Below are 54896 nucleotides of genomic sequence, written 5' to 3'. Positions count from 1 at the left end.
CAGACCGCATAACGCAAAAAAACACCCGATGGAGCGAATCCATCGGGTGTTTCCCGCTATTCTGGTCAGATAATGCCCTGCATCTTTTGCAGGATGGCCGCCACCGTGCGGTTGGCCTCGTCTTCGCCGAGGTCGTACTGCTTGTCGCCGAAGTAATGAATGGTATCGAAGGAGGCACGGTACTTGACCCATTCGGTCACGTCGATCGCATCCTCACCCATCGGGAAGTCATACGTAAAGGACGATCCCATGCCGTCCATCGACGCGTCGCACACGGACGCCGACGCGCCCGGAATGACCGGGATCAGACCGTTCGGGCCGGTGCCGCCCGCCAGCAGGCGGTCGGTCTCGGTCAGCGCGCCCATGCCGACCAGTTCATTCAGAAAATCCTGATATTCCTCGTGGGTCATTTCCTCCGGGTCGTATTTCTCCGCCAGCGCCTTAAGCTGCTCCTCGGTCAGCGCATCCAGCCCCTTGGACGGCTCGCGCCCGGCCATCTGCTCGAGTTTGTTCTGCGCGAGCGCCGCAAACTCGTCCTTATACTCATCCTTGAGCGTCGCCATCGGCAGCTTTTTGCCGTTTTCCATCGTATGTTCCGTAACATTGAACCAGTTGCTTTGGAATCCTCCAATCGTCATGAACTCTCTTCCTTCCTTCTGTAATAATTGGGCAAATTATGGCATACATTATTCATATCGTCTGCGGCGCAGGACAAGATAACAGACCATTCGGGCATTTGCTTGACTTTTACACGGATTGTTGCTATACTGGCAATGTATATAGGAAACGTATGCAAAGACGCGGGAAAAGTAACCGTTTTTGAAGCGCGCAAAAGAGAGAAGCCCCTTGGCTGAAAGGGCTTTGCGCGTGGGGCGGCGAAGTGCGCCTGCCGAGCATCGGGGTCAAACGCCCCGCGGGACGCGCCCGTTACCGCGCACCCAAGTGAGAAACAGGAGTGGAACCGCGACGTCAACGCCGCCTCTTTGACAAAAAGAGGCGGCTGTATTTTTTGTAAAATCATCCCGATAAAGGAGAGAATGATATGAAACTGTTCAACACCCTGACCCGTCAGAAGGAGGAGTTCGTCCCGATCACGCCGGGCGAGGTCAAAATGTATTCCTGCGGCCCGACCGTGTATAACTATTTCCACGTCGGCAACGCACGCCCGTTCATTGTGTTCGATCTGCTGCGCCGCTACTTTGAATACCGCGGCTACAAGGTGCAGTTTGTGCAGAACTTCACCGATATCGACGACAAGGTGATTAACAAGGCCAACGAAGAGGGCGTGGATTTCAACGTCATCGCGGAGCGTTATATTAAGGAATACTATGTGGACGCGGAGGGGCTCGGTGTCGGAAAGGCGACCGTGCATCCCCGCGCGACCGAGACGATGGACGCGATCATCGACATCGTGCAGAAGCTGCTCGACAACGGCCACGCCTACCTCGCCGAGAACGGCGATGTGTATTTCCGCACCAAATCCGATCCGGATTACGGCAAGCTGTGCCATCAGCCGATGGAGGAATTGCAGGCGGGCGCGCGCATCAGCGTGGGCGAGACCAAGGAAGACCCGATGGACTTTGCGGTTTGGAAGGCAGCAAAGCCGGGCGAGCCTGCGTGGGATACGCCGTGGGGCAGCAAGGGCCGTCCGGGTTGGCATATCGAGTGCTCTGCGATGGTCAACAAGTACCTCGGCCCCACCATCGACATCCACTCCGGCGGCCTTGACCTGATTTTCCCGCACCATGAGAACGAGATCGCCCAGTCTGAGTGCGCCAACGGCTGCGCCTTTGCGCATTACTGGCTGCACAACGGTTTTTTGACGATTGACAATGAGAAAATGTCCAAATCCAAGGGCAATTTCTTTATGGTGCGCGACGCGGCAAAGCAGTTCGGCTATGAGACCATCCGCATGTTTATGCTGTCCGCGCACTACCGCACGCCGCTCAACTACTCGGCCGAGTCGCTGGAGATGAACAAGGCGTCGCTGGCACGCCTGTACGAAGCGCGGAACAACATGGAGTTCCGCATCGAAAAGGCTGAGGGAGACACGATGACCGCGGAAGAGACGGCGAAGATGGAAGCGCTCGCAGCATACAAGCAGAAGTTCATCGACGCGATGGACGACGATCTGAACACCGCGGACGCGCTTTCCGCCATCTTTGAGCTGACGCGCGAGATCAACGCCTATATGGGCGCGCATCAGGACGCAAGCAAGGCGTTCCTGACCGCAGCGCACGATCTGTTTATGGAGCTGACCGGCGTTTTGAATCTGGTGCAGAAGCGCGACGATGCCGTCGATCCGGACGCAGACAAGATCGAAGCGCTGATTGCACAGCGTGCGGCGGCAAAGAAGGAAAAGAACTTCGCGGAAGCAGACCGCATCCGTGATGAGCTGGCTGCGATGGGCGTAACCATCAAGGACACCCGTCAGGGCACTCAGTGGAGCCGCGCATAAGCAGCATGTGATAAGCAAACGGCCACCCCCGAAAGGGGTGGCCGTATTATTTTGCTGAGATGCCTCATGCGCCAGTGACGCGTGCGATGTGCAGCGTCAGATACAGCAGTTCATTTTTACCGGCGTCAAAGCCGTATTCTTCCAGAATCGAGCGGCAGACCGCTTGCGCGCAGGCAAACGCGGCGGGATATTTCACTTGCACCGGAGGCAGCAGGTCGGCATCGCTGTCGCCGTAACTCTGCCGGGCAGCAATGCGGCGTGCCAAAAACTTCAGGTGGGTCACGAAACGGTAAAAATCGACCGCATCCCGGTCGGGCTCTATGCCGCAATGTGCCCGAACCAGCGCGAACACCCGCTGCATCAGGCAGGTCATGTCGTAGACCTCGGGCAGCTCTCCGCCGCCTTCCGCATTGACAAAGTGCATCGCGATAAAGGCTGCTTCGTCCTCGGGAAAGGCGATGTTCGTTTCCTCCCGGATGAGATCGACGGCGGCACAGCCCGCGCGGTATTCCTCCGGGTAAAACTGTCGAATGTCCCACAAAAGGGGATTGGACAGCTCAATGCCCTGCTTATGCCGCTCAATCGCAGCTGAAATATGATCGGGCAGGGTAACATAAATGCTGTCGGACAATGTCGCGCTGAGCGTGCGCTTAGCGCGGTCGATGATGCGCTCGCTGAGCAGAAAATGCGGCAGGGGAATGCTGGTCAGCAGCTGCTGGAAACGGTCGGACAGCTGCTCCGCATGCAATGTGAACCGCTTCTGGATCAGGTCGGCGGGGGCATCGTCGCCGGTACGGCGGCCAAATCCCAGTCCGCGACCCATCAGCACGGTTTCCTCGCCGTTTTCGTCCAGCGCGATCACCACATTGTTGTTCAGCACTTTTTGAATCTGCATGCTTTTCCTCCTGTTTCGCCGCAAAGTGCGTCGAGCGCGTCACGCGCTTCGCGCACCGCGTCTGCGTCGCACCGCCAGAGTGAAAATTCGCTGATGCCGGGCAGCCCCATTGGTACGCCCGCGCGGCGGAATACCATGCCGCTGCCCAGTGTGCGCTTGGCGGACAGATGGAATGCATCCGCGCCGGTCTGCGGCTGCAGCGTGCGAATGACCTGTGCGTTCACACCGGCGCCGATCAGAATTTGCGGCCGTCCGTCCGCGGCTTTGACCAGCTCGTGCAGCAGCGCCGCCCCCTCGACGCAGCTCGCCTGCTGGCCTGAGGTCAGTATGGTGTCCACGCCTAGCTTGCGTGCCGTCTCGAGTGCCGCAAAGGGGTCGCGGCATACGTCGAACGCACGGTGCAGCGTCACACCCATGCCGCCTGCCAGTTCGATCAGACCGGCCATGCGCGTTTCGTCCAGCGTGCCGTCCGGACGAAGGATACCGATGACCACACCGTCTGCACCGAGCGCGCGGAATCGGCGCACCTGCCGCCGCAGCAGCTCATACTCCTCGTCGGAGTAGAGGAAATCACCGAAGCGCGGACGCAGCAGCACTCGGATGGGAAGCCCCACCCGTTCGCGCACCATGCAGAACAAATCTTCGTCCGGCGAGGTACCGCCGACAATCAGATCGGCGCACAGTTCCAGCCGCATCGCGCCGCCGCGTGCCGCCTGCTCTGCCGACTCCACCGAATCGACACATACCTCGAGTACTCGTGCCATGCTTGCCGCCTCCTGTTTGCTTTCCGTATTTTGAAACAAGTATACCATTATGCGGCGCAGTGGTCAACGATGCGCGAATAGGGACGCTAAAAAAATGCAAAGATTGGTTTTCGGCTTGCAAGGATATTGCTTTTTCGCTGTTAACCCGCTATAATCGCTATATATCATGTACCCTGTAAAAAAAGAGATCGGAGGCGCACTATGCGCATCATTATTGTAGGCTGCGGCAAGGTCGGTTCGGCGCTGGCGGAGCAGCTTTCTGCGGAAGGGCACGATTTGATCCTGATCGACTTGTCCGAACGTCGGCTCACTGAGCTAACCAATATGTTGGATTTGACCTCGGTGACCGGCAGCGGCACGAGCTATCACGTTTTGGAGGAGGCGGGCGTGCGGGAAACCGACCTGCTGATCGCGGTCACCACGCACGACGAGATCAATCTGCTCTCCTGCCTGATTGCCAGCAAGGCGGCAGGCTGTCACACCATCGCGCGTGTGCGTGACCCGGAGTATGTGTCCGAGATCGGATTTATCCGGGATGAACTCGGCTTGTCCATGGTCATCAATCCGGAAATGTCCACCGCGCGTGTGGTTTCACGCTTGATCCGCTTCCCGTCGGCCATCGGTGTGAGCACCTTTGCCAAGGGGCGCATCGAATTGCTCGATATCCGTATCCCCGAGGGCTCTCGTTTGAACGGCATGGCGGTTTGTGAGGTCAACCCGTTGCTGCGCACCAATGCGCTGCTCTGCATGGTGCGTCGGCAGGGGCAGACCTTTATTCCAAAGGGCGATTTTATGCTGCAAGCGGATGACGATATCACCGTGATTGTTCCGCCAAGCGAACAGGGAGAGTTTTTCCGCCAAATTGGCGTACCGAACGATCATATTCGTTCGGCAATGTTGATCGGCGGCGGCAAAATCTCTTATTTCCTTGCGAAAATGCTGCTGGATGCCGGTATTTCGGTCAAGATCATCGAAAACCGGTTTGAACGCTGCGAGGCGCTCAGCGAGATGCTGCCCGGCGCGACCATTATCCATGGCGACGGCACTGACCGCGACCTGCTGGAGGAAGAGGGGCTTGCAAACTGTGAAGCGTTCTGCGCGCTGACCGGCATGGATGAGGAGAACATCTTGCTTGCGCTGCATGCGGGGCGTCACTCGAAGGCCAAGCTGTTCACCAAGGTTAACCGTGTAAACTTTGAGGAGGTCATCACAAGCCTGCCCATCGGTACGGTCATCCGACCCAAGCAGACGACTGCCGAACTGATTGGCCAGTATACGCGCGCGATGCAGAACTCGATGGGCTCGAATGTGGAAACGCTGCACCAGCTGGGCGGCGGTGCGGAAGCGCTCGAATTCCGCGTAGCGGCGCATGATCTGACCGGAGTGCCGCTGCAGGATATGCCCATCCGGCCGGATGTGCTGCTGTGCTGCATCAACCGCAAGGGCCGGCGCATTATTCCGCGTGGCCATGATGTGCTGCGTGAAGGCGATACGGTGATCGTGGTTTCCACCCGTCGTGGGATGAACGATTTGCAGGATATCTTCCATGCCGAACGCACGGAGGAGGCCGCACCATGAATTTAGCAATGGTACGCTACCTGATCGGTTGGATGCTGGGCGTAGAATCGTTGTTCCTGCTGCTGCCTACGCTGACCGCGATATTGTACCGGGAACACGTTGTGCTGGCCTATTTGGGCGCGGCGGCGATCTGTATGGCGATATCTGCGCTGTGCTGTCACAAAAAACCGACAAACTCCCGCTTTTATGCGCGCGAGGGGTTTGTTACCGTTGCACTGTGCTGGATTGTGTTGGCGCTGACCGGTGCGCTGCCGTTCCTGTTCAGCGGCGAGATCCCGTCCGTGGTGGACGCGCTGTTTGAGACCATTTCAGGCTTTACGACCACGGGCGCCACTATTTTGAGTGACGTCGAAGCCTTGTCGCATGCTTCGCTTTTGTGGCGCAGCCTGACCCACTGGGTCGGCGGCATGGGTGTTTTGGTGTTCATGCTGATCGTGCTGCCGCTTGCCGGCGGACAGACGATCCATCTGATGCGCGCGGAAAGCCCCGGGCCTTCGGTCTCCAAAATGTCGCCGCACATGCGCGACACCGCGTTCATCCTGTACGCCATCTACTTTGGTATGACCGTGCTGCAAATCATTCTGCTGCTTCTGGGCGGCATGGCGTTCTTCGACGCGGTCTGCACCGCGATGGCGACCGCAGGCACGGGCGGCTTCGGCATCTGGAACAACTCGATCGCGCACTACGACAGCTATTACCTGCAGGGTGTGATCTCTGTCTTTATGATTTTGTTCGGCGTCAACTTCAGCGCCTATTATCTGGTGCTCTCCCGCCGTTTCCGCGATGCGCTGCGCATTGAAGAGATTCGGCTGTATCTGGGGGTCATTCTCGGTTTTGCGCTGCTCATCGCCTTTAACGTGCGCGATATGTTCGGCAGCTTTTTTGAGAGCTTTCACCACGCGCTGTTTCAGGTCGCCTCCATCATCACCACCACCGGCTTTGCCACGGTCGATTTCAACCAGTGGCCCGCGTTCAGCAAATCTCTGCTTGTGCTGCTGATGTTCATCGGCGCATGCGCGGGTTCGACCGGCGGCGGCATCAAGTGCTCCCGCATCGTGCTGATGTTCAAAAGCATTAAAAAGGAGATGCAGTACCTCATCCACCCGCGTGCAGTGCGCGTCAACAAGATGGACGGCCGCCGTGTGCAGCATGAGGTCATGCGTTCGGTCAACGTATTCCTGATCGCCTACCTGCTGATTTTTGTCGTTTCCATACTGCTGGTCAGCCTGACCTGCGAGGATATGGTAACCAGCTTCACCGCAGTCGCAACCACGCTCAACAACGTCGGCCCTGGCCTTGAGCTGGTCGGCCCGACGGCAAACTTTGGCTTTTTTACGCCGCTGAGCAAAATCGTCCTGATGTTTGATATGCTTGCTGGCCGTTTGGAAGTATTTCCGATGCTGCTGCTGTTCACCCCGGCAACGTGGCGCAGAGAAAAGTAAGCAAACAGAAAAAACGCCCGCTTTTGCGGGCGTTTCTGTTTATTTAAGCGGCTCTCGGATGGTTTTCGAAGCCAGTACGCCGTCGGCGGTGTACTCCTGCTGATAGATACATACTCCGTTTTCGTCGAACTGCTGCTCGATGCGGTTTTCCAGCACGCCATTTTCGTATTGCTCGTAAGTGCAGGCTGAGCCGTCCGCGCTGTCGGTATACTGGAAGGTGGTGTTGCGCTTGTCACCGTAGCTGTTGTCCAAAACGCTGTGGATAAGCCGGCCTTGGTCGTCGTAGGCATACTCCACGACAGCCGAATAGTCGCCAAATACAATTTTGCTGTGGATCACACGGTTTTTGTCGTCCAGAATGTGGGTATCCTGCTCCATGACCGCGCCATCCTCATCGTATGCCGTCATGACCGCATGCGTTGTGCCGTCCGGCTGCGGCTCATAGGTTCGCTCGCTTCTGGTGCTGATTTCGTCCCCGTTGCGGGTCTCCGAGCTGATTTCGCGTCCCTCTTCGTCAAAAACCGTGGTTGTCTCGGTCGACAGCGTGCCGTCAAGATACATAGCGCCGCGCACGCAGTTGCCCGCGCCGTCATATTCTCGCAGGCTGAGCATGGGTCTGCCGCCTACATCGGAAAAAGTCGCAATCACGCGCCCCGCCGGGTCATACGCTTCATACGAAACCGTTTCCGACCAGTCCTTGCCGTCGTCTCCCGGCAACGCGTCGCCGGTCATTTCGCGCAGCACGACTTGATTGAGCCGTAAGGTCTGTTGGTAATATCGCGTGTTCCGTGGCAGCGCAGCGCGCAGGTCGTCGAGCGTTGCAATCTGTGTGCTGTCTACCGGTTGTACACTTGCCTGATACGCCGCCGTTGCACTGGTAACGATCACAGCAATCAGCACGCCGATCAGCAGACGTTTGATGCCGTTCTTCATCGTGATCCCCCGTTTCCCTGTCCCAAAAGACCACAAAAGCGTGCGTCGGAAACCGGCGCACGCCCTTGTTTTGTGGCTTATCTGTTTACTTGACGATTTCCTTGGCAGCAGCGGCCAGCGCGTCCACCTTGGCGGCGGCGTCAGCCTTGCTGTCGCCCTTGGCCATGATGTAAACCTTGACCTTAGGCTCAGTGCCGGACGGACGGATGATAAAGGTCGTGCCGCCCTCCAGCTCGTAGTACATCACGTTCTGACCCTTCAGCTCGATTTCCTCGACCTTGCCGTCCGCCATGCAGGTGCGCGTGCCGGGCTGATAGTCGCGGGTGTAATCAATCTTGTACGCACCGACGGTGGTCAGCGGCTTTTCACGCAGCTCGGCCATCAGCTCCTTCATGCGCGTGAGGCCGGATACGCCGGGCATGGTGATCGAGATGGTCTGCTCGCAATAGAAGCCGTACTTCTCGTACATTTCCTCCATCGCGTCATATAGGGTCTTGCCCTGCGTACGGTAGTAAGCTGCCATTTCTGCGATCAGCATGGAAGCGGTGACCGCGTCCTTATCGCGCGCATAGTCGCCGCACAGGTAGCCATAAGACTCCTCAAAAGCGAAGATATACTCATGCGAGCCGGTCGCCTCGAACTGCTTGATCTTCTCGGCGAGGAACTTAAAGCCGGTGAAGGTTTCAAAGCAGTCCACGCCGTTCTTGTTGGCGGCTGCGCGTGCCATTTCGGTGGTCACGATGGACTTTAGCACGGCCGGATGCGCCGGCATGGTGTTCGTCAGTTTCTTGGCGGTGATGATGTAATCGGTCAGCAATACGCCTACCTGGTTGCCCGACAGGGTGACATACTCGCCGGTCTTGTCCTTGAGGACGATGCCCGTGCGGTCGGCGTCCGGATCGGTGCCGATGATGAGATCAACGTCGTTCTGCTTGGCCAGTTCGATGGCGAGGTTGAAGCCTTCCTTGTATTCCGGATTCGGGTTCTTGACGGTCGGGAAATCGCCGTCGATCTTCATCTGCTCCGGCTCACAGATGATGTGCTTGTAGCCCAGACGGCGCAGGATCTCGGGCACCAGACGATAGCCCGCGCCATGGAACGGGGTATAAACCAGCTTGAACTCATCCGCAACCTGCTTTACGCAGTCCGGATTGACGGCAACCTTGATGACCTCACCGAGGTATGCTTCGTCGGTTTCCTTGCTCAGAATGCGGATCATTCCATCCGCAACCGCCTTGTCATAGTCCGCGGTCTTGACGTCGGCAAAGATATCGGTCGCAGCCATTTCCTTGGCAACTACGTCGGCTTCAGCGGGCGGCAGCTGCGCGCCGTCCTCCCAGTATACCTTATAGCCGTTGTACTCCTTCGGGTTGTGGGACGCGGTGATGTTGATGCCCGCGATGCAGCCATAGTGGCGCACTGCGAAGGACAGCTCGGGCGTCGGGCGCAGCTCATCAAATAGCAGTGCCTTGATGCCGTTCGCCGCAAGGATGCAGGCGGACTGCTTGGCAAACTCGGGCGAGAAATGGCGGCTGTCATATGCGATGGCAACGCCGCGATCCATCGCGGCCTGTCCGTTGGAAACGATCAGGTTGGCAAGGCCCTGCGCCGCTTGACCGACCGTAAAGCGGTTCATGCGGTTGAGACCTACACCCAACACGCCGCGCAGACCAGCCGTGCCAAACGACAAGGGCGCAAAAAAGCGGCTTTCGATCTCTTCGTTGTTGTTTTCGACGGCGTGCAGCTCGGCGCGCTCATCCTCAGAAAGCGCTTCGCTATCCAGCCAGCGCTTGTATTCAGACATATAATCCATTGGAATTCACCTCATCCTGATATTTGGCTAAAGCCACTATCTAAATTATACAATATCTGTTTGTCAATGCAAGTGCTTTTGCGCGAATTTGTGAATTTTCCAGTGCGTCCCAGTAGGTTTTCACAAAAAAATATGCCATTTTTTGTGCATTTTGTGTTGCGAAACATTTTTTCAACAAGGTGACGAAATTCTGCCGCACAATTTGTCTAATCTGTCGCTGCGAACGCATTTCCATGCTTGTACTGCACGGAAAAATGCGGTATACTTCATTATATATGAAATTGACAGATAGAGGGGTTATTGTATGAAGCTGAAAACCCGGCTGGCCGTTGCGGTGTGCAAGGCCTCGGGCGCGATGCTGCGCCGTCTCGGCCGCGGCGGCACCAACCTGCCCGGCAAGCTGGCGCTCAAGATCGACAAAAATATTCTGGGGGAGCTGTCGCGCGGGGTCAAGGTCACGGTCGTAACCGGCACCAACGGCAAAACCACCACCTCGCGCATGATTGAGCAGGCATTTGCCGATGCGGGACTGAAATACTTTTCCAACAAATCGGGTGCAAACCTGCTGACCGGTATCATCGCCGTGTTCGCGCAGCATTGCACGCTTTCCGGCAAATGTCCGTATACGCACGCGCTGATTGAGTGCGACGAGGCCGCGTTCCGCAAAACGAGTGAATTCCTGCCGGTTGAGTGCTTGGTGGTGAATAACATCTTCCGCGACCAGCTCGATCGCTATGGCGAGATCACGCACACCCTAAACGCGATCCGCGAGGGCATCACCCATGTGCCGGACGCGACGCTTTGCCTCAATGCGGACTGCTCGCTCACCGCTTCGCTGGCGGAGAAAGTCCCGAACAAGGTGCTGTGGTTTGGCGTGAACGTTCCGATCTATGAGAACGCGGCGCATGAGCTGTCCGATGCGCCCTATTGCATCCACTGCAAGACTGAATACCAGTACGACTATATCACTTATGGACATCTGGGCGGCTTCCGTTGCCCTAAATGCGGTTATCATCGGCACGAGCCTGATGTGGCGGTGACAAAAATCCTCGCCGCGGGTGCGGATTCGTCCGATATTGAACTGTCCATCTGCGGGCGTATGCATGAGGTACACGTCAATCTGCCGGGCGGATATAACATCTATAACGCGGCGGCAGCCGCGGCGGTGTCGCATGTTGTCGGCATCAATGAAGAAACTGCGGTCAGTGCGCTCGGTCAGTTTGAGTGCGGCTTTGGCCGTGCCGAGCAGTTTACGCTGGGCAAGGCGCAGGCACGCATGATGCTGGTCAAAAATCCGGCGGGCTTCAATCAAGTCATCAACCTGATTGCGCACGATAAGGGCACCTGTAAGCTGGCGTTTTTGCTCAATGACCGCTTTGCGGACGGTACGGATATCAGCTGGATCTGGGACGTGGATTTTGAGACACTCGCCGGACAGGAAGCACGCTTTACGCGCATTCTGGTTTCCGGTGTGCGCGCGGATGATATGGCGCTGCGCCTGAAATACGCAGGCTTTACGACAGATCGCATCGAGGTTATCCGCGAATATGATGCGCTGCTGGAACAGGTCGGCACGGACGAGACGCCCGCGTTCCTGATGCCGACTTACACGGCGATGTTTGACCTGCGCGGTGAGATCGCCAAGCACACCGACGTGAAAGCGTTTTACGAATAAGGGGGAGGGGAGTTATGGAACTGAATATCTGTCACCTGTACCCCGACATTTTGAACCTGTATGGCGATCGGGGCAATATCATTACGATGAAGCGGCGGCTGGAGGCGCGCGGCATCAAGGTCAACATCGAGGAGTGTTCGATCGGGCAGCCGATCGACATTGACAAGCACGATATTTTCTTCATCGGCGGCGGACAGGATTTCGAGCAGGAGGTGTTGCTGCGCGACCTTGCTGCGGGCAAGGGGCGTGATATTTGCACGGCAGTGGAGGAAGGCAAGGTATTCCTTGCCATCTGCGGCGGCTATCAGATGCTGGGGCAGTATTATAAAACGTGGGACGGCAACCAGCTAGACTTCATCGGCGCAATTAATATCCACACGATTGGCGCAAAAGAGCGCATGATCGGCAACTATATGTACCGCACGACACCTGAAAGCGGTGGCTCGATCGTAGTCGGTTTTGAAAATCATTCGGGCAAGACCTATCTGGGTGAGGATGTGGCTCCGCTGGGTATGGTGCTCAAGGGCTATGGCAACAACGGTGAGGACCAGACCGAGGGCGCACGTTACAAAAACGTGTTTGCGACCTACTCGCACGGCTCGCTGCTGCCGAAAAACCCGGCGCTGGCCGACTTCATCCTGCAAACCGCACTGACGCGCAAGTATGATCGTGTCGAGCCGCTAACGCCGCTCGACGATGAGATCGAAAACCGCGCGCATGACTATATGGAGGAACGGCTGCGCCACGGGTGAACCTTGTGCACCCGTTTCCCGGGTGATATTGACTTTGTCCGCCGCATATGATATCATAGGCGGTAATAAGGGAGTAGTCGGCGCGGATTTGTTCCATTCCGCGCGGTAGGGCCAACATACTGGGGAGGACGCTCCTCTGGTTCTGCATGAAATGACGAGACTTATCTGTTTTACGGCGGATGAGTCTCTTTTTTTATGCCCGTTCGGCGCTGCTAACGACAAGGAGGACAAGAAAATGGGTTTACTGGAGCTGTTTATCATTGCGGTCGGCCTGTCGATGGATGCCTTTGCGGTTTCCATCTGCAAGGGATTGAGCGTCCGCACGCTGCGGCCGCGCCATGCGCTCATCACCGGCGCGTATTTCGGCGGATTTCAGGCATTGATGCCGCTTTTAGGCTTTTTGCTGGGCGTGCGCTTCCAGACGCTGATCACCAGCGTCGACCACTGGATCGCGTTCGTGCTGCTGGCGCTGATCGGTGGCAATATGGTGCGCGAGTCGCGCGACACGGACGAAGAAAACCTCAGCGATTCGTTTTCCTTTGGCACAATGCTGCCGCTTGCGGTGGCGACCAGCATCGACGCACTCGCGGTCGGCGTGACGTTCGCCTTTTTGCAGGTGCAGATCGTGCCTGCGGTCTGCTTTATTGGCGTGACGACCTTTGTGCTGTCCTGCGTGGGTGTCAAGGTCGGGCATGTATTCGGTGCAAAATATAAATCGCGGGCGGAACTGTTTGGTGGAGTGGTGCTTATCCTGATGGGGCTCAAAATTCTGCTGGAGCATCTGGGACTGCTGGGCTAAAATGCGCAAAATCAAAAAAGGACGCTGGAAAGCGTCCTTTTTTGCGCCCTCAGGCGCGCATATAATAGATTTTCGAGTAATTTTTACCCGAAAATCATAAAAAGGCAGGACATGTGCCTGCCTTTTTATACAAGAAAATGATTTTGTGTGCCGCGTGCGGCGCGCAAATATCACAAGATTGGCTTTGTCCGGGCGTTTGCCCGGCAAAGCCTCTCTCGTTTGAAAGCGTGCTTTCAAACGAAGCTTTTAGAATGCAAAGTTGGTCTTGACGCGCCAGATGTTCTGCGCATACTCTGCAACCGAGCGGTCGGACGCAAAGCGACCGGAGTTTGCAATGTTCATCAGCGACATATAGTTCCAGTTCTCTGCATGGCGGTACATCTCGCTGACGCGCTCCTGTGCAATTGCATAGGAGGAGAAGTCCTTCAGGCTCATATAACGGTCAGCCGGGCCGCCGTTGCCGCCGTGCAGCAGCAGGTTGGCAATATCGGTGTAGTCCACGCCGTCGCCGAAGCCGTTGATGATGTGGTCAAGCACACGCTTGATGACCGGATCGTTCTGGTAAATCAGCATCGGCTCGTAGTTGCCGGACGCTGCCAGAGCCTCAGCTTCGGGCGTTTCCATACCGAAGATGAAGATGTTCTCGCGGCCGACTGCTTCGCAGATCTCGACGTTTGCGCCGTCCATCGTGCCGATGGTGAGCGCGCCGTTCATCATAAACTTCATGTTGCCCGTACCGGATGCTTCCTTGCCCGCAATGGAGATCTGCTCAGAGACCTCAGCCGCCGGCATAATCATCTCAGCCAGAGATACCTTGTAGTCCTCAATGAACACGACCTTGAGCTTGTCGCCAATGTCCGGGTCGTTGTTGATCATGTTTGCAATGGAGTTGATCAGGCGGATGGTCTTTTTCGCTACCGCATAGCCCGGTGCGGCCTTAGAGCCAAAGATGAAGGTGCGCGGCACGAAGTCCATGCCCGGATTATCCTTCAGCTTGTGGTACAGCGAAATGATGTGCAGGATGTTGAGCATCTGGCGCTTGTACTCATGCAGACGCTTAACCTGTACGTCAAAGATCGAGTCCATATTGATCTCGATGCCGTTATGCTCCTTGATATAGTTTGCCAGACGCTGCTTGTTGTCGCGCTTGATCTCGCCCAGACGCTGGAGCAGCGCCTTGTCGTTGCCGTAGTTAGCAAGTACCTGCAGCTCGGACGGATGCTTGCGGTAGCCTTTGCCGATTTTGCTTTCGATCAGCTCAGCCAGCTCCGGGTTTGCCTCGCACAGCCAGCGGCGGTGTGCAATGCCGTTGGTGACGTTGCAGAACTTGGAGGAGTAAATCTTGTAGAAATCGTTGAATACGCGATCCTTGAGGATCTCGGAGTGCAGCGCGGAAACACCGTTGATCGAGAACGAGCCTGCGATCGCCAGATGTGCCATGCGGACGGTGTTATCCGATACGATGGCCAGTTTGGAGATCTTCTGGAAGTCGTTCGGGAAGTAGTTCCACAACTCCTTACAGAAGCGCTCGTTGATTTCATAGATGATCTGCATGATGCGGGGCATCAGCTCCTGCACCAGCGATACCGGCCAGCACTCAAGTGCTTCGGGCATAACCGTGTGGTTGGTGTAAGCGACCGACTGGCTGGTGATGTTCCAAGCGTTCTCCCAGCTCATGTCGTTTTCGTCCATCAGTATACGCATGAGTTCGGGGATGACCAGCGTCGGGTGGGTATCATTGATGTGCAGCACATGCTTGTGCGCAAAGTTTTCCAGCGTGCCGTACTTGGCCTTGTGCTTGGCGCAGATATCCTGCAGGGTTGCAGAAACGAGGAAGTACTGCTGCTTCAGGCGCAGGGACTGGCCCTCGCGGTGGTTATCCTCTGGATAGAGCACCATAGAAATGGTTTCCGCCATCGCGTGCTTCTCCAGCGCCTTGAGGTATTCACCCGACGAGAACAGCTTCATGTCCAGCGCGATCGGGCTCTTGGCCTCCCACAGGCGCAGGCAGGCGATGTTGTTGGTGTCATAGCCCGAGATCGGCATGTCATACGGAACTGCCAGAACCGGCGTATAGTCGTGATACTCGACGATCAGCTTGCCCTGATCGTTAAAATAGGTGTTGACCGTGCCGCCGATCTTGACCTCGCGGGTGTCGTCCATCGCGGGAATGTGCCAAACGTCGCCAGACGCGAGCCAGGAGTCCGGCAGCTCGACCTGCTGGCCGTCCTCGATCTTCTGCTTGAAGATACCGTGTTCGTAACGGATGGAGTAGCCGGTGCCGCGCACGCCGATGGTTGCCATGCCGTCCATATAGCAGGCTGCCAGACGGCCCAGACCGCCGTTGCCCAGACCGGGATCGGCCTCTTCCTCGAAGATATCGGCCATTTCATAGCCCATATCTTTGAGTGCTTCGGTCAGTGCGGGCAGAATGCCCAGATTGTAGGCGTTGTTGCGCAGGCTGCGGCCCACAAGAAATTCCATGCACAAATAGTGCACCTGTCGCTCTCCGTATTTTTCAACCTCGTTCTGGGTTTCAATCATATGCTCGGTGAGCGCATCGCGCACGACGAGCGCGCAGGCCTCGTAAACCTGTTCCTTTGAGGCGTCTGCAACCTCGCGGCCGAAGTGGCGCTGCAGCTTGCCTGCAATAGCCTCCTTCAAAGCGGTCTTTGTGTACTGATTCTTTGACATGGTCTCTCTTGTCTCCTCACTCTAATTTGCTTAATAGGTCTTACCAACCAAGGGCAGAATGATAAACCTCGATATATTTATCTGCCGAGCTGCCCCAGCTAAAGTCGCTCTGCATGCCTTGCAGCATGAGCTTCTTCCAAGCGGGCTTGTTGTAGCGGAATACACCGCAGGCTTCCCGAATGACGTGCAGCATGTCATGCGCATTGTAGCTGGCAAAGGTGAAGCCGTTGCCGGTGCCTGCATAATCAACGAAGGCCTGCACGGTGTCCTTCAAGCCGCCGGTTTCGCGCACGATCGGGATGGTGCCGTAGCGCAGTGCGATCATTTGCGCCAGACCGCACGGTTCGAACTTGGAAGGCATCAGGAACATATCCGCGCCCGCATAGATGCGGTTGGCCAGGTCGCCCGAGAACATGATGGATGCCGAAATGTTGTTCGGATAGCGGCGCTTGGCTTCGAGGAACATCTGCTCGTACCGCCAGTCGCCCTTGCCCAGCACGATCAGGCGGAGGTCGTCCGACAGGATGTCGTGCAGCACGGCTTCGATCAGGTCAAGGCCCTTCTGGTCAACAAAGCGGGTGACCATACCGATAACCGGCGTATTTTCGTCCCCCTCAATACCGCACAGTTTCAAAAGCTCAAGCTTATTGGTCTTTTTGTCATCCGGGTTGTTCGGGCCATAGTTCTTGAAAATCTTGGGGTCGGTTTCCGGGTTGAAGGCATCCATATCAATGCCGTTGAGGATGCCGTGCAGCTTATAGCTGTTCATGCGCAGCACGGAATCCAGCCGGTAGCCGTAATATTCGGTCTGGATTTCGCCTGCATAGGTGGGCGAAACCGTGGTGACCGCGGTGGAGGCCACGATCGCAGCCTTCATCAGGTTCACATCGCCGTCCATTGCCATGAAGCCCGAGCGGAAGTGCGCATCGTCAATGCCGAGCACATACTCGAGGATTTCGCGGCCGTAGCGGCCCTGATACTGGATATTGTGGATGGTGAATACGGTCTTGATGTTCTCATAGAACGGACGGGAGGAGAACATCAGGTTGTAATACACCGGCACAAGCGCGGTCTGCCAGTCGTTGCAGTTGATCACGTCCGGCTTCCAGTCCAGATCGGGCAACACTTCAAGCACTGCCTTGGAATAGTAGGCGAAGCGTTCTGCATCGTCATACTCGCCGTAGACCTGGCCGCGCGCAAAATAATATTCATTGTCGATAAAGTAATAGGTTACGCCGTCCGCTTCATAGCGGAAAATGCCGCAGTACTGGTTGCGCCAGCCTAAGCGGACATAGGCGTTCTTTAAGTAGTAGAACTTCTCACGCCACTCCTGCCCAATCGCGGAATACAGCGGGCAGAATACACGCACGTCGTGTCCCTTTGCAGCAAGGGCTTTCGGCAGTGAGCCGGCAACGTCGCCCAGACCGCCGGTTTTGACGAACGGGGCGCATTCACTGGTAACATACATGATTTTCATAAGAACCGAGCCTCCCCAGTAGGAGGTGCGGAAACAGGGCCCCGCTTCCGCACCTGCGTATCTTTATTATACTAGATTCTTCCTCTCTGCAAAATAGGGAATTTCCACGAACATTTCATGCTTTCAGCCCGTGTTTTTCGCTTATTTGCAGCGAATTTAACGTATTTTTTTCAAACGGTTGCATTTTTAGCGATCGTAATGGGGTAGTTCTCGTGACCCATCATGGTACGCCCGTCGCGGATGACAACGTTGCGGTCGGTGATGACGTGGCGCAGCGATGCATCCGACAGGATGCGGCCGCCCTCCATGATGATGCAGTCGCGGATTTCCGCGCCCTTTTCGACCACAACATCGCGGAACAGCACGCAGTTCTTTACCGTGCCTTCGATGTGGCAGCCGTCTGCGATCAGGCTGTCCTCTACCACGGCCTTGTCGCCGTAGTAGGCGGGGGCTTCGTCCTTGATACGGGTCAGGATGGGGCGGGTGCGCAGGAACACTTCCGAGCGCACGTCCTTGTCCAGCATATCCATGTTGGAGCGGAAGTAATCCGAGGTATCCTCGATCTTCATCGCATATTCGTTGAACAGGTAACCGGCCACCGTGCCGTCGATCAGCGCGCGGGACAGGAATTCACGCTCAAAATGGATGCAATTGTGCGTGACGCAGTCAGACAGCATATGGATGAGGTACTGGCGGCTCATGACGTATACGCCTAGCGCGATGTGCTTGCACTTGCCCTCGTTGGAATCGCCTACACGGATATCGACTGCTTCCTTCTTGCGGTTGAGCTCAACATAGGTGGTAAACGGCGAATCCTTCTGCTTCTTGGTGCAGACCATGGTCAGGTCGGCACCCGACTTGATATGGCGGTCGATTACATCGTCAAGCGGGATGTTGGCAACAATGTCGCCGTCCGCAACGACAACATAGTCCGCCTTGTTCTTCTGCAGGAAGTCCACCGCACCGGCCAGTGCGTCGATCTTGCCGCGGTACTCGCCGGTGACCAGCGGAGACGCCTTTTTCGAGTAGGAATACGGCGGCAGCAGGGTCACGCCCGAGTTCTTGCGGGACAGATCCCAGTCCTTGGCGTTGCCGATGTGGTCGATGAGGGACTGATACTTGTCCTTCATCAGCACACCCACGCGGTAAATGCCGCTGTTTACCATGTTCGACAGCATGAAGTCGATGATGCGGTAGCGGCCGCCCCACTGCACCGCGCCAACCGTGCGGTGCTCGGTGATCTCACGGAGATCGTTGTCGTTATCAAATGCAATGATGATGCCTAAAACACTGTTCATCATTTCTGCCCCCTTACTTTACGTCCGGCAGGTCTTCGTCTGCCATTTCTTTCGCCGCCAGCGTTGCGCCGCGGCCAATGCGCACGCCTTCCGCAACGACGGCTACGCCCCATTTCTCCACGTCGCCGTCCGACGGGCTACCGCCGACAACCGCATCCTTGCCGATGACGGCGTTTTCTGCGATGATGGAGTAACGCACGGTAGCGCCCTCTTCGATGACCGCGCCCGGCATCAGGATGGAGTATTCCACCTTTGCGCCCTTGGCGATCTTAACATCCGAGAACAGCACGGACTCGGAAACATCGCCCGCGATCTCGCAGCCCTCGGAAAGCAGGGTGTGCTTGACGGTTGCGTTCTTGGCAGTGAAGTGCGGGGGCGAACCGGTGGTGCGGCCGTAGATCTTCCAGCTGTCGTCCGACAGGTTCAGGCCGGAGTTCGGGGAAAGCAGATCCATGTTGGCTTCCCACAGGCTTTCGATCGTGCCGACGTCCTTCCAGTAGCCTTCAAAACGATAGGAAACCAGCTTTTCGCCGTTGCCGAGCATAGCGGGGATGATATCCTTGCCGAAGTCGTTGGAGGACTTGGAGTTCTCCTCGTCGTCGATCAGATACTGGCGCAGCTTCTTCCAGGAGAAGATATAGATGCCCATGGAGGCCAGCGTGGACTTCGGATTCTTGGGCTTCTCCTCGAATTCGTAGATCGTGCCGTCCGGCTTGCAGTTCATGATACCGAAACGGGATGCTTCTGCGAGCGGCACATCGAGCACCGCGATGGTTGCATCCGCGCCGGTTTCCTTGTGCTGCTGGAGCATCTTATTGTAGTTCATCTTGTAGATGTGGTCGCCCGACAGGATCAGAACATACTCGGGATCGTAATCGTCGATAAACTGGATGTTCTGGTAAATGGCGTTGGCCGTGCCCTTGTACCACTCGGAGGTTTTGCCCTTCTGGTACGGCGGCAGGACGTATACGCCGCCGCGCAGGCGGTCGAGGTCCCAGGTCTGGCCGGAGCCGATGTAAGCGTTGAGCACGTGCGGCTCGTACTGGGTCAGTACGCCGACCGTGTCAATGCCGGAGTTGACGCAGTTGGAAAGCGGGAAGTCGATGATACGGTACTTGCCGCCGAACGGCACCGCGGGCTTGGCGACCTTTTTGGTCAGTACATAGAGGCGGCTGCCCTGACCGCCTGCGAGCAGCATGGCTACGCATTCTTTTTTCCGATACATTGATGAACTCTCCTTTTTGCGGTTTACATATTATTTCACGCCGGTTTCGGCGCGTCCCCTTTTAAGAATCCTGCTTGCCGGCATCGCTTGCCTGAACCACCGCCTTTTCTCCGGTCTTGGTGACTGCTTTCGTGCCGGTCTTTGCGACCGCTTTTCCCCCTGTTTTCGCCACGGCCTTGGAGCCCGTCTTGGCTACGGCGCGCGTTCCGGTTTTGGCAACCGCCTTGGAGGCTGTGCGCGATTCCTTGGCGGACTTGGCGGCTTTCTCTGCGGCTGCCTTTTTCGCGGCTTCGATTTCAGCCTTGGTGCGGCGCTTGGCGCGCGGCTTACCCTTGAAGAACAATACGCCGAAGCGCGGGATCTGGATGCTGATGGACTGCTCCTGCCCGTGCATGGGCTTTTTGCTGTCGGTCTTGACCTTGCCATTGGTCATGCCGCTGCCGCCGAACTCGGTCTTGTCCGAGGTGAACACCTCTTCGTATGTGCCGGCGAGCGGGACACCGATACGGTAATTCTCCTGCACTTCGGGAGAGAAGTTGACAACGGCGACAAGATCGCTGCCGTCCTTGGCAATGCGGCGGAAAGCGATGATGTTGTTGCGGTTATCCTCGTGGCTGATCCACTCGAATCCGCGCCAGTCGGTGTCCTGCTCCCACAGCTGCGGGGTTTCCAGATAGAAATGGTTGAGCGCCTTGACATAGGTCTGCATCTGCTTATGCGCCGGATAGTCCAGCAGCATCCAGTCCAGTCCGCGCTGGTATGCCCACTCGGAGAACTGGGCGAACTCGCCGCCCATGAACAGCATCTTTTTGCCCGGATGTGCGGCCATGTAGCCGTACAGTGCGCGCAGGCCGCCGAACTGGTTTTCGTACGGAGGCGGCATCTTGCCGATCAGCGAGCACTTGCCGTGCACGACTTCGTCATGCGAAAGCGGCAGGATGTAATTTTCCGAGAATGCATACATGAACGAGAAGGTGATTTTGTCATGCATGTCCTTGCGGAAGAACGGGTCGGCCGAGCAATAGCACAGCATATCGTTCATCCAGCCCATGTTCCACTTGAAGTTGAAGCCCAGACCGCCGTCATAGCCGGGCTTGGTCACCATCGGCCATGCGGTGGATTCCTCTGCGATCATCATGACGTCCGGATGGTCGGTCAGGATGAACTCGTTGAGCAGGCGCAGGAAGTCGATCGCTTCGAGATTCTCGCGGCCGCCATGGATGTTGGGCCGCCATTCGTGCTGGCGGTTGTAGTCCAGATAAAGCATGGAAGCGACCGCGTCTACGCGCAGGCCGTCCATGTGGAACTTCTCGATCCAGAACATTGCCGAGGAGAACAGCAGGTTGCGGGTCGAGGTCTTGCCATAGTCAAATACGCGCGTGCCCCATTCCTTGTGCTCCATCTTGAGCGGATCGGCGTATTCATAGAGGTACGAGCCATCAAACTCGACCAGACCGCAGCCGTCCTTGGGGAAGTGCGCGGGTACCCAGTCCATGATGACGCCGAGGCCTGCCTGATGCGCTTTGTCAATGAAGTACATCAGATCCTTGGGCGTGCCATAGCGGCTGGTCGCGGCAAAATAGCCGATGACCTGATAGCCCCATGAGCCGTCGAACGGATACTCGGTCAGCGGCATGACTTCGATGTGGGTATAGCCCATCTCCTTGACGTAGGGCACCAGCTCGTCCGCAAGCTGGCGGTAGGAATAGAAGTTGCCGTCCTCATGTACCTTCCACGAGCCGAGATGGCATTCGTAGATATTAACCGGGCTGGAATAGGGCAGATGACCCTTGCGCCAGTCCATCCAGGAAGCGTCGTTCCATTCGTAGCCCTCGATGTCATATACCTTGGAGGCGTTGCCGGGGCGGGTTTCGCTGTGGAAGCCGTACGGGTCGGACTTGTCGAATACATCGCCCGATTTGGCCCATACACTATACTTATATGCTGCATATTCGGAAACATGCGGAATGAATTTTTCCCAGATGCCCTGCTCGTCGCGCATCATGTAGTCCACGTCGCGATTCCAGCCGTTGAATTCGCCCATGACAGAAACCTTTTCCGCTTCGGGGGCGTAGACCCGGAACAGGTAGCCGGGTTCGCCGTCCTGTTCAAAGGGATGTGCGCCCATATAGTCAAAGGCGCGGCAGTCCCTGCCCGAATAGAAAAGCTGGCTGCGCTTTTCACAGGCCGGCGCTGCGGGTGTTTTCTTCATATCGCATCTCTCCCTTTTGCACTTCTTATGTTCTCGGAATGCCAAAATACAGCGTATCTTCGAAAATTTTCCAACTGTTTTGTACATTTCGCCCTGTTATAGGCGAATACCTCTCACTTTAGTTAGATATAGTATACATCAAGGGGAAACAAAAGTCCAGCAATTTTACACAATTGCTGGACTTTTTTGATGAGAATTTTGTTTGGTTTCCACAGGGAATGACTGGGAATGTCGAGAAAACAGACAAAACCGCATTTATTTGTTCAAAAAATGTTGCGGCGAATCAAGTCGAGGGCGGTGGAAGCCGCCTGCATGCGCACGCGGTCGCGTCCATTGGTGGACTTCATCTTGCGGGTGTAGTGCTGCCCCTTGCACCAGACGCTGATGTATACCAGACCGACGGGCTTTTCCTCCGTGCCGCCGCCCGGGCCGGCGACGCCCGTGATGCCTACGCCGACATCCGCACCGAGCGCCTTTGCCACGCCCTCGGCCATCTGCTCAGCTACCTCGGGAGATACCGCGCCGACCGTGTCGAGCGTTTCCTTTTTCACGCCCAGCACATTCATTTTGACCTCGTTGGCGTACGAGCATACGCCGCCGAGATAGTAATCCGAGCAGCCGGGTACATCAGTGATGCGCTTGGACAGCAAACCGCCCGTGCAGCTTTCCGCCACGGCAAGCGTCATGCCGCGTGCGCGCAGCCCGTCACCTACGACCTGCTCCAGCGAATCCACGTCGACGCCGTACACGTCGTCGCCCAGCAGGTCGCAGATTTTCGCCACGACCGGCTCAAGCAGCTTTTCGCATTCCTCGGGGGTTTCCGCCTTAGCGGTCACGCGTGCAAAGCATTCCGAGGTCTTGGCATAAGGCGCAATGGTGGGGTTGGTGCTGCTTTCCATCATATCGTGCAGGATGGTCTCCATATTGCTCTCGCCCAGACCGAATACGCGGACGTTGCGCGAAACGATGCAGCCGCCCGCAAACGGATAAAGGTAAGGCATGGCGCACTGCTTCCACATCGGCTCGCACTCGCGCGGCGGGCCGGGCAGCATGATGACGTGCTTGCCGTATGCCTCAAACGCGCAGCCGGGCGCGGTGCCCCATTCGTTCACGAACACCGTGCAGCCCTCGGGCAGCCACGCCTGCTTTTCATTGTTCGGGGTCATTTCGCGGCCGATGGTCTGGAAAAAGTCCTTGATGCGGTCGAGCGAGGGCTGATGCAGCGCCATTTTGCGGCCGAACACGGTCGCGAGCGTCTCTTTGGTCAGGTCATCCAGTGTGGGGCCAAGGCCGCCGGTTGTGATGATGATATCCGCACGGTCGCGCGCGGTCTCAATGACATGGCGCAAGCGCGCCGGGTTGTCGCCGACGACGGTCTGGTAAAATACGTTGATGCCCAGTTCGCTCAGACCCTGCGAGATGACCTGCGCATCTGTGTTGACAATGTCGCCCAGCAGGATCTCCGTGCCGACGGCAATCAGTTCTGCGTTCATGGAAATAATGCCTTCTTTCTTGCTTTACGGTAGGTGAATGATTTCGACACCTGCAACGGCTTCCTCGACCAGCGCATCTACATCCAGATGGCTCTCCGCTTCGAGGATTTTCGGCATCTTGGGCTTGGTGTTCGGGTGCTTGGGGGTGAACACCGTGCAGCAGTCCTCATACGGCAGGATGGAGGTTTCAAAGGTGTCGATCTTGCGGGCGATGGTGACGATTTCCTCCTTGTCCATGCCGATGCACGGGCGGAAAATCGGCAGCTCGCACACTGCGCCGGTCACGCCCATGGCGGGCATGGTCTGGCTGGCGACCTGTCCGAGCGACTCGCCGGTGATGAGCGCGCCGCAGCCGTATTCGACTGCCATTTTTTCGGCAATGCGCATCATAAAGCGCCGCATGATGAGCGTGAACAGCTCTTCATGGCACTTTTCGCGGATTTCCTCCTGGATTTTGGTGAACGGCACGACCATGACGCTCATGCGGCCGCACCATGCGGTCAGCTTGCGGCCCAGCTCGAGTACCTTATCCTTGGCGCGTTCCGAGGTATAGGGGTAGCTGAAAAAGTGTACGCCAACCAGTTCCAGACCGCGCTTGGCCATCATCCAGCCTGCAACTGGGCTGTCGATGCCGCCCGAAAGCAGGAGCGCGGCTCTGCCGTTCGAGCCGATCGGCATGCCGCCCGCGCCCGGCTCGGGGCCTGCGTGGACAAAGGCGTACTGTTCGCGGATTTCGACGTGCACCGTCAGGTCGGGGCCATGCATGTAGGGGCGCACGTCCGGAAAACGGTCGGCCAGCTCGCCGCCGACGTGCTGGCTGATCTCGGTCGAGGTCATCGGGAACTTCTTGTCGCCGCGCTTGGTCTCGACCTTGAAGGTTTTCGCCTGCGCAAAGCGCGGCGCAAGGTAGCTCTGTGCGGTGTCGATGACGCTTTCGAGCGTCTTTTCTGGGCAGACCGCCGCGCGAGAGATGGTTGCAAAGCCGAACACATGGCGCGCGCAGTCCATAACCGCGTCTGCATCCGCGTCCTCGGGCACTTCGACATAGACCACCGACTGGCGCATGGAGATGTTGCAGTCCGCGACGTGCTTCATACGGCGGGACAGATTTTTGAGCAGGCGATCTTCAAAGGTTTTGCGGTTAAGGCCTTTGAGTACGATCTCTCCGCACTTGAGCAGCAATACTTCTTTCATAGTTTCTCCTTTATTTATCGTTTGAACATTTTCTGACCCTTTTGCGCGGCTGTGATAAAAGCGTCCACATCTTCCTTGGTGTTCGATGGACAGAAGGACACGCGCAGCGCGCTGTCCGTGCGCGTTTTGGGCAGGCCGAGCGCCTTGAGCACGCCGCTTTGCTTGCCTTTGGAGCAGGCTGAGCCGCTTGAAACATAGACCTCGTCGCTCTCCAGCACACGCAGCATGACCTCGCTCTTACAGCCGGGAAGCGACAGGTTGACCACATGCGGGATATCGCCCGCGCCGTTGAACGCTGCGTCCGGCAGCTGCGCCGTAACCTGCGCATGCAGATAGTCGGCAAGGCTTTGCACGTGCGCAAAATCCTCGTCAAAGTGCGCCATGCGGATTTCGCACGCTTTGGCAAAGGCTGCGATATTCGGCAGTGCCTCGGTGCCCGGACGCATCCCCTTTTCCTGTCCGCCGCCGAACATTAAGGGCGGGAGGCGCAGCCCTTTTTTGACATACAGCGCGCCAATGCCTTTGGGCGCGCCGATCTTGTGACCGGACACGCTCATCAGGTCGCAGTTCCACTTTTTGGGCGTGAGCTTGACCCGCGCCAGCCCTTGCACTGCGTCGATGTGGAACAGCGCGCGCGGCGCTTTGGCGCGGAGCAGCGCGCCGAGTTCGGCCACAGGCTGCACCGTGCCGATTTCGTTGTTGACCAGCTGGCAGGACAGCAGCACTGTGTCCTCGGTCAGCGCGTCTGCGAGCGCGGCGGGCGTGATATGGCCGGTCTCATCCGGCGCGAGGAACACAACGTCAAACCCCTCGGCGGCGAGCTGTTTACAGGTGTTGAGCGTTGCCGCGTGCTCGATTTCGGTCGTGATGATGCGCCCCTTTTGATGGCGGTTTAAGTGCGCGACCCCGCGCAGGCTGATGCTGGTGCTCTCCGTGCCGCAGGAGGTAAAGCAGGTCTCCTCCGGCAGGCAGCCAAGCGCGGAAGCCACTGCTTTCCTGCTGTCCTCCAGCAGGTGAGAGGCGTTTATTCCCATTTGATGCAGGCTTGACGGGTTGCCGAAGCAGGTGCACATCGCGTGCATCGCAGCCTCAGCCGCTTCAGGCAGCACTGCCGTCGTCGCCGCATTGTCCAGATAATGCATGTCCTTTCCGTCTCCTTTGATAAGTACATGGATATTTTACAACGGTGTATGCCCTTTTACAAGTCAAAAGGCGCAAATCAGGATTGAAAAGAGCGGCGTGCTATGCTATACTTTCACTGTATGACATGCTGAAAGCGTGTCCGAGAGCAGAAAGGAAGGAAATCCTATGCCAGGTAAGGTAATTCTCGGCGCTCAGTGGGGCGACGAAGGCAAGGGCAAGTTCATTGATATCTTCGCGGGCAAGGCCGATCTGGTCGTCCGCAGCCAGGGCGGCAACAACGCCGGTCATACCGTTGTGGCAAACGGCGTGAAATACAAGCTGCAGCTCATCCCTTCGGGTATCCTGTATCCGGATTGCACGAATGTGATCGGCCCGGGCGTGGTGGTCAACCCCAAGGCGGTGCTGGGCGAAATCGACGGCCTGCACGAAAAGGGCGTTTCGACTGATAAGCTGTTTATCGACGCGCGCTGCCATTGCATCCTGCCGTGGCATCTGGAGCTGGACGCGCTGAGCGAAGCGGAAAAAGCCAAGGAAGGCACCGCCATCGGCACGACCAAGAAGGGCATTGGCCCGACCTATATGGATAAATCCGAGCGCAGCGGCGTGCGTATGCATGATTTTGTCGATGCAGAGCGCTTTGAAACCGTTATCCGCGAGGCATGCGCGCACAAGAACCGCGTCATCACTGGCGTGTACGGCGGCGAGGCGATCGACGCGGATGCGGTGATCGCGGAGTACCGCGAATACGCCGACCGGCTGCGTCCCTATGTGTGCGATACCTCCATCCTGACGTGGAACGCGGTCAAGGAGGGCAAGGAAGTGCTGTTCGAGGGCGCGCAAGGCACGTTGCTCGACCTTGATATGGGTACCTATCCGTTTGTCACCTCGTCGCATCCGGTGGCGGGCGGCTGCTGCATCGGTTCGGGCGTTGGCCCGACGGCCATCGACAGCATCATGGGTATTTTCAAGTCCTACACCACCCGCGTGGGCGAAGGTCCGTTCCCGACTGAGCTGTTTGATGAAACGGGCGATTACATCCGCAACGCCGGCGGTGAGTTCGGCACGGTTACCGGCCGTCCGCGCCGTACCGGCTGGTTCGATGCTGTGGTCGCGCGCTATGCGGTGCGCGTCAACGGTCTGACCGAAGTCGTCATCAATAAGATTGACCCGCTGCGCGGCCTGCCCAAGCTCAAGGTCTGCGTGGGCTATAAGCTGAAGAACGGCGAAACCGTCACTGAGTTCCCGGCGAACTTCATGGATCTGGTGGATTGCGAGCCGGTTTATGAGGAGTTCCCCGGCTTTGACGAGGATATCACGAATTGCCGCTCGTTCGGCGAGCTGCCGCAGACGGTACAGGATTATATCCATGAACTGGAGCGTATCATCGGTTGTCCGATCACCATGCTGGGCGTTGGTCCGGCACGCGATCAGGTCATGACGATCAAGTAATAAGAGGAAAGGGCGCAAAGTGCATTGCTTTGCGCCCTTTTGCTTTTCTGTCAACGGAAAGGAGAGAGTTCCCTGATGACGCTGACAACCGAACGGTTGACGCTCCGCCCCTTTCGGGAGGATGATGTGGAAGCGCTTTACGCTTACTCCAAGGATGAGGAAGTGGGACGGAATGCAGGTTGGAAGCCGCATGAAAGCCTGCTGGAGTCGAGCGATATCCTGCATCTGGTTTTCCTGAACCAATCGAGCGTATGGGCGATCGAGCGACAGACTGATCGCCGCCTGATGGGTTCGATCGGGCTGATCACCGACTCGGCGCGGCAATACGGCTCGGCGCGTTCGCTCGGCTATGCGCTGGGTGTAGACTACTGGGGACAGGGGTATATGACAGAGGCGGTGCGCGCGGCGGTGCGCTTCGGCTTTGGCCAAATGGGGCTGGATCTGATCAGCGCGACCTGCTATCCGGACAACCCCGCTTCACGCCGTGTGCTGGAAAAATGCGGTTTTCAATATGAAGGCGTGCTGCACCGCGCGGAGCTGCTGTATAACGGGCAGGTGAAAGATCACCTGTGCTTTTATCTGCCGCATGAAAAAGCGGCAAATCTGGACTGGTATGTGGGAAAATAAAAAATTTTCTTACATTTCTCTGCAAAATGTGCTATCATTATCTTAAGAGAAAGTAGTAGGCGGCAGCGTGAAAACGCTGCCTGCCGTCGCGTTTCGGCACAGTGAGGAGGAGTACCATGTATCAGGCGGGGGAATTTATCGTTTACGGAACCAGTGGCGTCTGCCGGGTGGAGGCGGTCGGTAAACCGCCCTTTGATACGGAGGAGGATAAGCCGTATTATACGCTCACGCCTGTTTCCGGAACGGAGACCATCTATGTCCCCGTGGATTCCTCGGTGTTCACGCGGCCAGTCATTTCGCGCGTACAGGCGGAACAGCTGATCCAGACCATTCCGACCATTGAGCTGGATGGCTTCACTTCGCACAGTATGCGCATGTCGAGCGAGCACTATCAGGCGGTGCTGCAAAGCCACGACTGCCGTGAGCTGGTGCAGCTCATCAAGACGGTCTATGCCAAATCCCGTCGCAGCGGACGGCGTGTCAGTCAGGTTGACCAGCGTTACCGCAAGCGGGCGGAGGATCTGCTGCACGGGGAACTGGCGGTTGCGCTCGGCATTCCGCTCGGCGAAGTGCAGCCGTACATTGCGCATACGATTGCGCAGTACAAGAAAGATACGAAAAAAGCATGAAAAAACGGGGGCGTGGCTGCAAAGCCGGCCCCCGTTTTGCAGTAGTGTATGGGTTCACTTTTCCAGCGGCTTATCATATTGCCGCACACGGTCGGAATCGGTCAGACCACTGGTAGTCGGGTCGTTCAGTGCACTCCAGATATTGGACGCAATCAGAAAAAGACAGTATGGGTTGCTGATCGCCTGACGGACGACATCCCAAACCGCGCCCCAGCTGGTCATATCGGAAGCGGTCAGGCTGGCATAGGTCAGCATGGTAGCGGAAATACCCAGCAAAAGCTGCATCCAGAACACTGGGTTTTTGAGACGGACACGCAGATTCATGGATGAAAAAACCTCCTTTCATCGTTTCGGACCGCCGCCTTTTGGCCGGGGATGGACAAACAGCGCACCGGCGGCTGTTATCATAGTATGAAAGGGCGGGTGTAAATGCCAGCGCGGGGTTGCAGCGGCGGCAGATGGGATGCGGCGGTGCGCTAAAAGTGCTCTAAAAGCGTTTTTTGTTTACCTTGCGTGTAGTTCGTGCTATACTATATAAAAAGTTTTTATGTTTGGGGGAAATTTTTTGAATACCATTCCCGATTGTGTGTTTCACTCCCGCAGTCTGGCCTGCAAAACGCCGTATGGCGCGGTGCCTGCCGGACAGACGGTTGAGTTTTCCGCCTATCCGAAGCGCGAACACGGTACGGAGCATATCACCCTCTGGGTGGAGGAGGACGGCAAGGAGCCGGAGGCGTTCCCGATGCGCTGGTACGGTCTGGCCGGTGCGCGCGACCACTATACAACCAGCTTTACGCCGTCCCATCCGGGTTTGTACTGGTATTACTTCACCATGGATACAGCGGACGGCCCGCGCTATTGCGCGCGCGGCTATGCCGGACGCGCGGAGATCATTGACACGCTGGGCGACAAGTACCAGCTGACCGTATATGATCCGGGCTACCAGCCGCCGCGCTGGTTTGGCCGGGGCATCACCTATAATATTTTCCCTGACCGTTTCTGCCGGGATAAAGTGCCCGTCCAGCCTGAGGGGGAAGGGATTGCGCCGCGCGTGCTGCACGAAAACTGGGACGATATCCCGGTTTACCGGCCGGATGAGAACGGCGAGATCCTCAATAATGACTTTTTCGGCGGCACGCTGCGCGGGGTCATCAGCAAGCTGGATTATCTGGAAAGCCTGCATGTGACCACCATCTATTTCAATCCGATGTTTCAGGCGTATTCCAACCACCGCTATGACACGGGCGACTACAAGCGCATCGACCCGCTGTTCGGCAGCGAGGAGGATTTCCGCACGCTGTGCACGGAGGCTGCGGCACGCGGCATGCGGGTGGTGCTGGACGGTGTGTTCAACCACACTGGCTATGACAGCCGCTACTTCAATGCCCGTGGCAGATACAACAGCGTTGGGGCGCATCAGTCTCAGGATTCGCCCTATTACCGTTGGTACGATTTTCAGGAGTGGCCGGACAAATACGGCTCATGGTGGGGCATCTATACGCTGCCGCAGGTGCGCGAGATGGACGAAAGCTATCTCGACTATATCATTGAGAGCGAGGACAGCGTCGTGCGCCGCTGGCTGCGGCTGGGTGCGTCCGGCTGGCGGCTGGATGTGGCCGACGAGTTGCCCGATGCTTTCATTCAGAAACTCAATGCCGCAGCCAAGCGGGAAAAAGCGGATGCGCTGGTCATCGGTGAGGTTTGGGAGGACGCTTCCAACAAAATTGCCTATTCCGAGCGCCGTAAGTATTTTCAGGGCGGTGAGCTGGATAGCGTGATGAATTATCCGCTGCGTGACGCGATTTTGTCCTTCCTGAACGGCGGAACAGCGGAACACTTTGCGGAAACCATGGAATGCATCCGGGAAAATTATCCGCGCGATGTGTTTTATAACCTGATGAACGTCATTGGCACGCATGATACGGCGCGCGCGCTGACTTTGCTGGGTGTTTCCGATGAGGAATGGAAGATGGACCGCGACGGGCGCGCGCATTATGAGCTGCCGCCCGAACGGCTGGCAAATGCGCTGCGCAAGTTGCGCCTGGCGGCGGTCATTCAGTTCACCATGCCGGGCTCGCCCACCATTTATTACGGCGATGAGGCTGGACGGCAGGGGTTTGAGGATCCGTTCAACCGTCGGACGTATCCGTGGGGGCAGGAGGACCGGGAGCTGCTGGCGTTTTATCGCCGCCTGTGCGCACTGCGCGCGGACAGCAACACGCTGGCGGACGGCGACCTGCATTTTGTGCGCTGCCACGGCGCGCTGCTGCAATATGAGCGCGTGAGCGATACGTCCCGCATGATGGTGATCGTCAACCGCGGCCATCATCATATCCGCACCTGTGTGCAGGCGGTTTACGCGGTGGATATGCTCAGCGGAACGGGATTTGAGGACGCAGACAGCCACGGTGTGCACATTTCGGTGCCGCCGGAGGCTGCCTATGTGCTGCGCTGCTTCGGCACACCGTAGAAAAGAGGTAGATTAGGATGAATATGCGCGAAAAACAGCTCTCCCATCGGTATTTTTTTGAAGGGAAGATTATGAAGGCACGACTGGACGAGGCGCTTCTCCCTAACGGCAAGACCGCGCAGCGCGAGGTGTGCGAGCATGTCGGCGGCGTGGGTGTGCTGCCGATTGACCGCGACGGCAATGTGCTTCTGGTGCGGCAGTTCCGCTACCCGTATGATACGGAGCTGCTGGAGATCCCGGCGGGCAAGCTGGATCACGGCGAAGGGGAGAGTATTGCCGACTGCGGCGCGCGCGAGCTGAAGGAAGAAACCGGCTGCACGGCAGGGCGTCTGGTGCCGCTCGGCTGCGAATACCCCTCTCCGGGTTTTCTGACCGAGGTCGTGCACCTGTTTGCGGCGCTCGACCTGACTGAAGGCGAAATGCAGCCGGATGAGGATGAATTTGTCGAGGTGGTGCGGCTGCCGCTGGCCGAGGTGGAAGCCATGGTCGAGCGTGACGAGATTCGCGACGCCAAGACCGTGGTTGCGCTGTACCGCGCCAAGCTCAAGGGGCTGTACTGATCCGAACGCAGCACCCGTCAACCCTCTGTGAAGGAGGTCATTTATGGATAAGAAAAAAATTCTGGTCGTTGAGGACGAAAAAGCGATTGCGGACATTCTGGTGTTCAATCTCCAGCGCGAAGGATACGATACGATGGTCGCGTATGACGGTGCGGACGGTTTGCGCGCCGCTTTGGAGGACGCGCCCGACCTGATCCTGCTGGATGTGATGCTGCCTTCGATGGACGGTTTTGAAGTGCTTGGGCACATCCGCGAAAAGCAGGATACCCCGATCATCATGCTGACCGCCCGCGAAGAGGAAACCGATAAGGTGCTCGGTCTGGAACTGGGCGCGGATGACTATATCACTAAGCCGTTTTCCATGCGCGAGCTGATGGCGCGCGTCAAAGCGAACATGCGGCGCACGCTGTCCGGGGAGGAGCGGGAAAAGCCTGCGGTGCCTTCGGGCGGCGGCCTGCGTATTTCGCGTGACAACGGCATGGTGTATAAAAACGGGCGGGCGCTGGAATTGTCCGCGCGTGAATTTGATATCCTTTGCTTCCTGTCCGCAGCCCCCGGCCGCGTGTTTTCGCGCGAGGAGCTGATGGAGAAGGTCTGGGGCTATGATTATTACGGCGATTTGCGCGCGGTCGATGTGGCGATCCGCCGCCTGCGCGAAAAGGTAGAGGACCAGCCCGCCAGCCCGCGCTATATCATGACCAAACGCGGCATGGGCTATTATTTCAGCGATGAATAACGGATGAACCGTGCCATGCGCACGGGATACAGAGAAAAACGGCGCGGCTGCGCTCCGCACGCCGGAGGTGTTGTTTTGTTTCGTTCCTTACACATGAAGCTGGTGCTGATTCTGGTGCTGATGATCATATCGGTCATGGCGGTGGTGGGCACGTTCCTCATCAACAGCGTCAATACGTTTTATCTGGACAGCTTCTATGAGCAAATGCAGAACGTGTTCAACCAATCGAGCACGATGGATTCCCTCAAGGAAGCGGCGGCTGAGCAGGGTGCGCCCGGTTTGCAGACCGTCATTGAGGCGCGCGAAAGCGCGCTGGGCATTGACGATTATCGCAATTATTATATTCTGGATGCCGAGGGCCGGTATCTGGAAGGCTCAAACCCCAACATTACGCTGACGCGGACGAGCAACATTGTTGCTGCCATGGCTGGTGAGCTTGGCGCGCGCTCGTCCGTATCTGACAGCATGATGGATATTGCCGTGCCCATCGACAAGGAGGGCGACGGCAGCGTGGATTACATCGTGTACATCACGGATGACAAAAGCGAGATCTCCGACCTGTCATGGCGCTTTTTCCAAATCGTCATGCAGGCGATGATGTTCGGCCTGCTTGCGGCGATTTTGCTGTCCTTTTTGCTCAGCAAAACCATCACCACCCCGATCGAGCGCATCACCGAGGGCGCACGGTCGATCGCAGAGGGTAATTTCGATCAGGATCTGGGCGTACAGTCGTCCGACGAGATCGGCGAATTGACGCGCTCGTTCAACTACATGGCGCGGCAGCTCAAAAGCACGGTCGGCGAGGTGCAGGGCGAGCGCGATAAGCTCAATACGCTGTTCCTGCACATGACGGACGGCGTGGCCGCCTTTACAACGGATGGACGGCTGATCCACATGAACCCTGCGACCGAAAATATGCTGGGCGTGCGCATGGAGGATCAGCTGACCTTTGACGAGATCTTTGCCGATCTGGATATGGTCAGTTCGGATGAGACGGCCATGCGCAGCTTCCTGACCAGCGAGATCACGCGGCGCGACCGCGTGCTGTCGGTCACGCTTGCGCCTTACGGTGCGCTGGATGGCGAGGGCGGCGTGATTGCCGTCATCCACGACATCACCGAGCAGCGCCGTCTGGACGACGCACGGCGCGAATTTGTTGCCAATGTGTCGCATGAGCTGCGTACCCCGTTGACCAATATCCGCTCCTATACCGAAACGCTGCTGGACGCTGCGGGCGATATTCCGATCGACACGGAAAAACAGTTTTTGGGTGTTATTTCGAGCGAATCCGAGCGCATGGCGCGCATCGTGACCGATCTTTTGACGCTGTCTAAGCTGGATTACGGCCGGATGGAGCTGCGCATGACGCGGTTTTCGCTGTCCGATCTGCTCCAGAAGGTGGCTAATGCGATGCGTTTGACCGTACAGGATAACGGCCATGAGATGATCGTGGACGCACCGGACACACTGCCCGCTATCGTGGGCGACCGCGAGCGCATCGAGCAGGTTGTGGTGAACATCCTGTCCAACGCGGTCAAATATACGCCGTTGGGCGGGCATATCCGCCTGTCGGCTTGCGTACCGGCGGAAAACCGTGTGCGCATCACAGTGGAGGATGACGGCGTGGGTATTCCAGCGGCCGACGTGCCGCGCCTGTTTGAGCGCTTTTACCGTGTGGATAAGGCGCGCAGCCGCGCCGCCGGCGGCACGGGCCTCGGCCTTGCGATTGCCAAGGAGATCGTCGAGCAGCATGAGGGCAAGATCGCGCTGGCCAGCGAATATGGCAAGGGGACGACTGTGACGATCACGCTGCCGACCAACCTGGCCCCGAACAGCGAGGAGGGGCCGGTATGAGAGGCGCGGAGCGGTCGGTCAAAAATACGGCGAAAAATGTGTCGCTGATCGTTCTGGTGCTGCTGCTTCTGACGCTGTGCGCTGCTAACTGGCTGACCGGGCTGAATGTGGCTCAGATGCCGGCGGACAGTCTGCTGCGGCGTGCGCACGACCAGTTATTTGGCGGCGCGGTGGGCTATGAGCTGCGCTCGTCCGGTGTAGCTGCCGCCGAACCGGTGCAGCTTGCGCTGACTGTGGACGGGCAGCTGTATGGCGTGCAGTATAATGTGACGGATATGGATGCGACGGTTGCTTCCGTGCGTGACCTATGGGCGCAGGTGCTGACGGGCGAAGAGCTGACTCCTGCCAGTGAGGACGAGCTGAACGCTGCGCTGCGCGCCGGAGACTGCGCTGAATTGCGCTATCATGGTGCAATCCCGCTGGGAGCAATTGCAGGCTGGATGGGCGGCAACTGGAAAGATGGCAGCGAGGTCTATGTAGAAGCGCTGATCTATGCGGCTGGTTCCGAGCAGCTGTTTGTGCGCACTTTGGATGGTGCGCTGTATATGGCTGCGGCAAAGGCGGATAAAAGCGTGCTGGAAAGCGCGCAGCATGCGTTTCGTGGGCAGCCTTGCAAGTTTTCTGGTGAGTCATATGCGGTGTATCCGGAAATGTTGCTGTTTGACAGCGAAACCCTGTCCCTTCCGCTGCTGCGCAATGAGCCAATCGATCTGTTTTCCACGCGCAGCGGAACCGGGCTGGAAGAGCTGCTGCAAGCGTTCGGGTTCACAGCCTATGCGGATTTTTATGCCGAACAAAACGATGAGGTCCGCGTATTCATTGATAACGTGAGTACGCTGCGCGTGAGCGCTACGGGATTGCTGCAATACGCTGCCTCGGCGGAGAATACCACGGTGCGCGCCTATGAAGAGGGCGAAGTCAGCGGCCAATCCGCACTTGACGCACAAATGGACTGCGCTCGTCTGGTTTTGGATGCGGCGCTGCGGGTGGCCGAAACCAATACGCATGCGTCCCTGTATACAGTCGGGCAGGAGGACGGACAGACCACACTGGTCTTTATGCAGATGTACGGCGGTGTGCCGGTGTTGGGAGAAAGCGATTTTGCGACCTTCGCGTTCGAGGACGGCGCGCTGGTTTCCGCAACGGTCCGTTTGCAGAGATTCTCCGCACAGGATACCAGCCGCATCGTTCTGCCGGCTAAGCAGGCGGCTGCGGGCGCTATGGGAGAGGCGTGTGGCCTCATGGTGGCTTATCGCGAAAAGGACGACGGAAGCTACGCCCCCGCACGTTTCTACCTGAGAAACGCAGACTGACAGGAGGTGAGACCGCTTGCAGTGGGATAAAGTAAAAAATGTGCTGATCGTTATTCTGCTGGCGGTTAACCTGTTTCTGATTGGAAATTTCGGTGTAAAGCTATGGCAGGACTACCAGCGTGGCGAAGAGCTGGTGGCGGATCTGCGCACGTTGACACAGGAATATGGTATGCAGTTGGATGATGCGTTCCAGCTGCCCAAGGATAAGGTGCTGCCGACGCTGTCGATCGACCGCAGCCGCGCAGATGAAGAGGCGGTCGCGCAGGCTATGCTGGGAGAGACGGCCGAGCGCACCGAGCAGGAGGACGGCACGGTGCTGTTCGAGAGCGATGCCGGTCGGGTGGAGTGGCACGCAGACGGTACGGTGGAAGCAGAATGCACAATCGGGCGGGAGGCACCCGACGACGCCTCCTCGGCGCTGCGGCTGGCGCGGCAGCTGTTATCCGGCTGGGGGCTGGAGGTAGAGCATGGCTCTACACAGGCAGACGGTATGACTGTTGCCATGACCGGGACGGTCGCGGGGCAGCCGGTACACGACCGTGTGCTGACGCTGCGGTTTGACGGGGATGGTAACGTAGCTTTAAGCGGATTGTGGAGCTTTGGCACGCCGTATACCACCGTGCAGGGCAGCGGCGTATCCTGCAATGCAGCGGATGCACTGCTGGAGTTTGCCGCGCGGGCGCAGGATGTCAAACGGATCGACTCCATGACGGTCGGTTACCGCATAGAGGTGGACAGCAACCGCCGCTTACAGCTTACGCCGACTTGGAAGATCGAGACGGATTCGGGTGAATATTTGGTGGATTGTGCCAAAAAAACGATTGTAGACCAGGAAAATTGAAAAAAATCTTTCCTTTATCAAAAATTGTGGTAAAATAGATTGATGAGAAAATTTGCGGGCGCACGCATGCGCGCGCCCGGTCATAGAATACAGTAGAAGACAGTTTACGCGACGGAACGCGTATTGCAACAGTGAGGAGTAGGTAGGTTTGACCAAATATGTAATCAACGGCGGTAAAACGCTCAATGGAGAGGTCACAATCTCCGGCGCAAAGAACGCGGCGGTTGCGATCGTCCCGGCAGCGCTGCTGGCGGACGGCCCGGTTCGCATTGAGAATGTGCCCAAGATTATTGATGTGACGCTGCAGCTGGAGATCATGCGCGAATTGGGCGCGCAGATCCGGCTGCTCAACGCAACGACAGTAGAAATCCAGAACACCCAGAACCCCAGCCTGAAGCCGCATGAGCTGGAGCGCAAGCTGCGCGCTTCCTATTATCTGCTTGGCGTGCTGCTGGGCAAATACGGCTATGCTGAAGTCGCTATGCCGGGCGGCTGCAACTTCGGCGGCGTGCGTCCGATCGACCAGCACATCAAGGGCTTTGAAGCGCTGGGCGCAAGAGTGACGCTGCCCAAGGGCGGATACATCCGCGCCGAGGCCCCCGAAGAGGGTCTGCACGGCGCACATATCTATTTCGATGTGGTTTCGGTTGGCGCGACGATGAACATCATGCTCGCAGCTGTTCTGGCGAAGGGTCAGACCATCATGGAAAACTGCGCCAAGGAGCCGCATATCGTCGATCTGGCGAACTTCCTCAATGCCATGGGCGCAAACGTCAAGGGCGCGGGCACGGATGTCATCAAAATCCGCGGCGTCGAGCGTCTGCACGGCGGCACCTATTCCATCATCCCTGACCAGATCGAGGCGGGTACATTCATGGCGGCCGTTGCAGCCTGTGGCGGCTCGGTGCTGGTCAAGAACGTTATCCCGAAGCATCTGGAATGCATCACGGCAAAGCTCAAGGAAATGAACGTCGAGGTCACCGAATTTGACGATGCGGTGCTGGTGCGCCGCGAAGGCCGCCTGACCAAGACCAACATCAAGACCATGCCCTATCCGGGCTTCCCAACCGACATGCAGCCGCAGATGACGACCGCACTGTGCCTTGCCGAAGGCACAAGCATTGTCACCGAGGGCGTGTGGGACAGCCGTTACCGCTACACTGAAGAGCTGACGCGCATGGGGGCCAACATCCATGTAGACGGCAAGATCGCGGTCATCGAGGGCGTAGAGGAATTCAAGGGCGCACCGGTACGCGCGCACGACCTGCGTGCGGGCGCGGCGATGGTCATTGCGGGCCTTGCAGCCAAGGGCGTGACCGAGGTCGAGCAGGTGCAGAACATCGAGCGTGGCTATGAGACGCTGGTGGAGAAGTTCGTGGCGCTGGGTGCGGATATGTACCGCTCCGAGATCCCGGATTCCATGGGCGCGGCGGAGCGCGCGTAAACAAAGGAACAGATACAGCGGAGGGGGGCAACCTCTCCGCTGTTTTGAAAAGCAAAGGAGTTTCAGCATTGGCAGAGCGGTATTATTACAGCATTGCGAGCGGGTCGACGGGCAACTGCGGCCTGTACATGGCGGATGGGACGGCGATCCTGATTGATCTGGGCGTATCCCTGCGCAAGATCACAACGGCGCTGGCCGGGCTGGGCCTTGGGCTTGCGGATATTTCCGCTGTGCTGCTCACGCATGAGCATATCGACCATGTCAAGGGCCTGCCGATGTTTCTGAAAAAAGCGAAAGCGCCTGTGTTCGCCTCACACGGCACAGCGGAAGCACTCGCGGCAAAAGAGCCGTCCTGCGCCGACCGTCTGAATGAATTTGACAGCGGAGAGGCCTTCTGGGTGCGCAATGTGGACATCGCAACCTTTGCCACACCGCATGACGCGGCGGAAAGCGTCGGTTACATACTGGAACACGGCAGCCATCGCTTTGGCTTTGCCACCGATCTGGGCTTTGTGCCGCGCGAGGCGGCCGATTTGCTGCGCGGCTGCGAGACGGTTGTGCTGGAGAGCAACCACGACCCGCACATGTTACAGGCAGGGCCGTATCCGTACACGCTCAAGATGCGCGTGGCAGGTCCGGCGGGGCATCTGTCCAACCCGGACTGCGCGGTGTTTGCAGCCGATCTGGTGCGGCACGGCACGCGCAATCTGGTATTGGCGCATCTGAGCGAAAAGAACAACATGCCGGCGCTTGCCCTGCAGCAGACAGTCAGCGCGCTGCACGGCTTGCCGGATTGCGCGGTGCAGGTTGCGCCGCGTGACGGCATGGACGCACCGGTGCTGTTTGGGGAGGAAGCGCTATGCTCGCTGTCCGGCTGATCTGCGTCGGCAAGCTCGGAGAAAAGTTCTGGGCGGATGCCGTACGGGAATATGAGAAGCGCCTTGGCGCATATTGTAAATTAGAGATTGTGGAGCTGCCCGAGCAGCGCTTGCCGCAGACGCCCTCGGCGGGCGAGATCGAGCAGGCGTTGGACAAGGAAGCGGCGCTGATCGAGAGCAAAATTCCGCAGGGCGCGGCGGTGATCGCGCTGTGCGTAGAGGGCAAGCCCATGTCCTCTGAGCAGCTGGCGGACTATCTCGGTCGCCTGACCGTGAGCGGTACAAGCCGGTTATGTCTGGTGATCGGCGGGTCGTGCGGCCTGTCCGACCGGATCAAGGCGCGCGCTGCGCTGCGCCTGTCCATGTCGCCGATGACGTTCCCGCATCATCTTGCGCGCGTGATGGTGCTTGAGCAGTTATACCGCGCACTCAACATTGCCGCGGGCGGCAAATACCACAAATGAGCCGGAGACAGGATTGCAAGACCCGCTATCCCATTCTGCTGGCGCACGGTCTGGGTGTCACTGAACACGGCGGGCTGTATGTGCCGTGGGGGCGTGTGCCGGAGGCACTGCGCGCACGAGGGGCGGAGGTCTGCTTCGGCGGGCAGGACGCATGGGGCAGCATCGAAACCGGCGCGGCGCAGCTTGCCGAAGCGGTGCACAAAATGCTGCGGCTGTACGGCTGCGAGCGTGTCAACATCATTGCCCACTCCAAGGGCGGTTTGGAAGCGCGCCATCTGATTTCCGGGATGGGGTACGGCAAATATATCGCATCGCTGACGATGCTCTCCACCCCCAACCGTGGTTCGCGTGTGGCCGAGCTGCTGCTGTATGCACGGCCGGGCGTTGCGGTTTGGGCGCGCGGCAACGACGCATGGTGGCGGCGCGGCGGAGACCAAAATCCGGACGCGCTGCGTGCCGGTGAGCAGCTCACGCCTGCCTACTTGGAGGAATTTAACCGCACCCATCCGGACGCGAACTGCGTTTATTATCAAAGCTGGGGCGCACGGCTGGGCAAAAACAACGCGGACGCCGCGATGCGGGTGACGCATGACCTGTTTTACCCCGCGCACGGTGACAGTGACGGACTGGTTACGCCGCAGTCTGCGCGCTGGGGCCGCTACCGCGGCACGCTCGAAGGCGTAAGCCATCAGCAGCTGGTCGATGCACAGGGCAAGGATGACAACTGCTTTGATGTGCGCCAGTTTTATATCCAGCTGGTACAGGAATTGGTGCAGATGGGATTTTAAAACGGTGCATGCAAGACCTTTTGCATGAATCTTTACAAAAAGCATTTACATTACGCGCGCGATTCGGTAAAATAAAAAGTAAGAGAAAAATACACAACAGGAGGGGCGCCCCATGATTATCACGATAACGCTCAACGCTGCGCTCGACCGTACCCAGCGCATCGAGCATCCGCTGGTGGTCGGCAAGCTCAATCGTGCAGTATCCAGCCATCTGGAACCCGGCGGCAAGGGGATCAATGTATCCCGTGCGATCAAGGCTCTCGGCGGCAACAGTGTTGCGCTGGGCTTTTGCGGAGGTACAAACGGCCGTATCCTCAAGGATATGTTAACTTCTGCGGATATCCACCATGATTTTGTCGATATTTCGGGTCAGATGCGCGTGAATACGCAGATCATCGACGCGCAGGGCGGGCACACTGAGGTTAACGAACCCGGCAGCAAAATTGAGGACGCGGACTTCCTGCGTTTGCTTGACCGCATGGAAATGTACCTGCATGAGGGGAATATTTTCGTTTTGGCCGGTTCCACACCGCCGGAATTCCCGCTCAAGAACTATCGCAAGCTGTGCAAGCTCATCAAAAAACGCGGCTGCAAGCTGATTATCGACGCGCAGGGCGAGCTGCTGCTGGAGGCGCTGCAATGCGAGCCGGATTTCGTTAAGCCTAATATTTTTGAACTGGCTGAGGCCGTGGGCGACAAGCCCTCTGCTGATCCTGAAGTGGTTGTTGTGTCTGCGCGCAAGATGCTGGATATGGGCGCGCGCGCTGTATGCGTTTCTATGAGCCAGGAGGGCGCGGTGCTGGTGTCCAAGGACGAGAGCGAAGCGCTGTACGTCAACACCAACCCCAAGATTTATGACGAAGGCTCGGTTGGCACGGGCGATGCGATGGTCGGCGCGATTGCCAACGCCATGCATAACAAACTCAAGTTTGACGAGATGGCGCGTCTGGCGGTTTCGACTGCGCGCGCAAGCTGCCGTCTGGCAGGCACCGAGATGGCGACCCTCAAAAAGGTGTACGAGGTGTACGAAACCACGCAGGTCTACATACTGTAAGCAAATGAAAAAAGCCGGACGGTTCAGCCGTCCGGCTTTTCGATTTTATCGAGGATTTTTTTGTCCTGCTTGTCGCGCGGGGTGAACTGCGCATACAGATCTGGGCGGTCGGCCTTGGTGCGGCGCAGGCTCATTTCCCGCCGCCATGCCTCAATATTGGCATGATGGCCGGAGAGCAGCACCTCGGGCACCGCACGACCGCGCCAGTTCTCTGGGCGGGTATATTGCGGATGCTCGAGCAGTCCATCCCAGTGGCTTTCGGCGGTGAACGCTTCTTCATCGGGCAGTACACCCGGCACCATACGGCATATCGCGTCTGCGACCGCCATCGCAGGGATTTCGCCGCCGGTCAGCACAAAGTCACCGATCGAGATTTCCTCATCCACACAAGCGTCGATAAACCGCTGGTCGATGCCTTCATAATGCCCGCAGACCAGAATCACGTGCTCCCGTGCGAGCAGTTCGCGCGCTTTGGCCTGGTCAAACGGTCGTCCCTGTGCGGAAAGGAACACCGTGTGCACATGTTCGCCTGCGCACAATGCTTCGTGGCACAGATAGAGCGGTTCGGCCAGCATCACCTGTCCGCGTCCGCCGCCATAGGGCGCGTCGTCCGCCTTGTGATGCTTGTCGAGCGCATAATCGCGGATGTTGGTCGCGCGCACCTCGACCAACCCCTTTTCCTGTGCGCGGCCGATGATGCTCTCCCGCATGACCGCGTCGATCATCTCGGGAAACAGCGTCATAATGTCGATCTTCATTCCAGCAGACCCTCGATGCTTTCGATATAGATGATGCCAGCCTGCATGTCGATCTCCTGCAAAAAGGGCTTGGCAGCAGGTACATAGACCAGACGGCCTTCAGCGGTCTTGATCTCGTACATATCATGCGCCGGATTGGTGGTCAGCACATCACGGAGCTTGCCGACGTCGCTGTTTGTGCGGCGGTCGTGTACGGTAAAGCCGAGGATGTCCTGAATGAATACCAGATCCTCGGGCAGTTCCACGTCCTCGCGATCAAGATGCAGCACGCGGCCACGCAGCGCTTCCGCCGCTTCGACCGTATCCACGCCTTTCAGGTGCATCAGCACCACGTTTTTGTGTACCTGTGCCTTTTCCACCGTCACGGGCGTTTGTTCATCCAGATACAGCGTGTCGAAGTCACACAGTACTTCGGGGCTGTCGCACCAGCTCTGCACCTTCAGGTCGCCGCGCACGCCGTGCGTGCCGACGATCTTGCCGGCCTCTAAAAATTGTTTTGGCATATTGGCTCCTCCGTCTCTAGGGGGATGGCGCGCAAATGCGCGCAGATAACAAAAAATCGCCGCGCTGCGGCGATTTTTATACGGCGTTCTTCGCCGGAAACCGGGTTCCCGTCGACTCAGTCGAGGATATCGACTGTAACACGCTTGTTTTCGCGATTGCCTGCCGCTTTCATGAGTGTGCGGATTTCCTTTGCGATGCGGCCGTGACGACCGATGACGCGGCCCATGTCCCCAGGCGCTACGCGCAGGGAAAAGGTGACATTATCGCCGTCGATCTCCTCGGTGATGGCAATCGCATCCGGCTCGGAAACCAGATTTTTGACAATATAGGTCAATAACTCTTTCATTTCGTTAGCCTCACTCAATTCAGCACACCGGCCTTCTTCAGGATGCCGCGGACCGTATCGGTCGGCTGAGCGCCCTTCTTGATCCACTCCTGAGCGCGGTCAGCGTCAACATTGACGGTAGCCGGGTCGGTCAGCGGGTTGTAGGTGCCGATCTCTTCGATGAAGCGGCCGTCACGCGGGTAACGGGAGTCAGCGACAACGATGCGGTAAAACGGAGCCTTCTTCGCGCCCAGACGGCGCAGTCTGATCTTTACCATGGATGATTCACCTCCTCTGAAATAGAAATTGATCTATTGTAAATTTCTTTACAAACCATTTAGGGGTCAGAACGGCAGTTTCAGGCCGCCGAGACCGGGGAAACCGCGGCGCTTTTTGCCCTTGCCGCCGCGGGCAAGACCGGAAAGCTGCTTGGTCATCTTCTGCATGGCCTCAAACTGCTTGAGCAGCTTGTTGACCTGCTCGATCGACAGGCCGCAGCCCGCCGCGATGCGCTTTTTGCGCGAGAAATTGATGATGGAGGGGTTATCCCGCTCCTTGGGTGTCATGGATTGGATGATGGCTTCGGTGTGCGCCATCTGCTTTTCGTCGATTTTGGCACCGGCGAGGGCTTTTGCGTCCACACCCGGCAGCATGCCGAGCATTTCCTCCATCGAGCCCATGTTTTTCATCTGCTGGATCTGCTGATAAAAGTCGGTCAGCGTCAGCTTGCCGGCCATCATCTTTTTTGCGGTTTCAGCGGCCCGCTTCTGGTCGAAAGACTCCTGTGCCTTTTCGATCAGCGTCAGCACGTCGCCCATGCCGAGGATGCGGCTTGCCATACGGTCAGGGTGGAACGGCTCGATGTTGTCAAGCTTTTCGCCCGTGCCGATGAACTTAATCGGCTTGCCGGTGACCGCCTTGACCGAAAGGGCTGCGCCGCCGCGGGCGTCGCCGTCCATCTTACTCATCAGTACGCCGTCGATGCCGAGCGCCTCGTTAAAGGTCTGCGCAACGGTGACCGCGTCCTGACCGGTCATCGCATCGACGACCAGAATGATCTCGGTGGGTTTGACTTCCGCCTTGATGGTTTTCAACTCGTCCATCAGCTTTTCGTCGATATGCAGACGGCCTGCAGTGTCAAGGAACACCAGATCGAAGCCATTTTTGCGGGCATAGTCCACGCCGTGCTTTGCAATCTCGACCGGATCGCCTTGTCCTTCGTCGAACACCGGAATGTCCAGCTGCTTACCGACGACCTTTAACTGGTCGATTGCCGCGGGACGGTATACGTCACACGCGACGAGCAGCGGACGCCGCTGCTGCTGCTTGCGCAGGAGCGCGGCGAGCTTGGCGCAGTTGGTGGTCTTGCCCGCGCCCTGTAAGCCTGCCATCATGACGATGGTGGGCGGGTTGGGCGAGATGGTCAGACGGGTGGTCTGGCCGCCCAAAAGCGCAATCAGCTCTTCATTTACAATTTTGATGACCTGCTGGGTCGGGGACAGGCTTTCGAGGATCTCCGCGTCGGTCGCCTTTTCGGTGACCGCCTTGATGAAGTCCTTGGCAACCTTGAAGTTGACGTCGGCTTCCAGAAGCGCCATGCGGATCTCGCGCATCGCTTCCTTGATGTCAGCCTCAGTCAGCCGTCCTTTGCTGCGCAGGTGCTTGAATGCGGATGAAATTTTTTCGGTAAGGCCTTCAAATGCCATATTAAGCCTCCTGCCTGAGCTGTTCGAGCAGCGCCGTCATGCGGGAGAGGATATCCTCCGCTTCGCGGCTGTGCAGTTTGTCGGCGTTGAGCGCGGAAAGTGCTGTAACCTGCTCGGAAAGCTCCTCCGCGCACCGTTCGGTGCCGCCATAGCGGGCGACCAGACCGAGCTTATCCTCTATCTCGCGCAGCGCGTGTTCCGCGCGCTTGATGCTGTCGCGCACCCCCTGACGGGTGATGCCCGCATGCTCGGCAATCTCAGCCAGCGAAAGGTCTTCATTGTAATACAGGTCGAACAGCTCGCGCTGTTTTTCCGTGAGCGTCTCGCCGTAAAAGTCGAACAGTAGGCTCATTTCGAGCGGTTTGCCTTTCATCGGCGGGCCTCCCTGAATAGTGTAAAGTGTTTCGCCTTTACATCGAACGTGAATATTCTATCGTATAATTGCCGCGGTGTCAAGGGAAAAATAGCGGAGAACACGAATTTTGTTCACATAATATACGTTTGCTTCATATCCTCAATGATGCTATAATAATGCCCATGGAAAAATCTTTCCGGAAATGAGGGAAAACATGCAACAAGTGACGCGGAAAAAGCTGGCCGCAGGGGTGAACCTCACCTGCGTGACCACGCCGAAATTCAAGCGTGCGGTTTTGCGGGCGGTGCTGCTGCTGCCGCTGGGCGGGCCGGACGCTGCGCTGCGCGCCTGTTTGCCGCATGTGCTGCGGCGCGGGACTAAGCGTTTGCCCGATCTGCGTGCGATCGGCGCAGAGCTGGACGAGCTGTACGGCGCGCGCATTGAGGCGGTTGTGCGCAAGGAAGGAGAACATCTGGCAGTGGGCTTTTTGTCCGACTGCATTGATGAAAGCTGCGCGCCGGGCGCAAATGGTCTGACTGCGGGCGTGATCCGCCTGCTGGCGGAGCTGCTGTGCGACCCGTATACGCAGGAGGGTGTATTCTGCCCGGATTACACGGCGGGCGAGCGCGAAAACCTGATTGACCGCATTGCGGCGCTGAAAAACGACCCGCGCTCATGGGCGCCGATGCGCTTGACGCAGCTGATGTGCGCGGAGGAGCCGTATGGCCAGCCGGTCTACGGCACCAAAGAGCAGGCGGAGAAAATCACCGAGCGAAAACTATATGCGGCCTACTGCCGTGCGCTGGAGGAAGCGCAGCTTGAGCTGTTTTACTGCGGGCCGCTCGCACCTGAAACGGTTGGGCAGATGTTCGTGGAAACGCCGCTCGCGCAGGCGCGTACCGGTGCGGGCGTACTGACCGCGACCCGTGTGCTGGCGCAGCCCGCGGGGGCGGCGCGTGAGATCGTCGAGGAGGAAGCGGTTACACAGGGAAAGTTGTCGATCGGCTTCCGCACGGGCGGGGCAAGCCTGACCAGTGGAGACGCGGCGGCGTATTGGATGTTCCAAACGCTGTACGGCGGCTCGACCAGCTCCAAGCTGTTTCTCAATGTGCGTGAAAAGCAGTCGCTCTGCTATTATGCAAGTGCGCAGTTTATCGCGCCTAAGGGTATTATGATGGTGAACTCCGGCATTGAAAACGATAAGTTTGCAGTCGCACGGGACGAGATCCTGCGCCAGCTGGACGCTTGCCGCGAAGGCGACATCACGGACGCGGAGATTGACGGTGCACGGCGCACGCTGACCACCAACTGGGGCGCGATGCTGGACGATCCGCTGACACTCGAGCGGTACTGGCTGGGACAGGCCGCTGCGGGCACGATGGTATCGGCAGAAGAGCGCATTGCACAGGTGCAGGCGGTCGATCGCGCGCGTATTGTCGCCGCGGCACAGGCAACCGCACTTGACACGGTATACTTTATGAAGGGGGCGGCGCAATGAGCAAGATTTGGACCGCCCTGCGCGAGCGCGCAGAGGAGTGCACGCTGGAAAACGGTCTGCGCGTATGCTATCTGCCCAAGGAGGGCTTCGGTAAGACGTTTGCGATCCTCGCAACCAACTTCGGTTCGGTTGATGCATCCTTTACGCTCGAGGGGACGCGCTATGACACGCCCGCAGGGGTCGCGCATTTTCTCGAGCATAAGATGTTCGAGGACGAGGACGGCAATGCGCTGCAAAAGTTTGCACGCACGGGCGCAAGCCCCAATGCGTTCACCAGTCACACGATGACGGCCTACCATTTTTCCTGCACCGAGCGGTTTGAGGAAAACCTTGAAATTTTGCTGAAATTCGTGTTTACGCCGTATTTCACCGAGGAAAATGTCGCCAAGGAGCGCGGCATCATCGGGCAGGAGATCGGCATGATGGACGATACGCCCGGCTGGCAGCTGTTCTGCGGCGCGCTCCAGGGGATGTACCGTAATCATCCGGTGCGGGTGCCCATTGCGGGCAGCGTGGAGAGCATCGCGCGCATCACGCCCGAGGTGCTTTACACCTGCCACCGCGCGTTTTACAGCCCGAAGAATATGGCGCTGATCGTCTGCGGTACGGCGGATTTTGACGAGGTCTGCCGCATGGCGGCACAGTATTCGCCTGTGGACGCGCCTGAGATCGGCGAGCGGCATTATGGAGAGCGCCGCGACGCGGTCAGCGAGCTGACAGTCACGCGGAAGATGCCGGTATCGCGGCCGCAGTTCATGCTGGGCTTTAAGGATATCCCGCTGGAGGCGGGCGAAAGCCGTTTGCGACGCACGCTGCTGGGTGAGCTGGCGGTGCGCATCCTGTGCGGTGATACGGCACCGCTCTATGCCGAACTGTATCAAAAGCGGCTGATCGGCCGCGATTTTGATACGGATTATATGCTCATTCCGGAGGGCGCGATGGCGCTGCTCGGCGGCGAGAGCCGCGATCCGGAAGCGGCCCGCGCAGCGATCGAGCGCGAAGCCGCGCGTCTGGCACGTGAAGGCGTCGAAAAATCGCTGTTTGACCGCATGAAAAAAGCACTGTACGGTCTGTACCTGCGCGTGCTGGACGTACCGGAGGCCTATGCGCGGCAGGAAGCAACCGCGCTGTTTGCGGGCGAGCATTACGCGGATTTCGCCGCTTTGTTCGACACCATTGCACCGCAGGATGTGCAGGCGGTATTCGCCCGCTGGGCGCAGCGCGACCGATCTTCCATGTCGGTCGTTTTGCCCCAATAAGATTTCGACAACAAAGGAAGCAAACATCATGGAACATGCAATCTCTTTCCCGGCGCTCGGACTGGATTTTCAGATCAACCGTGTCGCCGCGAATGTATTCGGTAAGGATATCTACTGGTACGGCATCATCATCTGCATCGGCTTTGTGCTGGCAGCGCTGTATGTCAATGCGCGCGTCAAGGAATTTGGCTGCACATCGGACAACCTGATGGACTGTCTGATCATCTGCGTGCCGGTGGGCATCATCTGTGCACGTATCTACTATGTCGTCTTTGAGTGGGACTATTATAGCCAGCACCCGAACGAGATCATTGCGGTCTGGAATGGCGGCATTGCCATTTACGGCGCGGTGATCGGCGTAGTGGTTGCGCTGTATGTGTACAGCCGTGTCAAAAAACTCTCGTTTGCCAGCCTGTGCGATCTGGCGGCGTTCGGTTTGCTGATCGGTCAGTGTATTGGCCGCTGGGGCAACTTTATCAACGGCGAGGCGTACGGCGGCCCGACCGACCTGCCTTGGGGCATGTCGATCGACGGCGCGGCGGCGGTGCACCCGACGTTCCTGTATGAATCGGTCTGGAATCTGGTGGGCTTCATTGCGCTGCATTTTTACTCGAAAAAGCGCAAGTTCCCGGGCGAGATGGCGCTGCTGTATGTCGCTTGGTACGGCCTTGGCCGCGCGTGGATCGAGGGTCTGCGCACGGACAGCCTGTATATCGGTACGCTGCGCGTTTCGCAGGTGCTGGCAGCGGTCAGCTGCATTGTGGCGGTTGCGCTGCTGGTGCGCAAGTACAACCGACTGAAGGTTGCCAAGGCATTTTATGTGCCGCCCAAGGCGGAACCGGTGGAGGACGCGCCCGCTGCGCAGGCGGAAAAGCCCATGGCGGTGGAGCAAACCGCGGACAAAGAGGAAAGCGAGGCAGCCAAACCGGAACAACAGACAGAAAGTGAAGGGGGAACTCAAAAATGAGTGCAGTAAGAATGGATGGCAAGGCGCTGTCGGCCAAGGTGCGCGGCAGCATTCTGGAGGAGACCGAGACGCTGAAAAAGCAGGGCATCACGCCCGGCCTTGCGGTCATCATCGTGGGCAATGATCCGGCGAGTGAGATCTATGTCCGCAATAAGGAAAAGGCGTGCGCAGAGTGCGGTATTTATAGCGAAAAATACGCGCTGCCCGAGGAAACCACGCAGGAGGAGCTGCTCGGCCTGATCGCGCAGCTCAACGAAAGCTCGCAGATCTCGGGCATTCTGTGCCAGATGCCCGTGCCGAAGCACATTTCCGAGCAGGCGGTCATCGACGCGATCGACCCGAAAAAGGACGTCGATGCGTTTCACCCGGTCAACGTCGGCAAAATCATGACCGGCGACTTCGACTTTGTACCCTGCACGCCCGCAGGTGTGATGGAACTCCTCGACGAGTACGGCATCGACCCCAAGGGCAAGGAATGCGTGGTCATTGGCCGGTCTAACATCGTCGGTAAGCCGATGAGCATGCTGCTGCTGCACCGCCACGGCACGGTGACCATCTGCCACAGCCGCACGCAGCATCTGGACGAGGTTTGCCGCCGCGCGGATATTCTGGTCGCAGCGATTGGTAAGGCGGGCTTTATCACACCCGATATGGTCAAAGAAGGCGCGGTCGTCATCGACGTGGGCATCAACCGAAACGCTGAGGGCAAGGTTTGCGGCGACGTTGATCCCGCAGTGGCGGAAAAGGCATCCTTTATGACGCCTGTACCCGGCGGCGCAGGCCCCATGACCATCACCATGCTGATGAAAAACACGCTCAAGGCTGCAAAGCTGCAAAACCGCGCATAAACTGCGCTGCTTTTGCACGGAAAAGATTGACCTTTTTTGATAGCGCCATTATAATAAAAGTAATAAGACTGCCGGAACACCTCCGGCGCGGACGGCAGGGAGGAAAAAACAATGGATATGAAAAAGCTGGCTGGCGACAAGGCCGCTACATATGTAAAAGACGGTATGGTCGTTGGTCTGGGCACCGGCTCGACTGCTTATCATATGGTCAATGCCGTGGGCGAAATGGTTAAGAACGGCCTGAAGATTCAGGCGATCCCGACCTCCAAGGCGACGGAAGCGCAGGCGCGTGAGCTGGGCATTCCGCTGCTGACGATTGATGAAGTTGATCATGTGGATATCTCGATCGACGGTGTCGATGAGATTGACCCGCAGTTTAACGCCATCAAGGGCGGCGGCGGCGCGCTGTACCGCGAAAAGGTTGTGGCGACGCTGGCCAAGGAAGTCATCTGGATCATGGATGAAAGCAAGCTGGTCGATAAGATCGGCGCGTTCCATCTGCCGGTTGAGATCGCGCAGTATGGCTCTAAGCAGGCGATGGCAAAAATGGCGGAGTATGGTTTTAACCCTGTGCTGCGTGTGCGCGACGGCAAGACCTTTGTCACCGATAACGGCAACTTCATTGCCGATCTGCACCTTGGCGCGGGCTTTGACATCGAGGATGTCCGCCAGAAGATCAGCGGTATCGTGGGCGTGCTGGAGCATGGCCTGTTCCTGAATATGTGCAAACGGATGATCGTGGGCTGCGCTTCGGGCGAGGTCAAGGTCATCGAGAACCCCACAAAGTGATGAGCGATAGAAGATCATCCGGACACCGGATCGGAGACCGCATTGCAGGTGCTCCCATGGAACGAACTGCGGAACGCCGCCGTTCGTCCGCAAAGCCGATCAAGCTCAACTACCGTATGCTGCTTTGCATTGCGGTGCTGGTATTTTTCCTGTTGGCGCTGCTGTTTTTCATTCTGTTTTTGTCGCGCGGCGGCAAAATTGACGAACTGAATAAGCAGATTGAAACATTAAACGGCGAAAAGAACACGCTGTCTGCGCAGGTGAATACCCTGACACAGGATAACCAGACCATGCTTGCCGGGCTGACGGCTGCTTTGCCCGACCCGACAACGGCGCAGACTGAGGACTTGAACGCCTTGATCCCGCAGCTGACCGAGGGTGTGTATGTGGTGCGCAGCACCGGTTCGCAGTACCAGTATCTGAGTGTACCCGCCGGGTATTTGCAGGATAAGCTGACCGCCTACCGCGACAACGCGGAAGGGTATACCGTGGTGGAGGGGGATGCGCCCGCCTGCACCTGCTGGGTGCTGTTTTCTGACCGCGTGATTGGCCTGGCAGAGGGCGACAAGGGCTTTGTCAGTATGGATCGCGCCGCCACCGGCAGCGCAACCACGGTGCCGAGCGGAATGTACGCCTTTGTATCGAGTTTCTTCGCATAATAATGCAAAAAATGCGCGGCAGGACTTGACATAGTCCTGCCGCTTGTGTTATGCTACTAAAAGCCGCATTGTGCATTGGCTTTTGTTAAGTGCGCCCGATTCCCGGTCGCCGCCGTGCCAAGCGTGACTCTACAACGAAAGAGAGGGAAAACCAACATGTATGCCATTTTGAAAACTGGCGGCAAGCAGTACAAGGTATCTGAGGGCGACGTGATCTACGTGGAGAAGCTCGGCGTAGAGGACGGCGCGACCGTTACGTTTGATGAGGTTCTGGCGGTAGGCGAGGGCGACTCGCTGACTGTCGGCGCTCCTTACGTTTCCGGCGCTGCTGTAACCGGCACGGTGGAAAAGACCGGCAAGGGCAAGAAGATCAACATCTTCAAGATGAAGCCCAAGAAGGGTTACCGCAAGCGTCAGGGCCATCGCCAGCCGTACACCAAGGTGACCATCGCGTCCATCAAGGCGTAAGGTTGTGACGAAGGCCACATTTTCGTCGCGGGGGGACAAACTCCTTTCGGTGGATATCCTCGGTCACGCGGGCTACGCGGACGAGGGCGAGGACATCGTTTGCGCGGCGATCTCCAGCGCGGTCATGCTGACCCATGCTTTGCTGTTTGACGTACAGCGCATCCCGGTCGATACTCTGATCGAGGATGACGGCGCGCACATCCGCATTACCCTGCCCGAAGGCGCAGAGATGGAACGCGGACAGGACGCGCTTGCAGCGCTTCGGCTGCATTTTACCGAGCTGGAACAGAATTATTCGGAATTTTTGAGCGTAATGGAGGTGCACACAGATGCTGAAGATTAGCTTACAGTTTTTCGCTCATAAAAAGGGCGTAGGTTCGACCAAGAACGGCCGTGACTCCGAGGCAAAGCGCCTTGGCGTAAAGCGTGCGGACGGCCAGACCGTTCCGGCGGGCAACATCCTTGTCCGTCAGCGCGGCACGAAGATCCATCCGGGTCTGAACGTAGGCCGCGGCAAGGACGACACTCTGTTTGCAAAGGTTGAGGGCGTTGTTCGTTTCGAGCGCCTGGGCAAGGACCGCAAGCAGGTTTCCGTTTACCCGCAGTAAACAATTGAGTATTGACAAAATCCCAGACGGTTGTCTGGGATTTTGTTTTAACAACCGCATGAAAGGAGGATTTTCCTGTGTTTATTGATATTGCCAAGATCAAAATTGTGTCCGGTAAGGGCGGCGACGGCAAGGTCGGCTTCCATCGCGAAAAGTACGTTGCGTCCGGCGGACCGGACGGCGGAGACGGCGGCCGCGGCGGCTCGGTTATCTTCAAGGTGGACGATAACCTGTCCACGCTGTTGGACTTCCGCTATAAGAAGAAATATGTTGCCGGAGCAGGCGAAAACGGCGGCAGCAAGCGCTGTAAGGGTAAGGATGGCGCGGATTTGGTCATCCGCGTGCCGCGCGGCACGATCATCCGCGACCAGAAATCCGGACAGGTTATCAAGGATCTGTCGGATGACGAGCCGTTTGTTGCGGCTAAGGGCGGCAACGGCGGCTGGGGCAACACGCATTTTGCTACCCCGACCCGTCAGGCGCCGCGCTTTGCCAAGCCCGGTCAGCCGGGTGTGGAGCGCGACATTATTCTGGAACTGAAGCTGCTTGCAGACGTCGGTCTGGTCGGCTTCCCGAATGTCGGCAAGTCTACGCTGCTCTCCATGGTTTCTGCGGCGCGGCCCAAGATTGCAAACTACCACTTTACCACGCTGGTGCCCAATCTGGGCGTGGTTTCGGTCGGGGAAGAGCAGTCGTTCGTCATGGCGGATATCCCCGGCATCATCGAGGGCGCGGCAGAGGGCGCGGGTCTGGGACATGACTTCCTGCGTCACATCGACCGCTGCCGTCTGCTGCTGCATCTGGTGGATGCGGCGGGCAGCGAGGGTCGCGATCCGCTCGACGATATCGAGAAGATCAACGCGGAATTGGCCGGTTACAGCGAATTTCTGGCGGCGCGTCCGCAGATCATTGTGGCGAACAAGGTCGACCTGCTGGGCGACGACCGTGAGCCGGTCGAAAAGCTGAAAAAGTATGCCGAAGAGCACGGCTTCCTGTTCGCGGAGTTGTCCGCAGCAACCAATCAGGGCGTAGCGGAACTTATGAAGCTGACATGGCACGAACTGAAGGAGCTGCCGCCGGTATTTATATACGAGCCGGAGTTCGTCGAAACGGTGGAGGATACCACAGGCGAACGCGACTGGACAGTCGAAAAGGTGGACGATTATTATGTTGTCTCGGGCGCATGGGTGGATAAGATCATGGGTTCGGTCAACGTAGACGACTACGAATCCCGCCAGTATATGGACCGCATGCTCAAGAGTGCGGGCGTATATGACAAACTCGAGCAGATGGGCGTGCAGGAGGGCGACTTTGTCGTCATCGGTGACCTCGAATTCGAGTACGTTTATTGATTTTTTGCACCTTGTGCGCGCCTGCGTGCAGGGTGCAAAATTATGCGCCAGAAAATTGTTAAATTTTCAACAATTTATGTCTTTACAATATGGACTCTTTGCGGTATCCTGATAATAGGTATGGATATGCCCTATCGTAGGGGCAATGTACCGCCCTGCATCCAAATGAACGACTTGAATACAAGGGGGATATGTAAACTATGAGAGGCGTAGAGACCCGCATCCAGGAGATCCGCCGTCGTATTTTCCGCGAGGTAGCCCGCATGGCGTACCACACGGAGTGGCCGACGGACAGGCGAATCGAAGCGCTCCCGTATGAAATCATTCCGGGCGAGGTTGGCAATTTCCGCAACGATATTTTCCTCGAGCGTGCAATTGTCGGCGAACGTCTGCGTCTGGCGATGGGCTTGCCCTGCCGTAATGCGGCGGAGCATTCTCCGGTGTCGGACAACATCGAAGCGGCAACCCGTGAGGAAACCTATTACACGCCGCCGCTGGTCAACATCATCAAATTTGCCTGCAACGCGTGCAAGGAAAACGAAATCATGGTCACCGACGGCTGTCAGGGCTGTCTGGCGCATCCGTGCGTAGAGGTCTGCCCCAAGGGTGCCATCACGCTCGACCGTTACAACGGCCGTTCGCACATCGATCAGGAAAAGTGCATTAAGTGCGGCCGCTGCGTGGATGTCTGCTCGTATAAGGCGATCATCCATCAGGTGCGTCCGTGTGCCGCAGCGTGCGGTGTGGACGCGATCCGCAGCGATAAGAACGGCAAGGCGGATATCGATTACGAAAAGTGCGTTTCCTGCGGCATGTGTCTGGTCAATTGCCCGTTCGGCGCAATTGCGGACAAGTCCCAGATCTTCCAGGTGATCCGTGCGATTCAGGCAGGCGAGCGCGTATATGCTGCTGTTGCGCCGGCATTCGTTGGCCAGTTCGGCCCCAAGGTCACGCCGGGCAAGCTGCGTGCTGCGATGAAGCAGCTCGGCTTTGCCGATATTCTGGAAGTTGCGATCGGCGCGGACCTGTGCGCAGCACAGGAAGCGGACGACTTTGTCAAGGAAGTGCCGGAGAAGCTGCCGTATATGGGCACTTCGTGCTGCCCGGCATGGTCGGCAATGGCGAAAAAGATGTTCCCCGATCAGGCGGAGTGCATTTCGATGGCGCTCACGCCCATGACGCTGACCGCGCGTCTGATTAAGCATCATCATCCGGACGCAAAGGTCGCTTTCATCGGCCCCTGCGCGGCAAAGAAGCTGGAAGCAATGCGCAAGGATGTCCGCAGCGAAGTGGACTTTGTGCTGACCTTTGAGGAAATGACCGGTATTTTCGACGCACGTCATGTCGATCTCGAGTCCTTGCCCGAAGATCCACACGGCGTAAACGATGCCTCCACCGACGGCCGTAATTTTGCGGTTTCGGGCGGTGTCGCACAGGCAGTTGTCAACGTCATCAAGGAGAAGTATCCGGAGCGCGAGATCAATGTAGTCAATGCCGAGGGTCTGCGCGAATGCCGCAAGATGCTGCAGGCGGCTAAGGCCGGCAAGTACAACGGCTATCTGCTCGAGGGTATGGCTTGCCCGGGCGGCTGCGTAGCCGGTGCGGGTACCATGCAGGCAATTAAGAAGTCGGCAGCGGTGGTTGGGCTGTATGCCAAGCAGGCAGAGCACAAGACCGCGACCGGCACGGAGTATGTCAAGGAACTCGACAAGCTCGTCGACTAAAACGAAATAAAAAAAGAACCGCCGAAAGGCGGTTCTTTCAGACTGTCGAGGAACCCGGTTCATGCGTCAAGCATGGACCGGGTTTCTTGCGTATAGAGGGCAAAAGAGGATAAAAACAAATGAA

General features: G+C 57.7%; 51 protein-coding genes. 31 read left to right on the top strand and 20 right to left on the bottom strand.

Annotation, left to right across the window (positions count from 1 at the left end):
* Positions 1-65: 65 nt before the first annotated feature.
* Entirely contained in the window at positions 66-638 is a 573-nt protein-coding gene (locus ABGT74_RS04660; RefSeq protein WP_346704668.1) for a hypothetical protein, read from the bottom strand.
* 404 nt (positions 639-1042) lie between these two features.
* On the opposite strand from ABGT74_RS04660, the gene cysS reads away from it, so the two are divergent.
* Positions 1043-2458: a cysteine--tRNA ligase gene (cysS, locus tag ABGT74_RS04655; protein WP_297284406.1), complete on the top strand. Its 1416-nt coding sequence runs from the start codon at positions 1043-1045 to the stop codon at positions 2456-2458.
* 64 nt (positions 2459-2522) lie between these two features.
* Here cysS and ABGT74_RS04650 read toward each other — a convergent pair whose 3' ends face one another.
* On the bottom strand, positions 2523-3353 hold the full coding sequence (locus tag ABGT74_RS04650) for a PRD domain-containing protein (protein WP_346704667.1): 831 nt from the start codon (positions 3351-3353) through the stop codon (positions 2523-2525).
* The gene (locus ABGT74_RS04645; RefSeq protein WP_346704666.1) at positions 3332-4117 is read right to left on the bottom strand and encodes a copper homeostasis protein CutC; all 786 of its coding nucleotides are present in this window, start codon (positions 4115-4117) and stop codon (positions 3332-3334) included. Before ABGT74_RS04645 ends, ABGT74_RS04650 begins: the two co-directional genes overlap by 22 nt.
* Before the next feature lie 201 nt (positions 4118-4318).
* On the opposite strand from ABGT74_RS04645, the gene trkA reads away from it, so the two are divergent.
* Positions 4319-5695, top strand: a complete 1377-nt coding sequence (trkA, locus tag ABGT74_RS04640) for a Trk system potassium transporter TrkA (protein ID WP_346704665.1) — start codon at positions 4319-4321, stop codon at positions 5693-5695.
* Complete coding sequence (locus ABGT74_RS04635) at positions 5692-7137, top strand: TrkH family potassium uptake protein (protein ID WP_346704664.1); 1446 nt, start codon at positions 5692-5694, stop codon at positions 7135-7137. Before trkA ends, ABGT74_RS04635 begins: the two co-directional genes overlap by 4 nt.
* Positions 7138-7176: 39 nt before the next feature.
* On the opposite strand, the gene ABGT74_RS04630 is transcribed toward ABGT74_RS04635, so the two are convergent.
* Together ABGT74_RS04630 and ABGT74_RS04625 are read right to left on the bottom strand one after the other, a co-directional pair.
* Positions 7177-8070, bottom strand: coding sequence for a hypothetical protein (locus ABGT74_RS04630; RefSeq protein WP_346704663.1), 894 nt, complete (start codon positions 8068-8070; stop codon positions 7177-7179).
* Between the two features lie 85 nt (positions 8071-8155).
* Positions 8156-9883 carry a phospho-sugar mutase gene (locus tag ABGT74_RS04625; protein ID WP_346704662.1) on the bottom strand — a complete coding sequence of 576 codons (1728 nt, stop codon included), beginning with the start codon at positions 9881-9883 and terminating at the stop codon, positions 8156-8158.
* Between the two features lie 304 nt (positions 9884-10187).
* Between ABGT74_RS04625 and ABGT74_RS04620 the strand changes: the two genes are divergently transcribed.
* The 3 genes from ABGT74_RS04620 (at position 10188) to ABGT74_RS04610 (ending at position 13109) form a co-directional block, all read left to right on the top strand.
* Entirely contained in the window at positions 10188-11558 is a 1371-nt protein-coding gene (locus ABGT74_RS04620) for a MurT ligase domain-containing protein (protein ID WP_346704661.1), read from the top strand.
* Positions 11559-11572: 14 nt separating this feature from the next.
* Positions 11573-12310 (top strand): glutamine amidotransferase, encoded by a 738-nt coding sequence (locus ABGT74_RS04615; protein WP_346704660.1) that lies wholly within the window; start codon positions 11573-11575, stop codon positions 12308-12310.
* A 235-nt stretch (positions 12311-12545) separates the two neighbouring features.
* Positions 12546-13109: a manganese efflux pump MntP family protein gene (locus ABGT74_RS04610; protein WP_297283306.1), complete on the top strand. Its 564-nt coding sequence runs from the start codon at positions 12546-12548 to the stop codon at positions 13107-13109.
* Between the two features lie 246 nt (positions 13110-13355).
* Here the strand turns inward: ABGT74_RS04610 and ABGT74_RS04605 are convergent, their stop codons facing one another.
* From ABGT74_RS04605 to ABGT74_RS04570, 8 genes are all read right to left on the bottom strand, one after another.
* Complete coding sequence (locus ABGT74_RS04605) at positions 13356-15803, bottom strand: glycogen/starch/alpha-glucan phosphorylase (protein ID WP_297283305.1); 2448 nt, start codon at positions 15801-15803, stop codon at positions 13356-13358.
* A 40-nt stretch (positions 15804-15843) separates the two neighbouring features.
* Complete coding sequence (glgA, locus tag ABGT74_RS04600; RefSeq protein ID WP_297283304.1) at positions 15844-17280, bottom strand: glycogen synthase GlgA; 1437 nt, start codon at positions 17278-17280, stop codon at positions 15844-15846.
* A 170-nt stretch (positions 17281-17450) separates the two neighbouring features.
* Positions 17451-18578 (bottom strand): glucose-1-phosphate adenylyltransferase subunit GlgD, encoded by a 1128-nt coding sequence (gene glgD, locus ABGT74_RS04595; RefSeq protein ID WP_346704659.1) that lies wholly within the window; start codon positions 18576-18578, stop codon positions 17451-17453.
* 13 nt (positions 18579-18591) lie between these two features.
* The gene (locus ABGT74_RS04590) at positions 18592-19803 is read right to left on the bottom strand and encodes a glucose-1-phosphate adenylyltransferase (RefSeq protein ID WP_297283302.1); all 1212 of its coding nucleotides are present in this window, start codon (positions 19801-19803) and stop codon (positions 18592-18594) included.
* 61 nt (positions 19804-19864) lie between these two features.
* Entirely contained in the window at positions 19865-22015 is a 2151-nt protein-coding gene (gene glgB, locus ABGT74_RS04585; protein ID WP_346704658.1) for a 1,4-alpha-glucan branching protein GlgB, read from the bottom strand.
* A gap of 263 nt (positions 22016-22278) precedes the next feature.
* Positions 22279-23508 (bottom strand): competence/damage-inducible protein A, encoded by a 1230-nt coding sequence (locus tag ABGT74_RS04580; protein ID WP_346704657.1) that lies wholly within the window; start codon positions 23506-23508, stop codon positions 22279-22281.
* A gap of 24 nt (positions 23509-23532) precedes the next feature.
* Entirely contained in the window at positions 23533-24702 is a 1170-nt protein-coding gene (gene thiI, locus ABGT74_RS04575) for a tRNA uracil 4-sulfurtransferase ThiI (protein WP_346704656.1), read from the bottom strand.
* Positions 24703-24716: 14 nt separating this feature from the next.
* Positions 24717-25844 carry a cysteine desulfurase family protein gene (locus ABGT74_RS04570; protein WP_346704655.1) on the bottom strand — a complete coding sequence of 376 codons (1128 nt, stop codon included), beginning with the start codon at positions 25842-25844 and terminating at the stop codon, positions 24717-24719.
* Between the two features lie 166 nt (positions 25845-26010).
* Here ABGT74_RS04570 and ABGT74_RS04565 point away from each other — a divergent pair, with 166 nt between their 5' ends.
* The 3 genes from ABGT74_RS04565 to ABGT74_RS04555 all read left to right on the top strand — a co-directional run bounded on the left by ABGT74_RS04565 (position 26011) and on the right by ABGT74_RS04555 (position 28550).
* Positions 26011-27294: an adenylosuccinate synthase gene (locus tag ABGT74_RS04565; RefSeq protein ID WP_297283297.1), complete on the top strand. Its 1284-nt coding sequence runs from the start codon at positions 26011-26013 to the stop codon at positions 27292-27294.
* A 75-nt stretch (positions 27295-27369) separates the two neighbouring features.
* On the top strand, positions 27370-27921 hold the full coding sequence (locus ABGT74_RS04560; RefSeq protein WP_346704654.1) for a GNAT family protein: 552 nt from the start codon (positions 27370-27372) through the stop codon (positions 27919-27921).
* A 116-nt stretch (positions 27922-28037) separates the two neighbouring features.
* Positions 28038-28550: a CarD family transcriptional regulator gene (locus ABGT74_RS04555; RefSeq protein WP_346704653.1), complete on the top strand. Its 513-nt coding sequence runs from the start codon at positions 28038-28040 to the stop codon at positions 28548-28550.
* Between the two features lie 54 nt (positions 28551-28604).
* Here ABGT74_RS04555 and ABGT74_RS04550 read toward each other — a convergent pair whose 3' ends face one another.
* Positions 28605-28874, bottom strand: coding sequence for a phage holin (locus ABGT74_RS04550; protein ID WP_297283294.1), 270 nt, complete (start codon positions 28872-28874; stop codon positions 28605-28607).
* A 241-nt stretch (positions 28875-29115) separates the two neighbouring features.
* Here ABGT74_RS04550 and ABGT74_RS04545 point away from each other — a divergent pair, with 241 nt between their 5' ends.
* The 11 genes from ABGT74_RS04545 to ABGT74_RS04495 all read left to right on the top strand — a co-directional run bounded on the left by ABGT74_RS04545 (position 29116) and on the right by ABGT74_RS04495 (position 40952).
* The gene (locus tag ABGT74_RS04545) at positions 29116-31020 is read left to right on the top strand and encodes a glycoside hydrolase family 13 protein (RefSeq protein WP_346704652.1); all 1905 of its coding nucleotides are present in this window, start codon (positions 29116-29118) and stop codon (positions 31018-31020) included.
* A 71-nt stretch (positions 31021-31091) separates the two neighbouring features.
* Positions 31092-31580: an NUDIX hydrolase gene (locus ABGT74_RS04540; protein ID WP_346704651.1), complete on the top strand. Its 489-nt coding sequence runs from the start codon at positions 31092-31094 to the stop codon at positions 31578-31580.
* 43 nt (positions 31581-31623) lie between these two features.
* A complete protein-coding gene (locus ABGT74_RS04535; protein ID WP_297283291.1) occupies positions 31624-32316 on the top strand; it encodes a response regulator in 693 nt (230 codons plus the stop codon).
* A gap of 75 nt (positions 32317-32391) precedes the next feature.
* On the top strand, positions 32392-34170 hold the full coding sequence (locus tag ABGT74_RS04530; protein ID WP_346704650.1) for an ATP-binding protein: 1779 nt from the start codon (positions 32392-32394) through the stop codon (positions 34168-34170).
* Positions 34167-35483: a hypothetical protein gene (locus ABGT74_RS04525; protein ID WP_346704649.1), complete on the top strand. Its 1317-nt coding sequence runs from the start codon at positions 34167-34169 to the stop codon at positions 35481-35483. The genes ABGT74_RS04530 and ABGT74_RS04525 overlap by 4 nt, the downstream gene beginning before the upstream one ends.
* A 16-nt stretch (positions 35484-35499) precedes the next feature.
* Positions 35500-36324, top strand: a complete 825-nt coding sequence (locus ABGT74_RS04520) for a hypothetical protein (protein WP_346704648.1) — start codon at positions 35500-35502, stop codon at positions 36322-36324.
* 148 nt (positions 36325-36472) lie between these two features.
* Positions 36473-37768: a UDP-N-acetylglucosamine 1-carboxyvinyltransferase gene (locus ABGT74_RS04515; protein WP_297283287.1), complete on the top strand. Its 1296-nt coding sequence runs from the start codon at positions 36473-36475 to the stop codon at positions 37766-37768.
* Between the two features lie 68 nt (positions 37769-37836).
* The gene (locus ABGT74_RS04510) at positions 37837-38646 is read left to right on the top strand and encodes an MBL fold metallo-hydrolase (protein ID WP_346704647.1); all 810 of its coding nucleotides are present in this window, start codon (positions 37837-37839) and stop codon (positions 38644-38646) included.
* Positions 38628-39110, top strand: a complete 483-nt coding sequence (gene rlmH, locus ABGT74_RS04505) for a 23S rRNA (pseudouridine(1915)-N(3))-methyltransferase RlmH (protein ID WP_346704646.1) — start codon at positions 38628-38630, stop codon at positions 39108-39110. The genes ABGT74_RS04510 and rlmH overlap by 19 nt, the downstream gene beginning before the upstream one ends.
* Complete coding sequence (locus tag ABGT74_RS04500; RefSeq protein ID WP_346704645.1) at positions 39107-39898, top strand: hypothetical protein; 792 nt, start codon at positions 39107-39109, stop codon at positions 39896-39898. The genes rlmH and ABGT74_RS04500 overlap by 4 nt, the downstream gene beginning before the upstream one ends.
* Positions 39899-40010: 112 nt before the next feature.
* Positions 40011-40952 carry a 1-phosphofructokinase family hexose kinase gene (locus tag ABGT74_RS04495; protein WP_346704644.1) on the top strand — a complete coding sequence of 314 codons (942 nt, stop codon included), beginning with the start codon at positions 40011-40013 and terminating at the stop codon, positions 40950-40952.
* A gap of 23 nt (positions 40953-40975) precedes the next feature.
* Here ABGT74_RS04495 and trmD read toward each other — a convergent pair whose 3' ends face one another.
* The 6 genes from trmD to ylxM form a co-directional block, all read right to left on the bottom strand.
* Entirely contained in the window at positions 40976-41710 is a 735-nt protein-coding gene (gene trmD, locus ABGT74_RS04490) for a tRNA (guanosine(37)-N1)-methyltransferase TrmD (protein ID WP_346704643.1), read from the bottom strand.
* Positions 41707-42213 (bottom strand): ribosome maturation factor RimM, encoded by a 507-nt coding sequence (gene rimM / locus ABGT74_RS04485; RefSeq protein WP_346704642.1) that lies wholly within the window; start codon positions 42211-42213, stop codon positions 41707-41709. Before rimM ends, trmD begins: the two co-directional genes overlap by 4 nt.
* A gap of 116 nt (positions 42214-42329) precedes the next feature.
* Positions 42330-42560 (bottom strand): KH domain-containing protein, encoded by a 231-nt coding sequence (locus tag ABGT74_RS04480; protein WP_031476974.1) that lies wholly within the window; start codon positions 42558-42560, stop codon positions 42330-42332.
* Positions 42561-42574: 14 nt separating this feature from the next.
* On the bottom strand, positions 42575-42817 hold the full coding sequence (gene rpsP / locus ABGT74_RS04475) for a 30S ribosomal protein S16 (RefSeq protein ID WP_054327417.1): 243 nt from the start codon (positions 42815-42817) through the stop codon (positions 42575-42577).
* A 66-nt stretch (positions 42818-42883) separates the two neighbouring features.
* Positions 42884-44245 (bottom strand): signal recognition particle protein, encoded by a 1362-nt coding sequence (gene ffh / locus ABGT74_RS04470; RefSeq protein WP_346704641.1) that lies wholly within the window; start codon positions 44243-44245, stop codon positions 42884-42886.
* A gap of 1 nt (position 44246) precedes the next feature.
* Entirely contained in the window at positions 44247-44618 is a 372-nt protein-coding gene (gene ylxM / locus ABGT74_RS04465; protein WP_346704640.1) for a YlxM family DNA-binding protein, read from the bottom strand.
* Positions 44619-44814: 196 nt separating this feature from the next.
* Here ylxM and ABGT74_RS04460 point away from each other — a divergent pair, with 196 nt between their 5' ends.
* The 11 genes from ABGT74_RS04460 (at position 44815) to ABGT74_RS04410 (ending at position 54772) form a co-directional block, all read left to right on the top strand.
* Positions 44815-46098 (top strand): insulinase family protein, encoded by a 1284-nt coding sequence (locus tag ABGT74_RS04460; RefSeq protein WP_346704639.1) that lies wholly within the window; start codon positions 44815-44817, stop codon positions 46096-46098.
* A complete protein-coding gene (locus tag ABGT74_RS04455; protein ID WP_346704638.1) occupies positions 46095-47357 on the top strand; it encodes a pitrilysin family protein in 1263 nt (420 codons plus the stop codon). The genes ABGT74_RS04460 and ABGT74_RS04455 overlap by 4 nt, the downstream gene beginning before the upstream one ends.
* 28 nt (positions 47358-47385) lie before the next feature.
* Complete coding sequence (gene lgt, locus ABGT74_RS04450; protein WP_346704637.1) at positions 47386-48324, top strand: prolipoprotein diacylglyceryl transferase; 939 nt, start codon at positions 47386-47388, stop codon at positions 48322-48324.
* Positions 48321-49172, top strand: a complete 852-nt coding sequence (gene folD / locus ABGT74_RS04445) for a bifunctional methylenetetrahydrofolate dehydrogenase/methenyltetrahydrofolate cyclohydrolase FolD (RefSeq protein ID WP_346704636.1) — start codon at positions 48321-48323, stop codon at positions 49170-49172. Before lgt ends, folD begins: the two co-directional genes overlap by 4 nt.
* Positions 49173-49283: 111 nt before the next feature.
* Positions 49284-49961, top strand: coding sequence for a ribose-5-phosphate isomerase RpiA (gene rpiA / locus ABGT74_RS04440; protein WP_346704635.1), 678 nt, complete (start codon positions 49284-49286; stop codon positions 49959-49961).
* 56 nt (positions 49962-50017) lie between these two features.
* Positions 50018-50620 (top strand): hypothetical protein, encoded by a 603-nt coding sequence (locus ABGT74_RS04435; RefSeq protein WP_346704634.1) that lies wholly within the window; start codon positions 50018-50020, stop codon positions 50618-50620.
* A 156-nt stretch (positions 50621-50776) separates the two neighbouring features.
* Positions 50777-51088: a 50S ribosomal protein L21 gene (gene rplU / locus ABGT74_RS04430; protein ID WP_297283272.1), complete on the top strand. Its 312-nt coding sequence runs from the start codon at positions 50777-50779 to the stop codon at positions 51086-51088.
* Positions 51089-51092: 4 nt separating this feature from the next.
* Positions 51093-51431, top strand: a complete 339-nt coding sequence (locus ABGT74_RS04425) for a ribosomal-processing cysteine protease Prp (RefSeq protein WP_346704633.1) — start codon at positions 51093-51095, stop codon at positions 51429-51431.
* Positions 51418-51696, top strand: coding sequence for a 50S ribosomal protein L27 (gene rpmA / locus ABGT74_RS04420; RefSeq protein WP_031476960.1), 279 nt, complete (start codon positions 51418-51420; stop codon positions 51694-51696). The genes ABGT74_RS04425 and rpmA overlap by 14 nt, the downstream gene beginning before the upstream one ends.
* A 77-nt stretch (positions 51697-51773) precedes the next feature.
* Positions 51774-53048 carry a GTPase ObgE gene (obgE, locus tag ABGT74_RS04415; RefSeq protein WP_346704632.1) on the top strand — a complete coding sequence of 425 codons (1275 nt, stop codon included), beginning with the start codon at positions 51774-51776 and terminating at the stop codon, positions 53046-53048.
* A 200-nt stretch (positions 53049-53248) separates the two neighbouring features.
* Positions 53249-54772, top strand: a complete 1524-nt coding sequence (locus tag ABGT74_RS04410) for a 4Fe-4S dicluster domain-containing protein (RefSeq protein ID WP_297282835.1) — start codon at positions 53249-53251, stop codon at positions 54770-54772.
* The last annotated feature ends 124 nt before the right edge of the window (positions 54773-54896 follow it).

The organism is uncultured Agathobaculum sp. (genome assembly GCF_963927765.1).
In the GTDB taxonomy this organism is placed as follows: Bacteria; Bacillota; Clostridia; order Oscillospirales; family Butyricicoccaceae; genus Agathobaculum.
Note: the sequence above shows the minus strand (reverse complement) of the source record. Positions and strands in the feature narration are given on the sequence as shown.

What these genes read in the sequence shown, in the direction of transcription:
- ABGT74_RS04660 (WP_346704668.1), bottom strand. Translation starts at nt 638, where the DNA reads ATGACGATTGGAGGATTCCAAAGCAACTGGTTCAATGTTACGGAACAT.
- cysS (WP_297284406.1), top strand. Translation starts at nt 1,043, where the DNA reads ATGAAACTGTTCAACACCCTGACCCGTCAGAAGGAGGAGTTCGTCCCG.
- ABGT74_RS04650 (WP_346704667.1), bottom strand. Translation starts at nt 3,353, where the DNA reads ATGCAGATTCAAAAAGTGCTGAACAACAATGTGGTGATCGCGCTGGAC.
- ABGT74_RS04645 (WP_346704666.1), bottom strand. Translation starts at nt 4,117, where the DNA reads ATGGCACGAGTACTCGAGGTATGTGTCGATTCGGTGGAGTCGGCAGAG.
- trkA (WP_346704665.1), top strand. Translation starts at nt 4,319, where the DNA reads ATGCGCATCATTATTGTAGGCTGCGGCAAGGTCGGTTCGGCGCTGGCG.
- ABGT74_RS04635 (WP_346704664.1), top strand. Translation starts at nt 5,692, where the DNA reads ATGAATTTAGCAATGGTACGCTACCTGATCGGTTGGATGCTGGGCGTA.
- ABGT74_RS04630 (WP_346704663.1), bottom strand. Translation starts at nt 8,070, where the DNA reads ATGAAGAACGGCATCAAACGTCTGCTGATCGGCGTGCTGATTGCTGTG.
- ABGT74_RS04625 (WP_346704662.1), bottom strand. Translation starts at nt 9,883, where the DNA reads ATGGATTATATGTCTGAATACAAGCGCTGGCTGGATAGCGAAGCGCTT.
- ABGT74_RS04620 (WP_346704661.1), top strand. Translation starts at nt 10,188, where the DNA reads ATGAAGCTGAAAACCCGGCTGGCCGTTGCGGTGTGCAAGGCCTCGGGC.
- ABGT74_RS04615 (WP_346704660.1), top strand. Translation starts at nt 11,573, where the DNA reads ATGGAACTGAATATCTGTCACCTGTACCCCGACATTTTGAACCTGTAT.
- ABGT74_RS04610 (WP_297283306.1), top strand. Translation starts at nt 12,546, where the DNA reads ATGGGTTTACTGGAGCTGTTTATCATTGCGGTCGGCCTGTCGATGGAT.
- ABGT74_RS04605 (WP_297283305.1), bottom strand. Translation starts at nt 15,803, where the DNA reads ATGTCAAAGAATCAGTACACAAAGACCGCTTTGAAGGAGGCTATTGCA.
- glgA (WP_297283304.1), bottom strand. Translation starts at nt 17,280, where the DNA reads ATGAAAATCATGTATGTTACCAGTGAATGCGCCCCGTTCGTCAAAACC.
- glgD (WP_346704659.1), bottom strand. Translation starts at nt 18,578, where the DNA reads ATGAACAGTGTTTTAGGCATCATCATTGCATTTGATAACGACAACGAT.
- ABGT74_RS04590 (WP_297283302.1), bottom strand. Translation starts at nt 19,803, where the DNA reads ATGTATCGGAAAAAAGAATGCGTAGCCATGCTGCTCGCAGGCGGTCAG.
- glgB (WP_346704658.1), bottom strand. Translation starts at nt 22,015, where the DNA reads ATGAAGAAAACACCCGCAGCGCCGGCCTGTGAAAAGCGCAGCCAGCTT.
- ABGT74_RS04580 (WP_346704657.1), bottom strand. Translation starts at nt 23,508, where the DNA reads ATGAACGCAGAACTGATTGCCGTCGGCACGGAGATCCTGCTGGGCGAC.
- thiI (WP_346704656.1), bottom strand. Translation starts at nt 24,702, where the DNA reads ATGAAAGAAGTATTGCTGCTCAAGTGCGGAGAGATCGTACTCAAAGGC.
- ABGT74_RS04570 (WP_346704655.1), bottom strand. Translation starts at nt 25,844, where the DNA reads ATGCATTATCTGGACAATGCGGCGACGACGGCAGTGCTGCCTGAAGCG.
- ABGT74_RS04565 (WP_297283297.1), top strand. Translation starts at nt 26,011, where the DNA reads ATGCCAGGTAAGGTAATTCTCGGCGCTCAGTGGGGCGACGAAGGCAAG.
- ABGT74_RS04560 (WP_346704654.1), top strand. Translation starts at nt 27,370, where the DNA reads ATGACGCTGACAACCGAACGGTTGACGCTCCGCCCCTTTCGGGAGGAT.
- ABGT74_RS04555 (WP_346704653.1), top strand. Translation starts at nt 28,038, where the DNA reads ATGTATCAGGCGGGGGAATTTATCGTTTACGGAACCAGTGGCGTCTGC.
- ABGT74_RS04550 (WP_297283294.1), bottom strand. Translation starts at nt 28,874, where the DNA reads ATGAATCTGCGTGTCCGTCTCAAAAACCCAGTGTTCTGGATGCAGCTT.
- ABGT74_RS04540 (WP_346704651.1), top strand. Translation starts at nt 31,092, where the DNA reads ATGAAGGCACGACTGGACGAGGCGCTTCTCCCTAACGGCAAGACCGCG.
- ABGT74_RS04535 (WP_297283291.1), top strand. Translation starts at nt 31,624, where the DNA reads ATGGATAAGAAAAAAATTCTGGTCGTTGAGGACGAAAAAGCGATTGCG.
- ABGT74_RS04525 (WP_346704649.1), top strand. Translation starts at nt 34,167, where the DNA reads ATGAGAGGCGCGGAGCGGTCGGTCAAAAATACGGCGAAAAATGTGTCG.
- rlmH (WP_346704646.1), top strand. Translation starts at nt 38,628, where the DNA reads ATGCTCGCTGTCCGGCTGATCTGCGTCGGCAAGCTCGGAGAAAAGTTC.
- ABGT74_RS04500 (WP_346704645.1), top strand. Translation starts at nt 39,107, where the DNA reads ATGAGCCGGAGACAGGATTGCAAGACCCGCTATCCCATTCTGCTGGCG.
- ABGT74_RS04495 (WP_346704644.1), top strand. Translation starts at nt 40,011, where the DNA reads ATGATTATCACGATAACGCTCAACGCTGCGCTCGACCGTACCCAGCGC.
- trmD (WP_346704643.1), bottom strand. Translation starts at nt 41,710, where the DNA reads ATGAAGATCGACATTATGACGCTGTTTCCCGAGATGATCGACGCGGTC.
- rimM (WP_346704642.1), bottom strand. Translation starts at nt 42,213, where the DNA reads ATGCCAAAACAATTTTTAGAGGCCGGCAAGATCGTCGGCACGCACGGC.
- ABGT74_RS04480 (WP_031476974.1), bottom strand. Translation starts at nt 42,560, where the DNA reads ATGAAAGAGTTATTGACCTATATTGTCAAAAATCTGGTTTCCGAGCCG.
- rpsP (WP_054327417.1), bottom strand. Translation starts at nt 42,817, where the DNA reads ATGGTAAAGATCAGACTGCGCCGTCTGGGCGCGAAGAAGGCTCCGTTT.
- ffh (WP_346704641.1), bottom strand. Translation starts at nt 44,245, where the DNA reads ATGGCATTTGAAGGCCTTACCGAAAAAATTTCATCCGCATTCAAGCAC.
- ylxM (WP_346704640.1), bottom strand. Translation starts at nt 44,618, where the DNA reads ATGAAAGGCAAACCGCTCGAAATGAGCCTACTGTTCGACTTTTACGGC.
- ABGT74_RS04460 (WP_346704639.1), top strand. Translation starts at nt 44,815, where the DNA reads ATGCAACAAGTGACGCGGAAAAAGCTGGCCGCAGGGGTGAACCTCACC.
- ABGT74_RS04455 (WP_346704638.1), top strand. Translation starts at nt 46,095, where the DNA reads ATGAGCAAGATTTGGACCGCCCTGCGCGAGCGCGCAGAGGAGTGCACG.
- lgt (WP_346704637.1), top strand. Translation starts at nt 47,386, where the DNA reads ATGGAACATGCAATCTCTTTCCCGGCGCTCGGACTGGATTTTCAGATC.
- folD (WP_346704636.1), top strand. Translation starts at nt 48,321, where the DNA reads ATGAGTGCAGTAAGAATGGATGGCAAGGCGCTGTCGGCCAAGGTGCGC.
- rpiA (WP_346704635.1), top strand. Translation starts at nt 49,284, where the DNA reads ATGGATATGAAAAAGCTGGCTGGCGACAAGGCCGCTACATATGTAAAA.
- ABGT74_RS04435 (WP_346704634.1), top strand. Translation starts at nt 50,018, where the DNA reads ATGGAACGAACTGCGGAACGCCGCCGTTCGTCCGCAAAGCCGATCAAG.
- rplU (WP_297283272.1), top strand. Translation starts at nt 50,777, where the DNA reads ATGTATGCCATTTTGAAAACTGGCGGCAAGCAGTACAAGGTATCTGAG.
- rpmA (WP_031476960.1), top strand. Translation starts at nt 51,418, where the DNA reads ATGCTGAAGATTAGCTTACAGTTTTTCGCTCATAAAAAGGGCGTAGGT.
- ABGT74_RS04410 (WP_297282835.1), top strand. Translation starts at nt 53,249, where the DNA reads ATGAGAGGCGTAGAGACCCGCATCCAGGAGATCCGCCGTCGTATTTTC.